The 57,671-nt window shown below is 68.5% G+C and carries 49 protein-coding genes (2 of these 49 cut by a window edge); 45 read left to right on the top strand and 4 right to left on the bottom strand.

Features of this window, described 5'->3' with window-relative positions:
• From ACTJJZ_RS00755 to ACTJJZ_RS00555, 41 genes are all read left to right on the top strand, one after another.
• Nucleotides 1–327 carry the 3' portion of a hypothetical protein gene (locus ACTJJZ_RS00755; RefSeq protein WP_440719256.1) on the top strand. It extends 201 nt beyond the left edge of the window, so only the last 327 of its 528 coding nucleotides appear in the window; the start codon falls outside the window, past its left edge; the stop codon is at nt 325–327.
• The gene (locus ACTJJZ_RS00750; protein WP_440719255.1) at nt 327–692 is read left to right on the top strand and encodes a hypothetical protein; all 366 of its coding nucleotides are present in this window, start codon (nt 327–329) and stop codon (nt 690–692) included. The genes ACTJJZ_RS00755 and ACTJJZ_RS00750 overlap by 1 nt, the downstream gene beginning before the upstream one ends.
• Before the next feature lie 3 nt (nt 693–695).
• Entirely contained in the window at nt 696–830 is a 135-nt protein-coding gene (locus ACTJJZ_RS00745) for a hypothetical protein (protein WP_440719254.1), read from the top strand.
• 23 nt (nt 831–853) lie between these two features.
• Nucleotides 854–1,234 carry a hypothetical protein gene (locus tag ACTJJZ_RS00740; protein ID WP_440719253.1) on the top strand — a complete coding sequence of 127 codons (381 nt, stop codon included), beginning with the start codon at nt 854–856 and terminating at the stop codon, nt 1,232–1,234.
• Nucleotides 1,231–2,112 carry a DUF2303 family protein gene (locus ACTJJZ_RS00735; RefSeq protein ID WP_440719252.1) on the top strand — a complete coding sequence of 294 codons (882 nt, stop codon included), beginning with the start codon at nt 1,231–1,233 and terminating at the stop codon, nt 2,110–2,112. The genes ACTJJZ_RS00740 and ACTJJZ_RS00735 overlap by 4 nt, the downstream gene beginning before the upstream one ends.
• A 113-nt stretch (nt 2,113–2,225) precedes the next feature.
• Entirely contained in the window at nt 2,226–2,672 is a 447-nt protein-coding gene (locus ACTJJZ_RS00730) for a hypothetical protein (protein WP_440719251.1), read from the top strand.
• Nucleotides 2,669–2,944, top strand: coding sequence for a hypothetical protein (locus ACTJJZ_RS00725; protein ID WP_440719250.1), 276 nt, complete (start codon nt 2,669–2,671; stop codon nt 2,942–2,944). The genes ACTJJZ_RS00730 and ACTJJZ_RS00725 overlap by 4 nt, the downstream gene beginning before the upstream one ends.
• The gene (locus ACTJJZ_RS00720) at nt 2,941–3,405 is read left to right on the top strand and encodes an HNH endonuclease (protein WP_440719249.1); all 465 of its coding nucleotides are present in this window, start codon (nt 2,941–2,943) and stop codon (nt 3,403–3,405) included. The genes ACTJJZ_RS00725 and ACTJJZ_RS00720 overlap by 4 nt, the downstream gene beginning before the upstream one ends.
• The gene (locus tag ACTJJZ_RS00715) at nt 3,402–4,049 is read left to right on the top strand and encodes a hypothetical protein (RefSeq protein ID WP_440719248.1); all 648 of its coding nucleotides are present in this window, start codon (nt 3,402–3,404) and stop codon (nt 4,047–4,049) included. The genes ACTJJZ_RS00720 and ACTJJZ_RS00715 overlap by 4 nt, the downstream gene beginning before the upstream one ends.
• On the top strand, nt 4,046–6,676 hold the full coding sequence (locus tag ACTJJZ_RS00710) for a DNA methyltransferase (RefSeq protein WP_440719247.1): 2,631 nt from the start codon (nt 4,046–4,048) through the stop codon (nt 6,674–6,676). The genes ACTJJZ_RS00715 and ACTJJZ_RS00710 overlap by 4 nt, the downstream gene beginning before the upstream one ends.
• Entirely contained in the window at nt 6,676–8,418 is a 1,743-nt protein-coding gene (locus ACTJJZ_RS00705; protein ID WP_440719246.1) for a DNA cytosine methyltransferase, read from the top strand. The genes ACTJJZ_RS00710 and ACTJJZ_RS00705 overlap by 1 nt, the downstream gene beginning before the upstream one ends.
• Nucleotides 8,415–8,597, top strand: coding sequence for a hypothetical protein (locus ACTJJZ_RS00700; RefSeq protein ID WP_440719245.1), 183 nt, complete (start codon nt 8,415–8,417; stop codon nt 8,595–8,597). Before ACTJJZ_RS00705 ends, ACTJJZ_RS00700 begins: the two co-directional genes overlap by 4 nt.
• A gap of 155 nt (nt 8,598–8,752) precedes the next feature.
• Nucleotides 8,753–9,145 carry an HNH endonuclease gene (locus ACTJJZ_RS00695; protein WP_440719244.1) on the top strand — a complete coding sequence of 131 codons (393 nt, stop codon included), beginning with the start codon at nt 8,753–8,755 and terminating at the stop codon, nt 9,143–9,145.
• A complete protein-coding gene (locus tag ACTJJZ_RS00690; protein ID WP_440719243.1) occupies nt 9,145–9,795 on the top strand; it encodes a hypothetical protein in 651 nt (216 codons plus the stop codon). The genes ACTJJZ_RS00695 and ACTJJZ_RS00690 overlap by 1 nt, the downstream gene beginning before the upstream one ends.
• Nucleotides 9,795–9,986, top strand: coding sequence for a hypothetical protein (locus ACTJJZ_RS00685; protein ID WP_440719242.1), 192 nt, complete (start codon nt 9,795–9,797; stop codon nt 9,984–9,986). The genes ACTJJZ_RS00690 and ACTJJZ_RS00685 overlap by 1 nt, the downstream gene beginning before the upstream one ends.
• Before the next feature lie 44 nt (nt 9,987–10,030).
• Complete coding sequence (locus ACTJJZ_RS00680; RefSeq protein ID WP_440719241.1) at nt 10,031–10,306, top strand: hypothetical protein; 276 nt, start codon at nt 10,031–10,033, stop codon at nt 10,304–10,306.
• Nucleotides 10,296–10,796 (top strand): single-stranded DNA-binding protein, encoded by a 501-nt coding sequence (locus tag ACTJJZ_RS00675; protein ID WP_440719240.1) that lies wholly within the window; start codon nt 10,296–10,298, stop codon nt 10,794–10,796. Before ACTJJZ_RS00680 ends, ACTJJZ_RS00675 begins: the two co-directional genes overlap by 11 nt.
• Entirely contained in the window at nt 10,714–11,523 is an 810-nt protein-coding gene (locus ACTJJZ_RS00670; RefSeq protein WP_440719239.1) for a phosphatase domain-containing protein, read from the top strand. The genes ACTJJZ_RS00675 and ACTJJZ_RS00670 overlap by 83 nt, the downstream gene beginning before the upstream one ends.
• Nucleotides 11,516–11,833 carry a hypothetical protein gene (locus ACTJJZ_RS00665; RefSeq protein WP_440719238.1) on the top strand — a complete coding sequence of 106 codons (318 nt, stop codon included), beginning with the start codon at nt 11,516–11,518 and terminating at the stop codon, nt 11,831–11,833. Before ACTJJZ_RS00670 ends, ACTJJZ_RS00665 begins: the two co-directional genes overlap by 8 nt.
• Nucleotides 11,830–12,744 carry a hypothetical protein gene (locus ACTJJZ_RS00660; protein WP_440719237.1) on the top strand — a complete coding sequence of 305 codons (915 nt, stop codon included), beginning with the start codon at nt 11,830–11,832 and terminating at the stop codon, nt 12,742–12,744. The genes ACTJJZ_RS00665 and ACTJJZ_RS00660 overlap by 4 nt, the downstream gene beginning before the upstream one ends.
• A 560-nt stretch (nt 12,745–13,304) precedes the next feature.
• Entirely contained in the window at nt 13,305–13,508 is a 204-nt protein-coding gene (locus ACTJJZ_RS00655; RefSeq protein WP_440719236.1) for an excisionase family DNA-binding protein, read from the top strand.
• Between the two features lie 141 nt (nt 13,509–13,649).
• Nucleotides 13,650–13,817: a hypothetical protein gene (locus tag ACTJJZ_RS00650; RefSeq protein WP_440719235.1), complete on the top strand. Its 168-nt coding sequence runs from the start codon at nt 13,650–13,652 to the stop codon at nt 13,815–13,817.
• A gap of 157 nt (nt 13,818–13,974) precedes the next feature.
• Complete coding sequence (locus ACTJJZ_RS00645; protein ID WP_440719234.1) at nt 13,975–14,487, top strand: hypothetical protein; 513 nt, start codon at nt 13,975–13,977, stop codon at nt 14,485–14,487.
• Nucleotides 14,484–15,773, top strand: a complete 1,290-nt coding sequence (locus ACTJJZ_RS00640; protein WP_440719233.1) for a PBSX family phage terminase large subunit — start codon at nt 14,484–14,486, stop codon at nt 15,771–15,773. The genes ACTJJZ_RS00645 and ACTJJZ_RS00640 overlap by 4 nt, the downstream gene beginning before the upstream one ends.
• Nucleotides 15,774–15,791: 18 nt before the next feature.
• Nucleotides 15,792–17,411, top strand: coding sequence for a phage portal protein (locus tag ACTJJZ_RS00635; protein ID WP_440719232.1), 1,620 nt, complete (start codon nt 15,792–15,794; stop codon nt 17,409–17,411).
• The gene (locus ACTJJZ_RS00630) at nt 17,386–18,555 is read left to right on the top strand and encodes a phage minor capsid protein (protein WP_440719231.1); all 1,170 of its coding nucleotides are present in this window, start codon (nt 17,386–17,388) and stop codon (nt 18,553–18,555) included. Before ACTJJZ_RS00635 ends, ACTJJZ_RS00630 begins: the two co-directional genes overlap by 26 nt.
• A gap of 68 nt (nt 18,556–18,623) precedes the next feature.
• The gene (locus ACTJJZ_RS00625) at nt 18,624–19,391 is read left to right on the top strand and encodes a hypothetical protein (RefSeq protein WP_440719230.1); all 768 of its coding nucleotides are present in this window, start codon (nt 18,624–18,626) and stop codon (nt 19,389–19,391) included.
• Between the two features lie 20 nt (nt 19,392–19,411).
• On the top strand, nt 19,412–20,266 hold the full coding sequence (locus tag ACTJJZ_RS00620) for a hypothetical protein (protein ID WP_440719229.1): 855 nt from the start codon (nt 19,412–19,414) through the stop codon (nt 20,264–20,266).
• Nucleotides 20,267–20,284: 18 nt separating this feature from the next.
• A complete protein-coding gene (locus ACTJJZ_RS00615; protein ID WP_440719228.1) occupies nt 20,285–20,650 on the top strand; it encodes a hypothetical protein in 366 nt (121 codons plus the stop codon).
• Nucleotides 20,651–20,652: 2 nt separating this feature from the next.
• Nucleotides 20,653–21,072 carry a hypothetical protein gene (locus ACTJJZ_RS00610; protein WP_440719227.1) on the top strand — a complete coding sequence of 140 codons (420 nt, stop codon included), beginning with the start codon at nt 20,653–20,655 and terminating at the stop codon, nt 21,070–21,072.
• A gap of 64 nt (nt 21,073–21,136) precedes the next feature.
• On the top strand, nt 21,137–21,595 hold the full coding sequence (locus ACTJJZ_RS00605) for a hypothetical protein (protein ID WP_440719226.1): 459 nt from the start codon (nt 21,137–21,139) through the stop codon (nt 21,593–21,595).
• Complete coding sequence (locus ACTJJZ_RS00600; protein ID WP_440719225.1) at nt 21,592–21,948, top strand: hypothetical protein; 357 nt, start codon at nt 21,592–21,594, stop codon at nt 21,946–21,948. Before ACTJJZ_RS00605 ends, ACTJJZ_RS00600 begins: the two co-directional genes overlap by 4 nt.
• A 10-nt stretch (nt 21,949–21,958) precedes the next feature.
• Nucleotides 21,959–22,315: a minor capsid protein gene (locus ACTJJZ_RS00595; RefSeq protein WP_440719224.1), complete on the top strand. Its 357-nt coding sequence runs from the start codon at nt 21,959–21,961 to the stop codon at nt 22,313–22,315.
• Entirely contained in the window at nt 22,312–22,770 is a 459-nt protein-coding gene (locus tag ACTJJZ_RS00590; protein WP_440719223.1) for a phage tail terminator protein, read from the top strand. Before ACTJJZ_RS00595 ends, ACTJJZ_RS00590 begins: the two co-directional genes overlap by 4 nt.
• 214 nt (nt 22,771–22,984) lie before the next feature.
• Nucleotides 22,985–23,686: a phage tail tube protein gene (locus tag ACTJJZ_RS00585; RefSeq protein WP_440719222.1), complete on the top strand. Its 702-nt coding sequence runs from the start codon at nt 22,985–22,987 to the stop codon at nt 23,684–23,686.
• Between the two features lie 79 nt (nt 23,687–23,765).
• Nucleotides 23,766–24,152: a DUF7426 family protein gene (locus ACTJJZ_RS00580; protein WP_440719221.1), complete on the top strand. Its 387-nt coding sequence runs from the start codon at nt 23,766–23,768 to the stop codon at nt 24,150–24,152.
• A 257-nt stretch (nt 24,153–24,409) separates the two neighbouring features.
• Nucleotides 24,410–27,292, top strand: coding sequence for a hypothetical protein (locus ACTJJZ_RS00575; protein ID WP_440719220.1), 2,883 nt, complete (start codon nt 24,410–24,412; stop codon nt 27,290–27,292).
• Between the two features lies 1 nt (nt 27,293).
• A complete protein-coding gene (locus tag ACTJJZ_RS00570) occupies nt 27,294–27,461 on the top strand; it encodes a hypothetical protein (RefSeq protein ID WP_440719219.1) in 168 nt (55 codons plus the stop codon).
• Between the two features lie 3 nt (nt 27,462–27,464).
• Complete coding sequence (locus ACTJJZ_RS00565; protein WP_440719218.1) at nt 27,465–29,711, top strand: hypothetical protein; 2,247 nt, start codon at nt 27,465–27,467, stop codon at nt 29,709–29,711.
• Nucleotides 29,712–29,721: 10 nt separating this feature from the next.
• Nucleotides 29,722–30,957 carry a hypothetical protein gene (locus tag ACTJJZ_RS00560; RefSeq protein ID WP_440719217.1) on the top strand — a complete coding sequence of 412 codons (1,236 nt, stop codon included), beginning with the start codon at nt 29,722–29,724 and terminating at the stop codon, nt 30,955–30,957.
• A 132-nt stretch (nt 30,958–31,089) separates the two neighbouring features.
• Nucleotides 31,090–33,099, top strand: coding sequence for a right-handed parallel beta-helix repeat-containing protein (locus ACTJJZ_RS00555; RefSeq protein ID WP_440719216.1), 2,010 nt, complete (start codon nt 31,090–31,092; stop codon nt 33,097–33,099).
• Here ACTJJZ_RS00555 and ACTJJZ_RS00550 read toward each other — a convergent pair.
• The gene (locus ACTJJZ_RS00550) at nt 33,096–34,439 is read right to left on the bottom strand and encodes an O-antigen ligase family protein (protein WP_440719215.1); all 1,344 of its coding nucleotides are present in this window, start codon (nt 34,437–34,439) and stop codon (nt 33,096–33,098) included. The two genes, ACTJJZ_RS00555 and ACTJJZ_RS00550, sit on opposite strands and share 4 nt — an antisense overlap.
• Nucleotides 34,440–34,548: 109 nt before the next feature.
• On the opposite strand from ACTJJZ_RS00550, the gene ACTJJZ_RS00545 reads away from it, so the two are divergent.
• The 3 genes from ACTJJZ_RS00545 (at nt 34,549) to ACTJJZ_RS00535 (ending at nt 37,047) form a co-directional block, all read left to right on the top strand.
• The gene (locus tag ACTJJZ_RS00545; RefSeq protein WP_440719214.1) at nt 34,549–36,297 is read left to right on the top strand and encodes a peptidoglycan-binding protein; all 1,749 of its coding nucleotides are present in this window, start codon (nt 34,549–34,551) and stop codon (nt 36,295–36,297) included.
• 127 nt (nt 36,298–36,424) lie between these two features.
• Nucleotides 36,425–36,874: a hypothetical protein gene (locus ACTJJZ_RS00540; RefSeq protein ID WP_440719213.1), complete on the top strand. Its 450-nt coding sequence runs from the start codon at nt 36,425–36,427 to the stop codon at nt 36,872–36,874.
• Entirely contained in the window at nt 36,871–37,047 is a 177-nt protein-coding gene (locus ACTJJZ_RS00535) for a hypothetical protein (protein WP_440719212.1), read from the top strand. Before ACTJJZ_RS00540 ends, ACTJJZ_RS00535 begins: the two co-directional genes overlap by 4 nt.
• Nucleotides 37,048–37,289: 242 nt before the next feature.
• Here ACTJJZ_RS00535 and ACTJJZ_RS00530 read toward each other — a convergent pair whose 3' ends face one another.
• Nucleotides 37,290–37,613, bottom strand: a complete 324-nt coding sequence (locus ACTJJZ_RS00530) for a hypothetical protein (RefSeq protein ID WP_440719211.1) — start codon at nt 37,611–37,613, stop codon at nt 37,290–37,292.
• Nucleotides 37,614–37,674: 61 nt separating this feature from the next.
• Here ACTJJZ_RS00530 and ACTJJZ_RS00525 point away from each other — a divergent pair, with 61 nt between their 5' ends.
• Nucleotides 37,675–37,932 carry a DUF3263 domain-containing protein gene (locus ACTJJZ_RS00525; RefSeq protein WP_440719210.1) on the top strand — a complete coding sequence of 86 codons (258 nt, stop codon included), beginning with the start codon at nt 37,675–37,677 and terminating at the stop codon, nt 37,930–37,932.
• Between the two features lie 221 nt (nt 37,933–38,153).
• Here ACTJJZ_RS00525 and ACTJJZ_RS00520 read toward each other — a convergent pair whose 3' ends face one another.
• Nucleotides 38,154–39,524 (bottom strand): glutamate decarboxylase, encoded by a 1,371-nt coding sequence (locus ACTJJZ_RS00520; RefSeq protein ID WP_440719209.1) that lies wholly within the window; start codon nt 39,522–39,524, stop codon nt 38,154–38,156.
• A 68-nt stretch (nt 39,525–39,592) separates the two neighbouring features.
• On the bottom strand, nt 39,593–57,671 hold the 3' portion of the coding sequence (locus ACTJJZ_RS00515; RefSeq protein WP_440719208.1) for an Ig-like domain-containing protein. Its footprint extends 12,245 nt past the window's final position; the window shows 18,079 of its 30,324 coding nt (coding positions 12,246–30,324); its start codon lies beyond the right edge, outside the window; its stop codon occupies nt 39,593–39,595.

The following is a 57,671-nucleotide window of genomic DNA, read 5'->3' as shown; positions in this document are numbered from 1 at the left end:
GAACCTGTCCCCGGCCCCACCCAGTTCACCCGCGACTCCGAGTTGCAGAACGCTGAGACTGCGGCCTGGGGGCGCGCCATGGTGGCAGCGCTCGCGGTCGATACCCGGAAAGGCATCGCCTCCTCGGAGGAGGTGCGGAACCGGCAGGAGAAGACCCCGCCGCCCGCGCCTGATGACAGGGTCATCGCGGATCACATCGCGGCGCTCGAGTCAGCCTCAACGATCACGCAGCTGCAGGGTGCATGGGAGACCGCGGGGAAAGCCGGAGTCACCAAAGACCCGCGCGTGATCGCGATCAAGGACCAGATGAAGGCGGCGTTGTCCTGATGTCGCTCCCGACCCAAGCCCGCCTGAATCAGCACCTCATCCGGTGGGACACCGAGATCAAGGAGTTCGACACCGCTGTGCACGCTTACGGGCAGCGGAAGGCAGACCTCGAGTATCGCCGCGCGGTTGTCATGGAGACCGCGAAGGCTGACGACCCGAAGCTGTCGCAGGCGGCCGCGGAACGCCGCGCGGACGCCGACAGCGAAGCCCACCAGCTGCACCGGGAGTTCCGTGCAGCGGAGTCCACGATCGAGGCGAAGAAGGCGCGCCTGCGCTGGTGCGCGGCCGTCTCTGACGCTCTGCGATCCGAGGTCGCCACCGAGCGGGCCGAGCGGCAGCTTTACGCCGACCACGGGGAGGGCTGACCGATGAAGCCCGCCGTCGTCCGACTTCCCTGGTGGCTGCAGTTCGAGCGCCCATGGATGGTCATCGGTGCCGGCACCATCGGCTGGTTTCCGACGTGGGGCGAAGCCCAACACCACGCGATCCGCATCGCGGCATGAACCACCCACAGAAAGGACATCCCATGGTGGAAGAGAAGGAAGCCCCGCCGAGCCTCGCGATGATGCTCGCCCGGGTCCGCCCCGGAACCGACGTCGAGGCCGCCGAGGCGCTGAGGAAGGTGACCGCGGCGGTCCAGGAGACAGGCAAGGTCGGATCGCTCGTGCTCCGGCTCGACGTGAAGCCGGCCGACGGCGGTGTCGATGCGGTCGTCGTGACCGACAAGCTCACGACGAAGATCCCCGAGAAGAACCGCATCGGGTCCCTCGCGTTCATCACGAAGGACGGCGACCTGTCGCGCACGGATCCCTCCGCGATGCCGCTGTTCACCGACGAAGACATCCGCGACGCCGGCGCGCATGTGAATCCCCGCACCGGCGAGATCAAGGAGGCCCCCGGGGCATGACCACCATCGAGGACACCAAGACCGAGGCGGCCGTCGTCGCCGAGCTCGCCGACCAAGCTGCGGAGAACCAGCGCGTCAGCATCGCTGTCGGCGAGGTATACCTCGTCCGCGGCGCCGAGGGCGAGTTGCGCGTTGTGGACACCGACGCCTACGCCGAGCACCCTCGCCACAAGGAGGCCAAGCGCTCGGTCACCGACGCGAAGTCGTTCGTCGAGTACGTGAACCGGCACGGCGGGCCCGGCAGCGAGGTCTACGCACACACGAACACCTCCAAGGTGGTCGCGGTTCTCGACTCGCACGAGGGAGCCGAGCGGGATCCGGGCTGGCAGAAGCACCGCATCAGCCTCGACCTGGAGCACTCCAAGCAATGGATCGCGTGGAAGGCCGCCGACGGGAAACTGTTCCCCCAGGACGAGTTCGCCGACTTCATCGACGACCAGTGGAACGACGTCATCGACCCCGAGCCCGCTCGGATGATCGACATCGCCCGCACCTTCCAGGCGCACACGAACGTCAACTTCGAGTCCGCGATCCGCGAGCAGTCCGGCGACGTGAACCTCTCGTACATCGAGGACACCAAGGCGAAGGCCGGGCAGAAGGGCAACATCGAAATCCCCGCACGGATCCAGATCGCCCTCCGCCCGTACGTCGGCGGCCCGATCTACTCGATCTGGGCGTCGTTCCGCTACCGCCTCCGCGGTGGAGCGGTCGCCCTCGGCTTCAAGCTGGAGCGCCCCGAGCTGACCCTCGAGGCGGCGTTCGCCGACATCGTCACCGAGATCCGCGACGGCCGCACCGACAAGAAGGACGGCGCCGAGACGCGAATCCATGACGGGATCGGCGCCGTGCCGATCTTCATGGGCCGCCCCGCCGCCTGATCAGGTCGCTGCACGTAGCAGGTGCAGCGCCCCGCAAGACGGGGCACCAGCCGAGTAGCAGTCGGCTGGTGCCCCTCCACCCACACATCGCCTTCCGTAGCAGGAGTCTCAGCGTGAGCACACCCATCATCTCTGATCCGACCCCGGAATCTGTTCAGACCGCCCCGTTCAAGATCCCGACGCCCGCCAAGCCCCGCCGCAACCGCACGTCCGCGAAGAAGGCTGGTTCGGGGTTCGAGCGCGCACAGGCCGACTGGCTCGCTGAGCGCCTCGCCGATGACCGGATCGACCGCCGCGTGAAGACCGGGTCGAAGGACCGCGGCGACATCGCCGGTGTCCGCACCATCCGCGGCGGCCGCGTGGTCATCGAGTGCAAGAACGTCGCCAAGGTCGACCTCCCCGGCTGGCTGCGCGAGGCCGAGACCGAACGCGAGAACGACGATGCTGCGATCGGTGTCGTCATGCACAAGAAGCGTGGCACGTCCGACCCCGCCGCGCAGTACGTGACCATGGACGCCGAGACGTTCGTGCGCCTGCTGGAAGGCGGGTTCGACGCATGAGCGCTCCCCTCGCCCGCCGCACCATCATCAAGAGCGCCGCCTGGTCGCTCCCCGTGATCGCCGCGGTGACCGCCGTACCGCTTGCGGCCGCGTCCGCCGCACCTCGCACCGCCCTGCGCTGCGAGCGCACCCCGAACCACGGGCACGGAGGCGGCACAGGGAATGGCTGGTGGACCGTCAGCTACAGCGACGGCACGGCCGCCGTGCTCTCGAACGGCACGGTCATGTCGGATCCCGCCTTGCGCGCCCTCTGTAAGGGCGGCCCGCGATGACCATGGTGCCGCTGTCCCTCACCCCGAAGGCCGCAGAGCGGTTCTGGTCCCACGTCGACCGCCGCGGCCCCAACGACTGCTGGCCGTGGACGCGCTCACGCAGCTCCCGCGGGTACGGCAAGTTCCGGGTCGGCAGGCAGATGCGCAACGCATCCCGGGTCGCGTACGAGCTCGTCAAGGGCCCGCTCGGATCGAACGAAGCCCGCCACACCTGCGACAACCCGCCGTGCTGCAACCCCGCACACCTGCTCGCCGGATCGCATGCCGCCAACATGCGCGACATGGCCGAGCGCGAGCGCTCCCGCACCACCCGACTCACCGCGACCCAGGTCCGGGAGATCCGGCGACGCCACGCCCACGAGTCCCTCGTCACCCTCGCCGCTGAGTACGGCGTCACCCCCTCGAACGTCTCCCTCATCGTTCGCCGCCGCACCTGGAAGCACCTCGGAGAAGCAGCATGACCACCTGGCCCGACACCCTCAACGTCGCCCCGATCCGCGAATGGCCGGGCGAGCTCACCCGCAACCGCACCCGCTCGAAGTTCAAGGCCGGCCTGGGGGAGACGCTCCGGCTGCTCGACCGCGAAATCTGGAACCTCGTGGACACGCGCGCACAGCAGGAGTCCGCCGAGCTGCTCATCGCGATCCCGGCCGGCGACCTGTGGCGTCTCGACGGGAGGCCCCGCGCGCACGCCGTCGCCGAGCACCCGGGCGTGATCTTCTCGCTCGACTCGAAACACGGGCACCTGTCGTACCCGTGCGACACGTTCACGACGTGGCAGGACAACCTCCGCGCGATCGCCCTCGCCCTCGAGGCGCTTCGCATGGTCGACCGATACGGAGTCACGAAGCGGGGCGAACAGTACCGCGGGTTCCTCGCGATCGAAGCGACCGCCGCCCCAGCCGGGTTCGCGACGGTCGAGGTCGCCATCGGCTTTCTGATTGACGTCGCCTACAAGGTCGAGACGTTCGACCGCAAGAGCGACCCCGCACGCATCCTCCGTGTGGCGCAACGCGTCGCGCATCCCGATATGGGCGGTGACGCGGCGACGTTCCAGCGTGTGTCGCTCGCCGAGGCGAAGCTCCGAGCGGAGGGGCTCCTGTGACCCTCCTCGCCTTGAACACCGGCAACGACGGCCGCCCGTACGACGAGTTCCTGCGTGAGAAGGTCGCGTTCGACCGCTCGTTCGGGTTCGACGTCAACGACGCGGACCTGTCGCCGATCATGCGCCCCGGCCATCCGCACTACAAGCCGCACCAGGCCGACATCGTGAAGTGGGCGGTCAAGGGCGGCCGCCGCGCGATCTTCGCCCGCTACGGCCTCGGCAAGTCCGTCATGCAGCTGGAGATCCTGCGCCTCATCGTGGACCAGGGTCCGACCCTGCAGCGATTCTTCTTCGCGCCGTTCCGCGAGGTGCGCCGAGGGCTCATCGTCGCCCCGCTCGGCGTGCGATTCGACATCATCGCCGACGCCCGCAACCTCCTCGACCTCGAAGTCCGGTTCGTCCGGTCGACGGCCGAGGTCGATCCCGAGTGGTGCGGCGTGTACGTCACGAACTACGAATCCGTGCGCGACGGGAAGCTCGACCTGTCCCTCTTCGTCGCGGCATCGCTCGACGAGGCCGCCGTGCTGCGCTCGTTCGGATCTGAGACCTACCAGCGGTTCCTCCCGCTGTTCGCCGACGTCCCGTATCGGTTCGTCGCGACCGCCACGCCGGCGCCGAACCGGCACAAGGAGCTGATCCACTACGCCGGGTTCCTTGGCGTCATGGATACCGGACAGGCGCTCACCCGGTTCTTCAAGCGCGACTCGTCGAAGGCGGGGAACCTCAACATCCACCCGCACAAGAAGCGCGAGTTCATGCTCTGGCTGAACACGTGGGCGTGCTTCATTCAGCGCCCGTCGGATCTCGGCTACTCCGACGCCGGCTACGACCTCCCGCCGCTCGAGGTGCTGTGGGAGGAGGTCGAGGTGGAGCTGCTGTCGGATCAGGTCGAGAAGGACGGCCAGGGCATCCTCGTGCGCGCCGGGGCGAAGTCGGCCGTCGAGTCCGCGCGGGAGAAGAGGCACACGCTCGACGCGCGGATCGCGCGGGCGATGCACATCGTCTCGAACCACTGGGGCGACGTCGACGAGACCGGCCAGATCATCCTGTGGTGCGACCTGAACGACGAACAGGACGCCTTGGAGCGGGAGCTCGCTGCCCGCAACGTGTCGTTCTCGTCGATCCGCGGCGCACAGTCCGATGACGAGGTCGAGGAGCAGCTGCGCGCGTGGCTCGCCGGCGAGACGTACGCGCTGATCGGAAAGCCGATGATGCTCGGGCGCGGCCTGAACCTGCAGCAGTGCTCGATGGCCGTGTTCGTCGGCGTGACGCACAAGTACGAGCAAACCGTCCAGGCCATCCACCGGATCCACCGGTTCGGTCAGAAGAACGCGTGTCGGGTGCATCTGCTGTACGGCGAGTCCGAGACCGACGTCCGCGACAACCTGCTCACGAAGTGGCAGGAGGACGACGCCCTCACTGACATGATGAGCGACGTCCTGCGCGAGTTCGGACTCAGCGCGACCGCGGTGTCCGCCGAGCTCGCCCGCGCGATGGGCGTCGAGCGCGAGACCTGGGACGGCCAGGAATGGCAGATCGTCCTCAACGACTCGGTAATCGAGTGGCGCGACCATGTTGCCCGCGAGTCGATGGGCCTGATCGTCACGTCGATCCCGTTCGGCGGGAAGTACGAGTACTCCCCCAACTACGCCGACTTCGGCCACGTCGACGACAACGGCCAGTTCTGGTGGCAGATGGACTACCTGACGCCGTCGCTGTGGAACGCGCTGATGCCCGGCCGGATCCTCGCTGTGCACGTCAAGGACTTCCCCCTCTACGGATCCGTCACCGGCACCGGCGTCTACACCTTCGACACGATGCACGCTGAAGCGATCGCCCACTACACCGGCCACGGCTTCGACTACTTCGGGATGATCACGGTCACGACCGACGTGGTCCGCGAGAACAACCAGACCTATCGGCTCTCCTACTCCGAGATGGCGAAGGACCACTCGAAGATGGGTGTCGGCTCCCCCGAGTACGTGCTGCTGTTCCACAAGCCGCAGACGAACCGTTCGCGCGGCTACGCCGACGTCCCGGTCCAGAAGGAGAAGGCGGACTACTCGGTCGGGCAGTGGCAGATCGACGCCGCCGGCGAGTGGCGCACGGGCGGGAACCGGCTGCTGACGGGCGACGAGCTCGCCGCACTCGAGGTCGGCGTCCGGTCGAAGCTGTTCACCGCACAGTCTGAGCGCACCGTCTACGACTACGACGCGCACGTCGCGCTCGCTGACCGCCTCGCCGCTGCCAACGCGCTCCCCGGCACGTTCGCATCCCTCGTCCCCGGGTCGTGGCGCGACGACGTGTGGACCGACGTGCTGCGCATCGACACGCTCAACTCCGAGCAGCGGCGACGCGAGGTCGAGGCGCACATCTGCCCATTCCCGCTCGACATCCCCCGCCGCATCATCCGCATGTACTCCAACCCGGGCGAGCTCGTCGGTGACCCGTTCAGCGGTCTCGGGTCGACGGTCCTGGAAGCGGTACGCCAGGGGCGCCGCGGCTTCGGATCCGAACTCAACCCGGTGAGCACCGCGGACTCGGTTGTCTACCTCACCCGCCATGACAACGAGGCGAATGCACCGACGCTGTTCGACCTCCTCGACCTCCAAGGGAGCGCCGCCTGATGCTCGCCACCCGTAAGTCTCTCGACATCCCCTTCCTCGACTTCTTCGCCGGGTTCGGTGGTAGCAGCACCGGCCTCTACGAGGCCGGGTTCGTCCCGCACACCGCGTTCAACCACTGGAACAAGGCGATCGCCGTGCATTCCGCGAACCACCGCCAGACCGACCACGTGCAGGGCGACCTCTCCGGTTACGACATGCGGCGCCTACCAAAAGGCGTCCCCGTGTTATGGGCCTCGCCGGAGTGCACCTGGCACTCCCCCGCCGGAGGCAGGAAGCGTCCCCGCGAACTCGACCTCTTCGACGAGTACGTGCCGAACGATGCCGGGGAACGGTCCCGGTCGACCATGTGGGATCCGATCCGCGCCGCCGAGGCACGCCCGTTCGACGTGATCCTGATCGAGAACGTCTCTGAGGTCGTCGACTGGCGCACCGCCGCTGGCGCGCACGTCTTCCCGTCCTGGATGCGGACCTGGGAGGACCTCGGCTACGAGTGGCAGATCGTCAACGCGTCCGCAGCGCACGTCTACTCGGCGACGAACGACCCTGCAGGGCAGTGGCGTGACCGGATCTACATCGTCCTGTACCGCAAGGGTATCCGGATGCCGCGGATCGAGCCGCGGCCGCCGGCGTGGTGTGACCAGTGCCAGGGCGTCGTCGAGGCCGTGCAGTCATGGAAGAAGGACCCGCATTTCCGGGTCGGGAAGTACGGCCGTCAGTACGTGTACGTGTGCGGTGCGAACCAGCACGCGAGGCAGGTCGTCGAACCGTACGTGCTCCCGGCCGCCTCGGTCATCGACTGGTCCGACCTCGGCGGGCGGATCGGTGACCGGAAGAAGCCGCTGGCCGCTGCGACGATGCGGCGCGTCGAGATGGGGATCCGCATGTTCGCACGGCCGGCTGTCGTGCAGCACGCAGGTCAGACGTGGGACGCGGCGAACCCGCAGCATCGGGGATTCGGGGATCCAAACGCGTACTACCGGGTGACGGATCCGAGCGTCACGCCACTCATGACCAGACAGGCCGGAGGAACCGGCGACGCACTATCGGTGCCGCCGTTCTACACGGCTATCAATCACGACGCCGACGACCGGGCCCGCCTGCTCGAGTCGGGCCCGCTGCCGACCCGCTCCACGAAGATCGGCGACGGGCTGGTGTTCGCCACCGTGCTGTCGCACCAGTACGGCGAGCAGACAGGGTCCGACCGGCGCAACTCGGACCCGTGGGTTGTCCCGCTCGGCGCGGTCACCGCGGGTGGCGCGCATCACAACCTGATCGTGCCGCCGTACATGGTCGAGATGTACGGCACGTCTACTGCTCGCGACACGGAGAACCCGCTGTCGACAGTCACCGCAGAGGGCAATCACCACTGGTTGACGACCGCACCAGACGCGTTCCTGTCGCGGCAGTACACCCAGCGCGGATCCGACGCGAACATCAACACGTCGCCGTCAGGACCGCTGCACGCGATCACCGGCAGCGGCGGCAACCATGCCCTGGTGGTGCCATCTCGACAGCGCCCGAGCTCGATGTACGAAGGTGACCTGCCGTTCGATCTGGACGACGTCCGCTTCCGGATGCTCGGCCCGAACGAGCACCTCCGCGCGCAGCGATTCCCGAACGACTACGACACCTCGGCGGCGAACAAGTCGGAGACGACCAAGGGCGCCGGGAACGCGGTGCCGGTGAACGTGGCGCACTGGATCGGCGACAACGTCGCTGAGGCGCTGGGATCCGCGGCATGACCGCCCGGAAGGTGAACGTCCTCGCCTGCGACAAGGACGGCTGCGCCGAGCAGATCCCCGCGCTCGATCGTGAGTCCGCAGGCGAACTGCGTGCCCGCGCACGCAAGCAGCATGGCTGGCGTTCGATCCCCTCGTTCAACGAAGGCGGCCACACGGACCTCTGCAGGTGGCACGGATGACGCCCGTATTCCGCGTCACCCCGACGTCATACCCGCACGAGACACCGTCACGATGTCGCCGCGGCTGCTGCTGGACCCCGCTCGGTCACTCGACCGTCGTGGACGGCTACGCCGCCTGGCACCCGAAGCACTGCACCTGCCATCAAGGAGATCCGATGATCGGCCCGAAGTCCCCCCAGCCGTCGCCGGCGGATGAGCGCCGCGCGTATGAGGCGATGACGGTCCGCGACCGGAACCTCTGTGTCCGATGCGGGGCGTATGGCGTGCAGCGCGACCACCGTCAGAACCGCCAGTCGGGCAACACGGTCGTCTCGAACCTGCAGGGCCTGTGCCCCGCCTGTCACCAGTGGAAGACCGAGAACCCGGCGAAGGCGTTCCGCGATGGGTTCTCAGTGCCGCGCTGGGCCCGCCCGGAGGTGTGGCCGGCATGGCGGTGCGATGTGCAGTCCTGGGTGCAGTACTTCGACGCCCCCGACGCTTCCGGCGCATGGTGGCAAGAGCTGTCCGCCGACACGGCTCGTCTCCTCTCGGACGGGCAGGTCGGCTGATGGTCTGGTTCAAGGTCGACGACGGCTTCTGGTCCCACCCGAAGGTGCTGCCGCTGTCCGCGGACGCTGTGGCGCTGTGGGTGCGCGCGGGTGCGTACTGCGCCCACCAGCTCACGAATGGGCTCGTGTCCCCTCAGGCGCTGCGCATGCTCGCTGACCGGGACGCCGCCGTGGAGCTCGCGAACGCGGGGCTCTGGGACGTCGTCCCCGGTGGCTTCCAGTTCCACGACTGGGCGAAGTACCAGCCGACGCGCGAGCAGGTCGAGGCGGAGCGCGCCGCGGCGGCGGAGCGGAAGCGGAAGTCACGCGAGACGTCACGCCGGAAGTCACGGGAGGCGTCACACCGTGACGCACGCGGGGCCGACGCCGTGATCGGAGGTAGCGCGCCGAAGTACTCGCCACCTCCTGCGTCCGTCCGCGCGCCGGATCCGTTCTGCGCGAAGCACATGCCGACCGGGCCGAGCGGGAAGCCTTGCCGGGCGTGCGCGGACGCCCGAGTCGCGGTCGAGGCGCACCGCGCCGCAGCTAAGGCCCGCCCGACAGCAACACCGTTCACTGTCGTACCCGGTGCGCTCTGCCCAAACGGTGCGCACACGCTGCTGCCGGATGGCACCTGCACCCGATGCGAGTACCGACCGGAGGTGGCGTGATGCTCGCCGACGAGTGGGCGGATGAGTTCTTCGCACAGGCTGGCCGCCGGTGCGGTCACTGGAAGGCGCTGCAGAAGCTGCGCCGCGAACAGCAGGATCTGGTTCCCGCCGATGAGCTTGCCCGCCGAGCCTACGACGAGGAGACACAACGTCTGCTCGCGGAGATTCACGCGACGGGGGTGGCTGCATGATCCCGGTCAAGTTCGATCCGCGCACGTGGGCGCGGCTAGCGGACATGGCTGAGGCGCAGGGGATCACGATCGCGAAGCTGATCGAGCTCGCCGCTCACCGTCTCGTGACTGGCTCGCGGCCGACGCTCGGCCCGACGGCCGCCGAACGACACTACCGCGCTCTCGAATACCGCGTCCTCGCTCTGCGGGCGCGCGGCCTGACGATCGCGGCGATCGCGGTGGAAGTCGGCTACTCGAAGTCCTACGTGCATCGGATCCTCACCGACGCAACGACCAAGAAACGCCCGAACGGGCAGGAAGCAGGAAAGCATGACCGGTGAAACGACGATCACCGTGGTGGGGAACCTCACCGCCGACCCCGAGCTGCGGTACACGCAGAACGGGCTGCCGGTGGCGAACTTCACCATCGCTTCGACGCCGCGCACCTTCGACCGCCAGGCGAACGAGTGGAAGGACGGCGAAGCGCTGTTCCTCCGTGCGTCCGTGTGGCGCGAGTTCGCCGAGCACGTGGCGGGATCCCTGACGAAGGGCATGCGGGTCATCGCTTCGGGACGCCTGCGTCAGCGCTCCTACCAGGACCGCGACGGCAACAACCGCACCGCGATCGAGCTGGAGGTCGACGAGATCGGCCCCTCGCTCCGCTACGCGACCGCCCAGGTCACCCGTGCCGCCTCGAGCGGCGGCGGGAACTTCTCCGGCGGCCAGCAGGGCGGTGCCCCGGCCGCGGATGAGCCCTGGGCGACGCCCGGATCCTCCAGCTCCGATGCCTGGTCTACTCCCGGCTCGGTCGGGGACGACACACCGTTTTGAGCCCCGGCGGGGCCCTGCATCCCCGCGGCGTCCCGCCCCACCGACAGGAGAACCTCATGCCTTTCCCGTTTCCGGCCCGCTACGACGGCGTCTGTGCCGCCGACTGCGATTCCCGTATTCACCCTGGCGACAGGGTCCAGTTCGTCGAGGGTCAGCTTGTGCATGTCGAGTGCACGGCCCGGCTGCTCGCGCTGCCTGCGCCCGAGCCTCGCCCCGTCTGCCCGAACTGCTTCACCGAGATCGCACTGAACGGAGCATGCTCATGCTGATCGAACGGCCCCAGGCCGTGATCGTGGACGTCGACGGGACGCTCGTTGATGTCTCCACTGTGCGACACCACGTTCTGAACCACCCGAAGGACTTCGATGCCTTCCACGCGGGCGCAGAGTTCTGCCCGCCAATCCTCTCGACGCTGTCGCTCGTCGCGGCGTGGTCAAAGGTCGCGGACATCTTCATCGTGACCGCGCGGATGCGGACGTGGGAGGAATCCACTCGACGTTGGCTCGACATCCATCTCGAGAGCGGCTATCAGGCGCTGCACATGCGAGCCGATGGCGACTACCGCCCGGACTTCGAGGTGAAGGCGGAGATCCTCGCGAGCATCCGGAAGACACACGACGTCGCCCTCGCCATCGACGACAACCCCTCCGTGGTCGATCTGTGGGAGTCGGAGGGCATCCCCACGGTCATCGTTCAAGGCTGGGCGGAGGAGGTGCCTCGTGGCTGACGAGCTCCCCGGCTTCGACCCACCTCCCCCGCCGAAAGACGCACCGAAGGTCGAACGACTGCCACAGCGGTCGCGCGACCAGCTCGCGATCGCCGCCGGCATCCACCCCGCCACGCGGATGCAGCTCGCCAACAACGGCAAGACATGCGGCGACTGCGCGTTCCTCCGCCTCAAGCGGCATCCGAACGGGAAGCACTGGTGGAAGTGCGGCACCCCTGACCCGAGCTCGAGGAACCACCGCGGCGACGGCCGCGACATGACCAAGCGATGGCCTGCCTGCATCGCGTTCAAGGAGAGGACCACCGAATGATCACCTGCATCCGCAACCACGCAGAGCCCGGCGCGCACCGCGTCACCTGCCCCGATCACGAAGGCTGGGCCACCAATCCGGGCGAGTGCTACGGGTGCCTTCCCCGCGCCGCCGAGGTCGGATTCCTCTGCGCGCCCTGCTACGAGCGTGCGATCGCTGCCGTCGCCGCGTGGTCCGACTTCGAGGCTGCGGTGCGCGCCGCCGACGGCCGCCTTGTGTCTCCCGAGGGAGGCCCCAAGGGAGCTGCCCCATCCGGCTACTCGAACCTCACGCTCTCGTTCCTCACCCTGGACGAGTGCCGCGGATTCCTCGCCTCGAGGGCCGCTCGCACGGTCGACCTGTGGGTGCACGACGAAGCCGGCGCCCGCGATGCGATCCGGTTCGCTGCCGCGGCGGAGCGCGCGTACCGGGACCTGGAGGTCGAGGAACGCGAGAAGCAGGTCGTGAAGGAACGCTGCCCCGGCTGCGGCTTCCACGCCCCGCACGGCAACATAACCCACGCCGAGCACGGCGCGACCGTCGTCTCCTGCCCGTTCTGCGGGAAGGAGCTTGCCCGGGTCCGCCCGGACGTGCACCGGTGGGTCGGATCCGCGGACTGTGAGGTAACCACGCACGCCGAGTGCGACAACGTCGACTGCCGGTGCGACTGCCACCAGCTCGGCGCACAGTCCCGCCCCGGCGGCGTACAGGCGCTCTGGGACGCCGACCAGCACACCGTCACCAGCCGGACCCGCGCCGGCCGCGCCGCGCACACCTGGCGGGAACCGGTGAAGGTCGCCGGCGCCGTGCGCTGGGTCACCCACCGGATCCGCGGCACCGTCAGCGACCAGCCCCACCAGTACCGCGCCGACTGGACGGTTGACGACGCACTCACCATCCGCCACACCACCGAGAGGGCAGCTGCAGCATGAGCGCCAGAGATAGAACCACGATCGAGCACGCCGCCCGCATCATCCATCAGAACAATGTCGACGTGTCCTGGGAAGAGGCGGACTACGGCGAACGCACCTGGGCCGAGGGCACCGCGAGAGCCGTCCTCGCCGTGTTCGAGGAGGCAGGTTCCCCGCTTCCAGGCTTCTCGGAGATCATGCTCGACCCTGAGATCGGAGAGCGCGCGATGGCGATCGTGGCCAAGCACCGCTCTCCCTGGCCGGAACCGACCGCCGCCCCGAGAGCGCAACCTCGAACGCGAGGATATCGAGCTGTCCATTCGGCATCGCACCGAGCAGCTTGCGGTCCAGGGGTCCCGGCTCGAGAACGAACATGCACCGGGCTACCTCGACGCCATCGCGCCGGACGGAGACCCAGTGCTCCATCTCATCGACTCGGAACGCCTCGTCCCACCACACCGCGGGGAACTCCTCCGAGGGGCTGAATACCCGCCAGGAGCGGCCCTTCGGCCGCGGACGCACCTCAACGAGCGTCAGAGATCTAGCGTCCATACGGCGACCGTACTGGAAGGGAGTAGCCGATGAAGGAGTGGATCACAGTGAAGGAGGCCGCCGTGCTCACGAAGCGCTCGCGCCGAGCGATCTACGAGTGGATCGAGGACAAGAAGCTCGCCATGGTCCGCGACGACCGCAACCACATGCTCGTGCTCGCGAAGGCCGCCGTCCGACTGAGCCACGAAATCCGCCCCGGCCGACCCCGGGGAAAGCCGACACGCCGCCCCTGAACCCCCAGAAAGAAATACGCAATCTCCGCAATCTAGGCACGATAGAACGTAGATGGTGGACCAGTCCGCCCAGACCGAAGCCCCGGCCCTCAACATGAGACAACTGGGGCTTCGTCGTCCCTCCTCCGACAGGAGCAGCACATGCTCGGCACAACGTGGGCCCGCACCCTCGACGGAGCCCTGGACGAGATCAGCCGACTCCAAGCCGAACGCGACAACGCGTCAGCCGCACTCGACGACCTCGCAGCCCAACACCCGGAGCTCGTGCCGAACGAGCATCTGATCCGCGCCCGCCTGGCACTCGTATGAGACTCACCGCCGGCATCGCACTGGGCCTCACCATCGCAATCCTCTGGGTACGCCACGGACGCTTCTGGATCCGCTGGCTCTTCACCCACAACGACTTGTAGCCCCCCTCACGGGGCCAATCCCCGGACCGTGGCCTGGCGCCACCGAAGAGGTGACCATGATGGCGGCGATCACGGATGCTCAACGCGACGAGGTCCTCCGCCTCCACACCCAAGGCCTCTCCCGCAACGCCATCGCCCGCGAAACCGGCATCAGCACCGGCTCCGTCACCCGAATCTGCACAGCCGCCGGTCGCGCCTTTGACCGGGCCAGCACAAAAGACGCGACGCGTGCGCGAGCCGCGGACATGGCGCAGGCGCGTACTGCCCTCGCATGGCGGCTCGATGAAGCAGCGAACAACATGCTCGACATGCTCGGGAAGCCGTTCGTCGTGTTCAACTTCGGCGGCAAGGACAACACGTTCAACCAGGCGACCCTCGACACTCCCCCTGTCGAAGCGGTGCGCACGATCATCACGTCAGCCGCGATCGTGTTCGACAAGCTCTCCCGGGTCGTCGAGTCCACGCCTGAAGGAACGGGCGAGGCGGAGTCGGTGCTCGACCGGATCGAGGCCGAGTTCGACGGCGAGTTCACGGACGTGGACGACGCCGAGTTCGGGGTGACGCAGTGAAGCCTCCCGCCCTGTCCCGCAAGCAGCGGTGGTCGATCGCTCGTGCGAAGACCCGGAAGATCGCGCTCTGGGTGGGTGCCGTGTCCGCGGGTAAGACGATGGTCAGCCTGTTCGCCCTGTTCATCGCGATCCGCCGGTCGAAGGGCCGTGGCCTGATCGTCATCGTCGGTAAGACGCTGCAGACGATCGAGCGGAACGTGATCGGTGAGATGCAGAAGCCGGAGCTGTTCGGGCGTCTCGCGAAGCAGGTGAAGCACACCACCGGGTCGAACACCGCGATCATTCTCGGCCGGGTCGTGCACCTGGTGGGTGCGAACGATGCCCGCTCTGAGGAGAAGATCCGCGGGTCCACGGTCGAGGTCGCGTACGTCGATGAGGCCACACTGGTCCCTGAGGCGTTCTGGGCGATGCTGCTGACCCGACTCCGTGTCGCCGGCGCCCGCCTCCTCGCGACCACGAACCCTGGTTCGTCGCAGCACTGGCTACGCGTGAAGTACATCCTCGACGCTGACGCGCAGGACATGGTCGTGTTCCACTTCACGATGCACGACAACCCCCTCTACTTCGAGGGCGGCGACCCGGGCCCGTCGTACATCGCCGCGATGGAGGCGGCGTTCCGGAAGAGCAAGCTGTTCTTCGACCGGTTCATCCGTGGCCTGTGGACGAACGCCGAGGGCGCCGTCTATGACGGCTGGGATCCCGCCGTGCACGTCATCCCGTGGGAGCAGCTGCCGCCGATCTACCGGCTCCTGTCCGTCGGCATGGACTTCGGAACCCAGCACGCCACGTCGGTGGTCCTGCTGGGCCTCGGATACGACCGGAAGCTGTACCTGATCGACGAGCTCCGCATCGAGTCGCAAGACAAGGCGCAACGACAGTCGCCGTCGCAGCAGGCCCACGCGATCGCACTCTGGCTGAAGCAGAACCACCTGCCGGAGGGGTTCCTGCGACCGGAGATCCTGGCCGCAGACCCCGCCGCGCTCGCGTATCGCCAGGAACTGCGGGAGTCCGAGGGCATCGACACGATCCCCGCGGACAACAGCGTCGCGTATGGCATCGGCCTCATCACATCGCTGCTCGCCCGTGGCCTCCTCAAGGTCACGGACCGGTGCTGGGGCGTCATCAAGGAGATGCCCGAGTACGTGTACGACCCGAAGGCGTCCGAGCGCGGCGAAGACGAGGTCGTGAAGAGCAACGACGACTCTCTCGACGCGTTCCGGTATGCGGTCGCGTCATCCGAATCCGAGTGGCGCGACGAAGTCGGCCCACGCCCGCACACGTTCTGACCCGGGAGGGGACACGTCATGCCGCTTCCCGCATCGAACTTCGACCAGTGGCCCCCGAAGCAGCTCGACAACCTCCTCCCGGCAATGGCCCGGTGGGGCGCCTGGTGGGCGAACGACCTCGGGCGGCTGCAGGCCGTGTACGGCGGCGGGATCCTGAACGACGGGCAGGGGTTCTTCGCGTCCGATCAGGGTGGGATCAAGGTCCATTCGTTGGGCCCGGTCCGCTGGTTCATCGGGCAGCCGGCGACTGGTGCGCAACAGAACACCAAGCTGCCGGTGCCGATGGCTGCGGAGATCTGCCAGGCGTCCGCGGACCTGCTGTTCGCCGACCCGGTCACTGTGACTGTCGGCGACCAGGCCACGCAGGACCGTCTCGAGACGCTGCTCGACGACACGTTCCACTCGAAGATGGCTGAGGCCGCGGAGATGTCGGCCGCGCTCGGTGGCTCGTACCTGCGGGTCACGTGGGACGACACGCTGCAGCCTGACGGCCCGTTCACGACTGTGAAGGACGCGGATGAGGCGATCCCCGAGTTCCGGTTCGGAGTGCTCACCGCCGTCACGTTCTGGGCTGTCATCGCCCGCAACGGGAAGCGCGTCTACCGCCACCTCGAACGGCACGAGCTCGGCGCGGTCGGGAACGGTGTGATCCTCCACGGCCTGTACGAGGGCGAAGAGGACAAGCTCGGTGTGCGGATCGGCCTCGGCTTCCGCCAGGAGACCGCCTCCCTCGCGAACTACATGGACCTGGGGCTCGAGGGCACCATCGACACGAAGTCGCCTGGGCTCGCCGTGCAGTACGTCCCGAACCAGACCCCGAACCGGCTGTGGCGGAAGGACCCGATCGGGAAGAACCTCGGACGGTCGGACCTCGACGGCATCGAGCACCTCCTCGACCAGCTGTCGGAGACGATGTCGGACTGGATGCGCGCACGCCGCGCCGCCCGTGCACGCGTGTTCATGGCGAAGGAGCTCGCGAAGACGATGGGGCCTGGTCAGGCGGCTGTCGTGCAGCTCGACCAGGAGACCTACGTCGAGACGGGCATGTCGGGTTCCTCGGGTGAGAAGCCGATGTCGATGGCCGACCGTGTGCAGGTGCTGCAGCCGGCGTTCGAACCGGTCGGGTACAAGGAGACCGTCGACATGCTGATCGAGCAGATCCTGCAGATGTCCGGCTACTCCCTGTCGACCTTCGGTGTGAACCAGGAGAACCGGGGCGATAAGACCGCCACGGAGATCGAGGCCCGTGAACGACGCTCGCTGATGACGAGGGCGCGGAAGATCCGCATCTGGAAGCCGGTGCTGCTCGCGCACGTCGCGAAGCTGCTCGAGGTGGACCGCGTCTTCTTCGCGAAGCCGAACAAGACGACCGATCTGGCCGTGGAGTTCTCTGACGGTGTGCAGGAGTCGCAGTTGCGGCTCGCGCAGACCGTTCAGGCCCTGTACGCGGCCGAGTCCGCTTCTGTCGAGGAGCGGGTGTCGATTCTGCACCCGGACTGGGATGAGCAGCAGATCTCTGATGAGGTCGCACGCATCCGGGCCGAGTTCGCGCACCCTGTGCCGGACCCGCAGATGAGCCCGTTCGATCAGCCGACCGACCCGGGAGCTGCTGATGGCAACGCAGGACCAGTCGGCTGACCAGCTCACCGCGTCGCTGATCGCCCTGTATGTGCTCGCGGAGCAGGAGCTCCTGTCGGGGTCGACGGCGGTCCTGCGGCGCACGGCTCCCACGTTGGAGGGCCGGCAGGGCATGGTCCCGAAGCTACGGCTCCTGGTGCGGCGGATCCTCGCCCGCTTGTCTGGTTCGACGGCCCTCGCTGAGGCGATGGTGTCGGCGGCCACGATCGAGGGGCAGCGGGCGGCACACACGGCCGCGTCTACCGCTTTGGTCCGGACCTCCAGCGCCTCGCATGGTGGCGGTGGTGGTCGGGTACCTCCTGGGCGTTCTCTGGCGTCCGGTGGCGATGAGTTCTTCGACTTGTCGATGCCGCACGGTGAGCGTGCAGCGCAGGCGATCCGTGACGACATCGTGTCGGAGCTGGAGGATGTGCGCCGGCGGATCACACGTCTCCCCGACGACATCTATAAGGCGATCGCCCCACACGGCGCGATCTACCAGGTGCTCGACAACGGGGTCACCCCGGCCCAGGCGCAGGCCATGGCCTGGCGGGTGTTCGCGTCGCAGGGTGTCACCGGGTTCACCGACAAGTCGGGTCGGGACTGGTCGATGTCGGCCTACGTGGAGATGGCGGTGCGTACCGCGTCGGTGCGGGCGTTCAACTCGTCGCATCTGGACCGGATGCTCGCTCTTGGGATCGAGTACTTCACGGTCCCCGTCACTGCGCACACGTGCCCGCTGTGCTTCCCCTGGCAGGGGAAGGTGCTCACCGCGGTCCCGGTCCTGAACCCGGCCGTGCCGGTCTCGGGAACGATCGCGGACGCTGCCGCCGCCGGCCTGTGGCATCCGAACTGTCGTCACCCGTTGACGGCGTACTTCCCCGGTGTGACGGTGCTCCCGGATCCGGGCGAGTGGACGCCTGAGAACCAGCGTCTCTACGAGCTCACGCAGCGGCAGCGGCGCCTCGAACTCGAGGTGCGGAAGGCGAAACGGCAGCTCGAATACGCCGCCAGCCCGGAGGCTGCGGCGGACGCACGGGCCCGTGTGCGTCGTGCGCAGGCGAAGGTGCGGGAGTTCGTGCAGGAGACCGGGTTCTCCCGGCAGTCGCGTCGCGAGCAGGGCGACCTCGCTGACCCGCGCATCAAGCTCACCATCCCCCGGTGACCAATCGTCCCGCATGTCGCGGGCATCTCAACACCGAACGAGCCTGGCGCTCACAAGGAGAAACACGCATGTCCACCCAGAACCCCACGGCCTCCGCTCGCATCGGTGCGGACGGCCTCGCCCAGATCGGTCCGACCCGTTTCGACGTGGTCGGCGCCCGGTTCTTCAACGACGACGGTGGCGCGCCTGGCGGTCCGTCTCCCGCGGCGCCCGCCGCACCGGCACCGACTCCTCCGCCCGCGGCCGACCCTGCAGCGCCTCCCGCACCGGCTGCACCGGCAGCCCCCGCCGAGAAGGTCGAGGACCTTCCCGAATGGGCGCAGAAGGTCATCCGCGACGCTCGCAAGGAAGCCGGCGACCACCGGACGGCCGCGAAGACCGCAGCCGACGACGCGCAGAAGGCGATCACCGACAAGCTCGCTGTCGCTCTCGGCCTCAAGCCGGACGCCGCACTGGACCCCGCCGCGCTGACCGCATCGCTCACGGCCGCACAGCAGGCGCACCGGCAGTCGCAGACACAGCTCGCCGTCTACAAGGCGGCAGGAGCAGCCGGGGCGAACCCGGACGCGCTCCTCGACTCGAACACGTTCCTGACGAGCGTGCAGTCCCTCGACCCTGCGTCGGCGGACTTCTCCACCCAGGTGACCGAGGCCATCACGGCCGCGGTCACCGCGAATCCCACGCTCAAGGCGGCCCGGGCGGCTGGCGCGAGCACGGTCGAAACTCCCGGCGGGACCGGCGAGCAGGGCCAGATCACCGAAGCGCAGCTCGCGCAGATGACCCCCGAGCAGATCGCGGATGCCTACGACAAGGGCCTCCTCAAGGGTCTGCTCTAACCACCTGAAAGGAGCCCACCGTGGCTTTCAACAAGTTCAAGCCGGAGATCTGGAGCGCCCTGCTCCTCGTCGCCCTCCGCAAGGCGCTCGTGTACAACGTGTTCACGAACCGCGACTACGAGGGCGAGATCGCCGAAGCTGGCGACACCGTCCGCATCACCTCCGTCGGCCGCCCCACGATCGGCACCTACGTTCCTGGTGTCACCGTGATCACCCCCGAGCAGCCTGCCGACTCGCAGCGCACGCTCGTCGTCGACCAGTCGAAGTTCTTCGCCGTCTCCATCGACGACGTCGACAAGCGGCAGGCCAAGGGCGGCATCATGGACCAGCTGAAGGACGAGGGCGCCTTCGGGTTCGCCGACGTCATCGACCAGTACATCGCGTCGTTCTACACGTCGATCCAGGCGGCGAACCAGATCGGCTCCCTGTCGATCGACGCGGCTGCTTCGCCGCAGAGCGCGTACGACAAGGTGCTGGTTCCGCTGAAGACCCGCCTCGACAAGGCGAACGTCGCCACGCAGGGCCGGTCGGTCGTCGTCACCCCCGACCTGCACGGCTGCCTCCTCCGCGACCAGCGGTTCGTGTCGTTCGGCACCGGCGACAACACGAACATCCTCCGCGAGGGTCTCGTCGGCCGTGCGTCCGGGTTCGACATCTACCTGTCGAACAACGCCCCGAACACGACGGGGCAGGAGTTCGCGGTCATCGCCGGGAACAACCGTGCGATCACGTTCGCCGAGCAGATCAACAAGGTCGAGGCCTACCGGCCCCAGTCCTCGTTCTCCGACGCCGTGAAGGGCCTCGTGCTCTACGGCGCGAAGAACGTCCGCCCCGACTCGCTGGCGAGCGCGCTCGTCACGGTCACCAACGCGTAAGCCGGAAGGAGCACCATCATGGCACGCGCAACTCTCAACCCGTCGGCGTTCATCCCGAACGGGGCGCTCGCCGACCCCGCGGGCACGGCGTCCGGTGTCGGTGCCGGCAACGGCTTCACGATCCCCAATCCGGGCGGCAAGCAGCTGATGCTGCGCATCGTCGCCGCCGGTGCGGGGACCGCGACGATCGTCGCCGGCTCCCAGCCGTCCGCGATCTCGTCCGGCCAGGGCAACGCATCGGTCGTGTTCGCCGGTGCGGGCACCCAGTGGGCCGGCCCGTTCGAGTCGGCTCGGTTCGGCCAGTCCGACGGTTCCATCGCCGTCGACTGCTCGGTCTCGATGACCGTGACCGCGTTCACGGTCGACGGACGGTACGTGGGCTGATCATGGCCGACGACAACGAGGTGATCTACGTCCGCAACGAGGCGATCTTCCTGCGCGGAGAGGGCGGTTCAGTGTTCAAGCTGGACCTCCCCCTGCATGAGGCGATCGCTGAGCGTCTCGAGAAGGGATACCTGACGCGCGTCGCGAACGCGGACGGCGACCCGTATGTGGAGGGCGCGGACACCGCCAAGGTGCCCGGACCCCCGACCGAGCGGCCGAAGCTCAACGCCGGCAAGAAGGCGTGGGTCGGGTGGGCTGTCGCGCAGGGCATGACCCCGGACGACGCCGAAGCGCTCACCAAGACCGACCTGATCGAGAAGTTCGGCACGGACCCCGTGTCGACCGCACCCAAGGGTGAAGCGCCCGAGGGCGCGGACACCGCCAAGGTGCCCGGCGAACAGCCGCCCACCGACCAGCAGTAACCGCCTGGTGGGCGGGGCAGCCGTCATGGCACCCCGCCCACTGGCACCAACCGGAGGTGATGTCGTGGCCCTGTACCCGTCTTTCGTCGTGCCGACGATGCTCGCCTCCCCCACCGACTATGCGACATGGGCCGAAGCGACTGTGCCGGCGAACATCGCCCATGTGCTTCGTGCGTGCACATCCCTTGTGCTCGACGCGACCGAGGGCGCGATCTACGACGTGGATCCTTCGACCGGCCTCGCGACCGACCCGGGGACGCTCGCGGCGCTCCGTGACGCGACCTGCATCCAGGCGTCCGCGTGGGTCGCGCTGAACATCGACCCGGCGACTGGTGGCGTCGTCCAGCCGTCGAAGACCGCGCGATCGAAGAAGATCGGCACCGCCTCGATCGAGTACTCCGACCAGGAGGTGCAAGCCGTCGCATCTGCTCGCGCTGCCGCGTACTCGGGCCTGGTCCCCGAGGCTGCACGGTTCCTGCAGCAGCGGAACCTGCTCGGTGCCGAACCGGCGTACCGCGGATGAACGAGCTCGAGGACTTCTACGTCCACACCGTGATCGTGGAGACCTACCAGGGCACGAACGGGTACGGCGAAGATCTGTTCGCGGCACCCGTCACCCTCGACCCGGATGACATAAGCGTCCGTCCAGGCGGGAACGGGTGTTTCGTCGATGACACCCGCAGCCTCGTACGCACCGCGACCGGCGAACAGGTCGTGTCAGAGACCACCGTCTACACCTACCCCGAGCATGGTGCCCTGTTCACTGCGGACTCTCGCGTGACAATCGACGGTGTCGTGTCTCGGGTGATCCGCACGAACGTGAACACGTCCGGGAACCTCGAACTCCCCGACCACGCCGTCATCTCACTCACCTGAGGAGGCCGTCATGGCGCTCGAGTGGGAAACCGGCGGGTTCGAAGCGTTCATGGACGACATCGTCGGCCGTGTCGACGGGGCGGTCCCGTTCGCTGTTGGCCGTGCCGCGGAGCACATCCGGGCCGTGTCCACCGAACTCGCACCCGTCCTGACCGGCAACCTGCGGGCCTCAGCCGAGGTGAAGGCCGTCAGCCACAACGAGTTCCGGGTGTACTACCCAGGCCCGTACGCCCGCTACCAGCACTACGGGCTGGACTTCAAGCACCCGCAGGGCGGGCAAGCCCTGTTCTTGCAGCAGCCGATGGTCACGGAGCGGGACGCCTGTTTGCGGATCATCGCTGACACGATCCGGGAGGCGATGGGATGACCGACACCCTGGACCTGCTCGACGGGGTCAGCGCACACATGGTCTCCGGCGTCCCTGGTTTGGCGTTCAACGCGTCCGGAACCTACCCCACGGGTGTGACAGGCATCTTCCACATGCTGATGCCTGCAACCCCGGATGAGGTGGTTGTGGTGACGTGGGTGCCGCAGACCGAGGACCCGTCCCTCCCCCAAGGTGTGGGCGTGCTGCAGATCCGCTGTCGCGGTGCTGTGAACAAGCCGCGTCGCCCGATCGAGCTCCTCGATCAGATCGCCGTCCTGTTCCTCGGGAAGATGACGATCCCACTCACCTCGACGCTGCAGATCATGCAGGTCCGGGACCGGGTTCGTGCCTCTCTCGGCATGGACGAGTCGAAGCGGTGGGACTGGACCGACAACTACACCCTCGACGTGGCATACACGCCGACCGCTGCCCGCCCAGACGGCGGCAACTGGTAGCCCTCTGACTCCTGCTCCGCGGTGCCTGACGGCGCGGAGACTCCTCGCGTCCAGGTGGCTCCTGGCCGACATGCATGGATACCCGCCGTGCCCGTTCGCCGCGGGCCCCGCGGGAACCGTCAGACCTCTTCCGCTGCCCAGTGCGGGACGCACCGCCCGGTGCATTCTCCGCCCCCGCGTGGGGGTGACCAACCCCTCAACACATGGAGGCATCATGCCCAGTGCATTCGCACGCCGTTTCAAGGTCGACGTGTCGGCCGACAACACCACGTGGATCGCCCTCAAGGGCATCAACGACCTCGTCCCGTCCGAGAACTCGACCCTGCAGCCCGCGGACACGTTCGACACGAACGGGTTCAACTCGTTCGAGAAGACGATGACCGGCGGGAAGCTCGTAGCGAAGGTGCTCCGCCCCACCACCGCCGGCGTCCCCTCGGACCCGGGCCAGGAACTCGCCCGCACCACCCGCTACCAGTTCGGCACCCAGGCTCGCCTGTACGTCCGCTGGTACGACCGCAACGGTGCCGCGGAGGCGTTCACGATGTACGCGCTCGTCGACTGGAACCAGTCGAAGAGCGGTGTCGCGGACCTCGACGAGGTGACGATCACGTTCACCGCCGACGGTGCTGTGACGGCGATCGCGAACCCCGGCACGGCCCCGGCTGCCCCGGTCGTCATCGCGGCGACCCCGTCTGGTGCCGCTGCTGGCGCGCTGGTCACCATCACCGGTCAGGGCTTCACCGGCGTCAACGTCGCCACCGGCGTGAAGTTCGGTGCTGTGACCGCCCCGAACGCCCTGATCCAGTCGGACACGCAGATCGTCGTCCCGATGCCTGCCGGTTCGGCCGGCTCCGCGGCTGTTCAGGTCACGAACGGTATCGGCGCGTCCAACGCGCTGCCGTACACCCGCGGCTGACCCCTCTACGTCCCCGCCGTCCCGTTACTGGGTCGGGGCGGCGGGGACCAACAACCCAGCAACCCAGTGAGGAGAACCTGTGTCCACTTTCAGCGACTTCAACGAGCTCTACGACCCTCTCGTGCTCCCCATCAACGGGAAGCAGTACACGATCCCGCCCGTCTCGTTCGACGCCGGCGTGAAGATCAACGGCATCGTGGACGGCGCCGAGAAGCTCGGTGATGAGGAGTTCTTCCGCCTCATCCTCGGTGACGTGTTCGAGCAGATGCTCACCGACAAGGTCCCGTCGGCCGCGATCACCCGGGCCGCGCAGACCGCGCTCGCCGACTTCAAGTACGGCCGCGGCATGGCCGAGACCATGTGGAAGACCGGTGGCGACCCAAAAGCGGTGGAGAGTCTCGCACCGAAGCCCAACAGGGCAGCAAGGCGGTCGAAAGGTACGGCCGCGGCGAACAAGACCCCGTAACCGGTCTCTACGAGTGGTACGAGGACGTCCCCGCCGAGGCGACCGCCCCATCGAACCCGGTGACGTGGGTGCAGATCTTCGAGGCGTGGACACTCGTCGAAGCCGACTTCCAAGACACGTACGGCATCGACCTCGACCAAAGGATCCGGGACCGCTCTTGGCGCTGGTTCGCGGTCCGCTGCGTCGGCCTCCTGTCGTCCCCTGATACGCGCCTGTACCGCCGTTTCGCGCCCGAACCGACCCAGTAGGAGGCGACCGTGACCACGGAGACCGGGTCGATCGACAGCAAGCTCCACTTCGACATCGACGAGTTCATGGAACGGGCCGCGATCGTCAAGCGTGAGGCCCGGTCCCTGGGCCAGGAACACCCCACGATCGACGTTGAGGCGAACACCGGCAAGGCGCAAGCCAGCATGGCTGCGGTCGATGCCGCGGCGAAGGCCATGGGCCAGTCCGCAGCCACCGCGGGCGAGCGGGTCAAGCGGTCGGCCACCGACGTGTCCGCGGCACAGGCGAAGGTCGCCGCCGCGAACCAGGCCGCCGATGTCGCGTATGAGAAGGCCCGCATCGCTCAGATGCGGTTCTCCGAGGCGCAGGAGAACGGTCGGACCAAGGCGTCCACGATGGCCGCCGCACAGTTGGCCGCGGCGGAGGCGCTTGGTCGTCTTGAGAAGGCGAACGCACGCGCCACCGCGGCTGAGGTCGCGCTGAAGGAGGCCCAGGAGGACGCCGCGAACGGTGCCCTGAAGCAGGCCGCAGCGGAAGAGGTCGCCGCCAAAGCCACCGACAACGCCGGCAACGCTGCCTCCCGCGCTAACGCACGGACGCAGCTGATCATCGCCGCCGTCGTCGGTCTCACCGCCGTCGCCGCACCCCTCACGGGTGCCCTGCTCGGTGTCGCTGGCGGTCTCGCTGGTCTGGGCGCGGCTGGTGTGCTCGGGATCATCGGCGCTGTCCAGGCGATCAAGCAGGGCACGCAGGCCGGCGCCGAATGGTCCGACGGGCTGAAGACCCTCAAGAGCGACATGTCGGCCCTGTCCGCGACCGCCGCGGGGAGCGTGCTGACGTCGTTCCAGCGGGCCGTCGCGCTCATCAACCGGGACATGCCGGAACTGAACTCCGAGGTTGGCGGCTTCGCCCGGATCCTCGGCGGTGCGGCTGTCACCGGCCTGCAGGCGGTCATCACCGCGTTCCACATCCTCAACCCCCTATTCATGCAGGGCGCGGGCCTGATCTACAACATCGCGTCCGGGTTCGAGTCGTGGGTGTCGAACGGTGGGCTTCAGAAGTTCGCCGCGTACGCGCAGTCCGAGCTCCCGCAGGTGATCGACACGGTCGGTGCTCTCGCGGCGGCGATCCTGCACATCGCGGAGGCCACGGCCCCGATCGGGTCGGTGGTGCTCGGCACTCTTGAGGGTCTCGGGAACGCGATCAACGCGATCCCTGTCCCTGTCCTCACCGTCATCGCAGCTGCGGCGATCGCAGGGTACACGGGGTTCATGCTGTGGAAGGGCGTCACTGCCGTCATCAACGGTGTGAAGGCCGCAGCCGATACCCTCGGCCTGTCCATGAAGGGCCTGGCCATCGCTGGCGGTGCCGTCGGCATCGCCCTGACCGCACTCGTGCTGGTGTTCACTGCTGTCGCGCAGGCGAACGCAGAAGCGAACGCACGCGCGCAGGCGTACACGGACACCCTCGACAAGACCACCGGGGCGACCACCGAGGCGTCCCGGAAGATGGCCGTCGACGCGTTGAACGCGAAGCAGGGCTTCCTGATGTGGCAGACGTCCGCCTACGACGCGGCGGCTGCGATCGGGATCAGCGCGAAGACGATGACCGACGCGTACATGGGTGTCCCGTCCGCGGTGAAGCAGGTCACGGCCGCGATGCAGGACGGGTACGACCAGGGCAAGCTCAACGGCGTGCAGCTGGACGTGTTGCAGAACACTCTCAAGCAGGGTAGCGACATGGCGTCGGCAGCGGCGGACTCGTTCCGCAACAACGCCGCGGCGATGGGCGACGCGGGCTCCGCGGCCGCCGACACTCGGCTGACCGCTCAGGGCGCGGCGGACGCGTTCCAGAAGGAAGCGTCCGCGGCCGACGACGCGATGAACAAGCTGAACGGGCTCATCGACGCGACGAACCGGCTCAACGGAATCGGCCAGTCGGCGGAGGAGACGAACGCCCGCTGGCAGAAGTCGCTTGCTGGGATCTCCGAGGAGGCCCAGCGTCAGCGTGACGCGTTCGAACAGGCCAACGGCACCCTCGACGGGTTCACCTTGTCCCTGGACGCGAACACCTCGTCAGGTTCCGCGAACCGGTCGATGCTCACCGGGGCCGCATCGGATGCGCAGGCGGCGACGAAGGCGCAGTTCGACCTTGACGTGCAGACCATGTCGTCGAAGGACGCCACGGACAAGTACGCGTCCACGTTGGCGGCACAGCGGCAGGCCTTCATCGACTCCGCTGTGGGTGCCGGGTTCAACGCGGAGCAGGTGCAGGCGCTCACCGACAAGGTGTTCGCGATGCCGTCTGAGAAGCAGCTCAACATCCTCGCGAACACGAGCGCGGCGCAGAACGTGATCGACTCGTTCATCAACCGCAACGACGGACGCACGGTCACGATCTACACGAGTGTCCAGGGCCAGTACTCGCAGGTCGACGGGCAGCTCGGGAAGTCGATCGGTTGGGCCTACGGTGGCACCGTCCCTGGTGCCGCCTACGGCATCACTGGCGGCACGATCCGCGGGAACGGTTCCGCTTGGTCGGACACGGCCGGCATGTACCGGCTCGCGAACGGTGAAGAGGTCATCTCGAACACCGTCGGACAAGCTGCACGGTCACGTGCCCTGCTGAAGGCGATCAACCGAGGCGATTCCCCGGTGTCGGTTGCGGGGCAGGCGATGCGGGTTGCGGGGATCAACCCGTCGGTCCCGGCTGTCTTCGGCATGCCGCAGGTTGGGGTGTCGCGGGGTCAGGAAGGGCCCGTAGAGCTCTCGGATTCGAGCATCGACCGCCTCGCACGTCGCCTGGCTGGTCTGATGCCTTCCGGCCCTGTGGACCTCTCCGCATCGTCTATTGACCGTTTCACCCGTTCGTTGGGTGCTCAGTCCCGGGTGCAGACCCGACAGGGGGTGTGACGTGGCGTTCGACGTGCTGAACAGCGAAGGTGTCGCTGTCTGCGGTGACCGCGTGTTCGAGGAGCGCATGCGCCGACGGTGTGACGAGGTCGATGGATGGGTCGTCGATGTCGAGACGGGTCGGGTGGTCTACGAATCCCCGGCCCGTCTCAACGCCCGGGAGGTGTGATCGATGGCATCGAACGTTGTCGGAACCGGCGCCGCGGGTCAGCTTGTCATCGTCGCAACGGAGGTCGGGTACAACGCGCCTGCGAACTGGTCTGACATCTCCTGGGCGCTGTACCTCAACGAGGCCTCCGAGTATGACTACTCCTGGTCCGGGGGCGTAGGCGCCTACGTCAACTGGAACGCCAACGGGTGGGGTACCGGAGGCTTGTGGTCTGGCTCGTTCGGGTTTGACTGGCGACCAGGCGGCCTGCAGTCCACTCTGATCGCATCCGGGATCAGCCGGATGAGCCACGCCGGCGACGGTACAGGCAGCCTCTACGTCGAAGGTGGGATCGGTGACACCGGCACGTCCGGTGCCGGTGGCCCCGCGTCGGTCGGCGTCTGGGTCCCCGTCACCACACTCAAGGTCGTACCTGGAACACCGACCGGTGTGACCGCGTCGCGCGTGTCTGACACGCAGGCGACGGTGTCGTGGGCGCAGTCTTCGGCATCGAACGGGCAACCCGTTTCGAACCAGATCTTCAAGTCTGTGAACAACGGCGCGTTCAGCAAGATTCTGGACATCAACGCCACCACCTCGACGAGTCTTGCGGTCGCTGCGAACCAGAAGCTGCAATTCAAGGTGCAAGCCTGGAACTCCGCCGGGTTCGGTGGCTTGTCCGCCGCCTCCGCGCCGATCTTCACAACCCCTGCCGCCCCATCCGGGGTCACCGCGGCGAAGAACGCATCCCTGGACATCGTCGTCGCCTTCACCCCGAATGTCGGCTACACGGAGCACACGCACGTCGTCTCGCACGGGACGATCACCGGTGGTATCACCACCTGGGACGGCAGCCCGCTCGCCACACTCCCCTCGGGGACCACGTCGTACACGCACACAGCACCGAACCCGGCGCAGGTGCACGTGTACCGGGTGCAGGCCGTGGCCGGTTCCCTGGCATCGTCGTGGGTGCAGTCGAACTCGGTGCAGCTGCTGGCCGCACCGAACGCACCGTCTCTGGCTACAATCCCCCCGTTTTCGGACAAGGGATCCGCGTTCGTCGTCACGTGGACACACAACGCGGTCGACTCGACCCCGCAGGCGTACTACGAGTTGCAGTACTCGACGAACGGCGGCTCCTCCTGGACCTCCACAGGGAAGGTCACTTCGACCGTCTCGAGTCGTAGTTTCGCCGGCGGCACATACACCTCGGGGACGACCCTGCAGGTGCAGGTGCGGACGTGGGGTCAGGCGACAACCGGCGGATCTGACGGGACTGGGGCATCTCCCTGGTCTTCGGTCGGGTCGACGACGTTCAAGACGGCACCGACGGTCACGATCACCACACCAGGATCCTCCGTCGGTCAGGCGATCGTGCAGGTCGTGATCACGTTCTCCCAGCCGGAGGGCGCGACATTCGTCTCACAGGCGATCGACCTGCTGCAGGGCGCCACCGTCCTGGAGACGGTCTCGACAACGGGACTTTCTGCGACCCTGACCACGAGGGTGGCGAATGGTGGTTCGTACTCGGTCCGCACCCGCGCGACCGACTCGAACGGCATCCAGTCTCCTGCGGTCACTCAGGCATTTACGGTCACGTACTTGCCGCCTGTTCCGGCCGCTGTCGCCGTCGACTTCCTCGACGACTCGGGATTCGGGCAGCTTACGTTGTCGATCCCCTCGCCCGGGGCAGGTCAGGCCGCGGCTAGCAAGGTCACGATCCTGCGCACCATCAATGGAGACTCGGAGACGGTCGCCGACCAGTACGCCGTGTCCGCCTCGCTGACGTTCCTCGACACCACCCCGGTGACCGCGGGGACGAACACGTACACGGTGCGGACGATCAGCATCGACGGTGCGTCCACGGACGTCGTGGTCAATCTCGTGACCGCGTCGCCGAGCGCGTACCTGTCGAAGGGTGTGGGGTACAGCGAGGTCGTGTCATTCGCCTACACACTCGCGTTGACCGCGACCCCGGCGCCGGCTCAGTCCCTGGTGCAGGCCGCTGGTCGTTCACGTCCGATCGGACTGTACGGCACGACGGGGAACCTCACCATCGAGGGCCGGGCGTCGCTGATCGCGAAGTCGCACACGGCGCGCAAGCTCGGTTCCTCCCCCGATGAGATCGAAGCGGTCCTGCAGACGCTCGGACGCTGCTGCTACAGGGATCCCACTGGCCGGCGCATCTTCGGGCAGGTCGCAGGCCAGGTGTCGCGGGTGAACGCGATCGTCGGCGAGCTGTCGTACACGGTCACTGAGACGTCAACGTAGAGGAGGCGCTGTGGTCGACATCTGGGCTGACCGGTGGGTCGACACATGGTCTGACATCTGGGGTGCCCTGGAGCCGGCGATCATCCCCGTGCGGGACCCCACCACTGGTGAGGTCCTGTACGGGGATCGGATCACCTCGTATCGGTGGGAGCTGATGAAGCATCTTCCCGACGGCACGGATGTTCTTCTGGGTGTCCTCGACGGGGTGATCGAGCCCTCCGCGCGACTGTCGTGGGCGCTGGGCGCGCAGGTGAAGGGTGGCGGCAACGTCCGCGTCGCGGACCTCGATACCGCTGCACCGGGCATGCTCCGCATCCGCGATGTCACCCTCGAGACCGTGCGCATCCGTCCCGTGTGCGTGATCGATGGCCTCCCTGAGATCCCGTTGTCGGTGTTCCTTGTCACGGCCGCCCCTGAGGAATGGTCCGCGACTGGCCGCGTGTGGGCGCTCGAGCTGCTCGACCGGTGCACCGTCCTGGATCAGGACAAGACCGCGGCGACGTTCTCTGTCGCCGCGGGCACCCAGATCCTCACGGCCGTGCAGTCGGTCATCGCATCTGCTGGCGAGCAGATCACGGTGGATGCCTCCGTCACCACCGCTACCTCCGCAGGGATGGTGTGGCCGGCAGGCACGACGAAGCTCACCATTGTCAACGACCTGCTCGACGCTGGCGGGTTCAACGCCCTCTGGGTCGACGGGTATGGGGCGTTCCAGGCCACCAAGTATGTGCTCCCCGCCGACCGTGGCACCACGTACGAGATGCTGAACATGCCCCGTGAGCTCGTCGACGGGGAGACGTCGATCTACCAGCCGGAGTGGACCCGGGACCGCGATCAGTTCGGCATCCCGAACCGTGTGATCGCCGTGCAGAACGCGGGCGGCGCCGACTCCACCGCTCTGGTCGGGCAGTGGGACAACACCGACCCGACCTCGCCGTACTCGTACCCGTCGCGAGGCCGGTGGATCGTGGAGACCCTAACCGGCACGGACGTCCCTGATGGGGACAACGCGTCCAAGATCGCGTTCCTCACAGCGAAGGCGCGACGTTCCCTGATCGCGTACTCATCCGGGCAGGCGGTCGTCAAGGTCACCGCGCTCCCACTACCGGTTCGAGTGTCTGACGTGATCCGGTTCCAACACACTCCCGCGGGTGTCGACGGGCGCCACGTTCTCACTCACATCGATTGGGATGCACACCCGCTGGGGCTCACACAGCTCGAGCTCACCGAAGTGGCTGATCTGTGATGGGCAGCGTCTTCGCGTGGGCGACAGTCACCGGCACCAGTCCTCTCCGTGTGCGCCTCGATGGTGACACGAATCCCATCGACCTGACACCCGTCACTCTCGTGACCCCGTCACTAGGCGCCCGCGTGCGAGTTGAACTCGCCGACCGGCAGATCATCATCCACGGCATCGCCACCTGAGAAGGGACCCACCTTGGGCACTTACAACCTCGACGAGAACCCGGTTGTCGGGGCCCCTGGTCTCATCGTCTGGGCGAGCCGTGCCGCTCACGCGGTGAACGACCTCGATACCAGGGTTGTCTCCACCGATGACGTGACTGCTGCGATGGCCGCTGCGGAGGCGGCACAGGCTGCTGCTGAAGCTGCCGCAGCCCAGGCGGCGGTAGTCGGGAACACGAACGACACGATCATGACGGCCGTGGGTGCGAACTCTGCGTCGAGCTTCGCGAAGCAGCTCGCGGCGATGTACGTGCGGGTGGTCAGCCCCGTCGCCTATGGTGCCGCCGCAGATGACACCGCGGACGACACATCCGCGGTGCAGTCCGCGATCAGCGCGGCGGCGACGTTCGGCCTTTCCGTGGACCTTCGTGGTCTGACGTACAAGACCACGGACCAACTGAACCTCCCCGCTGGTGCTGTCCTCATGAACGGGACGATCCACTGCACGGGCACGGCGAAGAAGATCGTCTCGATCACCGCGAGCAACGTGCGTGTGACCAACGTCACGATCATCGGCCGTCACTCGGTGGCGACCGCAGCCTCCAATGAGTACGGGATCTTCGTGGGCGGTGCGTCCGCGGGCGCTCCGATCTCGAACATCACGGTGGACCACTGCACGATCGCCCTCGTTGGCATGTACGGGATCTACCACCAGTACGTCAACAACTTCTCGGTCGAGCGGAACCACATCCGGGACCTCGGATACGCCGGCTACGCGGGCCTCTCCGTGTCCAACGGTGAGATCGTCGGCAACTACATCCACGACATCCTCGCGGGCTTCTCGGCCAACGGATACGGCATCACCCTCACCCGCACGAGCAGCGACAGCCTGACAACGGACCCGCGATCCACCGACGTCATCATCAGCAGGAACCGCATCGTCAACATCCCGTGGGAAGGCATCGACACTCACGGCGGGCGGAACATCACTGTCGCCAACAACGACGTGTTCGGGTGCCTTGTCGGCATCGCAATGGTCGGCGCCGTCAGCGCGGGTGGCATCAACATCGCACCGCTGAACGTGAACGTCATCGGCAACACCGTGGACAGCAAGGTCAGCAACGGGACCATCGGACATGCGATCTCGATCGCGGGTGCACCTGGAGCAGACAACTCCGCATCAGCGGAAAGCGCCACAGGGCAGGTGATCGGGAACACCATCATTGGCTGCGGCCTGGAATCCAGCTCTGTCAGCGGTGCCGTCCGGCTTCGAGACACCAGTGGGTTCCTCGTGAGCGGGAACCTCATCATCGAGCCGAGCCCTCACGGGATCATCATCGCCAACACCAACTTCGGCGTCACGGTCATCGGGAACACGATCGTTGACCACTGGAGCTCGTCCGTGTCGATAGCGAGCGCGGTCTACATCCAGAGCACCTACAATGACGGCATCATCTCCGCGAACCTACACCGGAACGCGGGGAAGAAGGCCGCGGCTACCTACAAGAACGAGCGCGGTCTGAACGTGGGGACGGCGACCAACAATGCGTTCCAGGCGGTCGGGAACCTGTTCTCGTCGGCGACCATCCCGTACAACGGGACGGCGACTGTGGTCTCGAACCGCCCCGGTGTACAGACGTTCTACCAGGGAACTGTGAGCGCACCGGGTCTCGCGTTCGGATCAGACGGGGCGACAGGGTTCTATCCCATCGGCACGAGCGATTTCGGGCTGGCGATGGCCGGGGTGCGGAAGCTGCGGTTCCTGGCGACGTCGATGACCGTCGAGGACGGCTACAACATCGCGTTCGGTGGGACGTCTGGAACGAAGCTCGGTCTCGGGGCAACGCACAAGCTGGGGCTCTGGGGCGCTACCCCTGTGGTTCAGCCGGCGGCGATCGCGAACTCGACCGATTCGTCGGACGCCGCGACCAAACTGAACTCGCTCCTGGCCGCGCTCAGGAGCGTCGGGATTATCGCCCCCTAGTTGGCGTCGCGCTGCTGGCGGAAGTACTGCGCGATCTTGTCAGGGTCGAAGAGGCCCAGCGTCTCGGCGTGGATGTTCTCATCCTGGCGTCGGGGCGCTGGGGCTCCGCTCCGCTCTGGAACGGCGAGCGGCGCGGCAACCGGCTCGGCTTCGGTGGTGGCGGGTTCGCCTACCGGTGCCACCTTCGGGATCACCCACGCGACGACGAGCAGCACCCACATGAGCCGGTTGTCGTTGATGTCCCCTGACGACAGCGAGTTGATGATCGTGAACACCAGCAACACGAAGTAGGCGAGGTTCACGCCGTTGCTGGCGCGGCGGATGAGGCGCACGCACCCGGCGATCACCAGCGCCAAGAACGCGAGACCCGCGAGCCATCCTGCCTCGAGCGTGATCTCCGTGGGGACGCTGTGCGGGTAGAGCTTCTGCCCGGGACCAACGATGCCCTGGAACTGGCTGAGCGACCCGAAGTATCCCCACCCGCCGCCGAACGGCAGCTTCGTGATGATTCGCCAGGACGTGTCCCAGAACGAGGAACGCGCGAGCGTGGAGTTGTCCTGGTCGCCAGCGAGGAACCCGGTGACGCGGGTGAGACCGTCGCTCTGCGATGCGAAGTACAGCGCCACGGCGACAAGGATGCCGATCGCGAGAATGGCCTGCAGTCGACGTCGGCGCAGCGCCGGCGCGAACAGCATCGCGACGAGAACGCTGATCCCGATAGAGATGACAGGGCCGCGGGACCCCGTGGTGAGTGCAGTCAGCACCATGCCGCTCGCGAGCACCCAGAGCACGAACCGCAGGGCGGTCCTTCGCCGTGTGGCGATGGCGTCCATGACGATGACGATCGCGCCCGCGAGGATCATCTGCGCCGTCGAGATCGTGTTAGATCCTTCGAGCGTGACGACGTTCGTCCACGCCCCGTTCGACTCGGGTGCGACGATGACGAGCAGGGTGACGATGACGCCGAGTACGGCGATCGTGCCGAGGAACGCCCTCCGCTGCCGTTCGTCTCGGAGGACGGTGACTGCGCCGATGAGCGCGAGGAGCGTCACAGTCAGGAACGACTGCCACTTCGATATCCCGTAGGGCGTGACCGCGCTGGTTGCGCCGAGTAGGACCAGGCAGACAATCCCGACGACGATCCACGTAGCACGGGAGAGCCCGTGGCGGAACAGGTTCGCGATGATCGTGAGCCCGAGCAGGGCACCGAGCAGGATCGTCAGGTCGATCGGCAGCCACGCGAGCAGGGTGTTCGACTTGATGGATCCGGCGTTCACGAACAGTGCGAGGGTGCACGCGCCGACGATGCCGTGGCGACGTCCTGCCTGCTCTGTCCGCATCGAATGATCGTACCGTCCACCGGGTCACCTCCTGTGAACGGTCTTCTTCCTCTCTGGCCCCGACTTCGTGCGGGGCCTTTCGTCGTTCCTCCCGAAAGGACTCCCGCTCATGGTGAACGGACTCGCGGCCGCGCAGTGGCTGCTCAACCTCGACTCGGTGTCGCCGGGTCTGTGCCTGAACTACGTGTGGCGTGCGTACGCCGCGCAGGGCGCTTCGACCGGCATGTCTGCGGGGACCGCGAAGTCCGCGTGGGACCAGTCGGACGGGAAGCACTGGGGCGACCGGAACCCGCCCGCCGGCGCGGCCGTCTGGTGGGGCACCCGCTACGACGGCAACGACGACGGCGACGTGACGATCAGCCTCGGAGGTGGCAGGGTCGCCGCGACGGACTACCCGGGCTGGCGGCAGACCGGATCCTGCACGCTCGACGAGCGCGAGCAGCAGGTCGGCCGGGAGTACCTCGGCTGGACGTCGAGCATCTTCGACTGCCCGATCGACCTGAACGGCGCAGGCGGCTCGGAGTGGAACCTCACCGACCGGCCCACCACCGACATTCAGCGTCTCGTCGGCGCGGACCCGGACGGGATCCACGGCCCGGACACGGACGCGAAGGTCAAGGCGTGGCAGACCGCGAACCGGCTCGTCCCGGACGGCATCTGGGGTGCGATCTCCGATGCGGTCGGGTTCGCGATTGCGGTCGACGGCGATCCTGCCGTGCGCACGTTCGCGAAGTTGCAGCACCGCGTCGGCGCGACGATCGACGGCGTCGACGGCCCTGACACGACCGGGCACCTGCAGGCGGCGCTCGGCGTGAAGGTCGACGGCGATCGCGGCCCGGTCACGGTCACCGCCTGGCAGACCTCGGTCGGCGCGAAGGTCGACGGGATCGAGGGTGAGGACACGTGGGCACGCACGCAGGCGTTCCTGAACACCGGCGCCGCGTTCCCGCGGATCGGTGAGCCTTCCACGGACCTCGGCCGCAACGCGACCGACCGCCCCACGAAGGACATCCAGGCACGCCTGGGAGTCCCGCCGACGGGCACATGGGATCGTGCGACCTCTGACGCGGTCGCGACGTTCCAGGGCGCGCAGGGCATCGATCAGGACCGCATCTGGGGTCCCGCATCCGACGGTCTCGCGTTCCCGCCCGCGGGGTCCCTGCACGGCGTCGACTTCTCGTTCGCGCGAATCCCCGTCGCGACACTGCTGGCCCGCGGCGTCCGGTTCGTGGCCCGCTACCTGTGGAAGGCGAAGTACGACGACGGGCGCACCAACAAGGGCCTCTCGGCCGACGAGCTCGCGCAGTACCGCGCCGCCGGAATCGACGTCGCCCTACTCTACGAGGAGGACGGGAAGGAGCTGCTCGGCGGACGGGCGGCCGGCGTGAGGGTCGCGCAGGCGGCGGAGGAGTTTCGGAAGACGCTCGGGCTCGGCGCCCAGCCGATCTACTTCAACGTCGACTTCGACATCGCACCTGGTGACGTGCCGACGGTGCTCGGCGCGCTCGACGGCGTCGCCTCGGTGATCGGCGCCGACCGGGTCGGCCTCTACGGCGGATTCGCGGTCATCAAGGCTGCGTTCGACGCCGGGAAGATCCGGTGGGGCTTCCAGACCTACGCGTGGTCCGGTGGGCGCTGGGATCAGCGGGCGCAGCTGCAGCAGTGGGCGAATGGACAGTGGGGCGACTCGGTCGACTTCACGCGCGCCGTTGCCGTCCAGTTCGGGCAGGCTCCCGTGACGAGCACGCCGCCGGATCCGGAGCCGAAGCCTGAACCCCCGGCGGACCCGTCCGGGATCCTGAAGCTCCTGCAGCAGATCCTGGACTTCCTCAAGGGCCTGTTCGGAGGTGGGAAGTGATGCGTGGTCCCGCACAGCATGCGCAGCGCCGCCTGAAGCATTTCGCACGCGGGGAACTTCTCGCCGGCGGAATCCTGTGCGCAGTGATCTGGGGCAGCATCATCGGCGTTGCTTTGGCGGTGGCCGCATGACGAACTGGACGGACCTGTTCGGCGACATCACCGTCGCCCAGGCGATCACCTGGCTCCTGGCTCTCGTCGCATTCACGTTGCTCGTGATCCGCGGGTGGAAGCTGCTCGGCTCCATCAAGGACTTCATGGATGACGTGAAGGGTGAACCGGCCCGCCCGGGTGTGGCCGCCCGGCCGGGGCTGATGGAGAGGGTCGGCACGATCGAGACGAAGGTCGACGCCGTCTCAACGAGCCTCTCTGAGGTACGGCATGAGGTGCTCCCGAACACGGGAACCAGCTTGCGTGACGCCGCAGACCGCACCGAAACCCGTCTCGCATCGGTCGACGAGAAGGTCGACACCCTCACCACGGATATGGCCGCCGTGCACACGAAGCTCGACAACGACAACCAGCGGATCGATGAGCTCGCAGAGTTCGTCCACCGTGAAGACAAGGAGACATCATGATCCAGAAGATCAAGGAGGCGGCGAAGATGATCGCCGCTCTCATCGGCGCACTGCTCACCGCCGGCACCACCCTCATCCCCGCATCCTGGTCCCCGTGGCTCGGGCTGCTGCTCGCGCTGCTCACTGCTGTCGCGACGTACGCGATCCCGAACGCCGCGCCCAACGGCGACTGACCGCACGCGAACGCCCCCGCTTCTCTTCGGAGAGGCGGGGGCTTCTCGTCGTTTCTCGCCTAGACTGCGGGGCCCGACGGCGACCCCATGCCGTCACTGAAACGAGGAGTGCACCATGTCTAACCCGTCAAAGATCGTCTGGTGTCGAACCGGTCGGCACTGGTTCGAGCATCTTCCGACCATCACGGAGAAGCGAGATCCGCTCGACTGCCCCGAGCATGACGGGCCTGACGGTGCATCGGTCAGGGGCGTGTCCGGTACTGCCGTGTGATCTCATCCACCCACCTGGACCGGTCCTCCCGCGCCACAGGCTCGTTGGCCCCACCGCCGGGGAACATGGACCGCACCTCCAACTGGTGCACCCGTTCGACCGCGGCGCGCAGGGTGGTCGAGTAGCCGATCAGGACACCGATGTGTTCGGCACGGAACCGGGTAAGCCCGTCGACCTTCACGATTCGGACGACCCCGTAGGGTCGCTGCATGCTGTCGATCATCACCCACACGCCGGGCTCGGGCTCGATCGCAGCGAGCAGCGGGTGCCATCGCGGCTGGGCGTCCTTTGGCATGTCAGGAGCGTAAGCGCCGGCAACGACATCGGGTGTCGGTGGCCGGTGGGAGCGTCGGCTCATGACTCCCGCTGAACTCCTCGCCTTCGAAGCCGCTAACCCGGGCTGGTCCAGCAACAAGGAGATGCGGATCCGGAACCAGCTCGGCGTGACGCCGGCGCGCTATGTGGTGCTGCTCGAGCGTGCCGCCGCAAGCCGCGAAGGGCAGGCGGCGGATCCGATCACGGCACATCGCGTGACGTCCTTCGCGCCACCCCGCTACCGCGTGGATACGACTGCGCGGCCGGCCCATCGCTTACTCATCGATTTGCCGAACTAATCGTGTCTAACCTGCTCTACTGGAACCGCGTAATACTGCGAATGGTTAGACCCGATGAGAGCCAGTTAGAGCCCACCCCGTAACGCTTCAGTCCGGGTTCGAATCCCGGCGGGGGCACGTCGACATCGCGCGATGCCTTCCACGTGACCGGAACTGCGACGGGGCGCGGGCGGCTCGGTCCCCGCGCGCCCGCCGCCGCGTTCGCGACGAGAGGCGGACGATCAGTGCCGGAACGCCGGGCCGGCGGTGCGGTCCGGCAGCGGCGCGGTGAGCGCGTCGAGATACGCGACCTCCTCGCGGATCGTCGCGAGCAGCGACACCGCCAGGTCCTGGGTGACGCCGTTGCGGACCACGATCCGCTGCACGGTGATCTCCTCGAGGTCGGCGGGCAGCGGATAGGCGGGGACGAGCCAGCCGCGCATGCGAAGGCGGTCGGAGAGGTCGTAGAGCGTCCAGTTCTCGGTGTGCCCCTCTTTCAGACGCCACGCGAACACCGGGATCGTGGATCCGTCGCTGATGAGCTCGAACTCGTCCATCGCGCCGATCCCGTCCGCGAGGTAGCGGGCCACCGCCCGCGAGGTGCCCTGCACCTCGGCATACCCCTCGCGTCCGAGCCGCAGGAACAGGTAGAACTGCAGCAGCACCTGGGCGCCCGGGCGGGAGAAGTTCAGCGCGAGCGTCGGCATGTCCCCGCCGAGATAGCTGACCCGGAAGATCATCGACTCCGGGAGCGCCTCGGCGTCGCGCCACACCACCCAGCCGAGCCCCGGGTAGACCAGGCCGTACTTGTGGCCGGACGTGTTGATCGACGCGACCCGCGACACCCGGAAATCCCACTCCAGATCGGCGTCGAGGAACGGCGCGACCATGCCGCCGGACGCCGCGTCGACGTGGATCGGCACATCGTGGCCGTGCTCCTCGTCGATCCGGTCCAGGGCTGCGGCGATCTCGGCGACCGCCTCGTAGGCGCCGGTGTAGGTGACGCCGAGGATCGCGACGACGCCGATCGTGTTCTCGTCGACGTACCGGTCCAGCAGGGCTCCGTCCAAGGCCGGGTGCTCGGTGCTGACCGGCACGTAGCGCGGCTCCACCTCGAAGTAGTTGCAGAACTTCTCCCAGCACACCTGCACCGCGCTGGACATCACCAGATTCGGCTGCGTCGCGTCCTGGCCCGCCGCACGGCGCTTCTCCTGCCAGCGCCGTTTCAGCGCGATCCCGGCGAGCATGCACGCCTCGCTGGATCCGATCGTCGAGGTCGCCGGCGCGCTCGCGGGGTCGGGAGCGTGCCAGAGCTCGGCGATCATGCGCTGGCAGTACGTCTCGATCGCCGCGGTCTGCGGGTACTCGTCCTTGTCGATCATGTTCTTGTCGACGGCCTCGGCGTAAAGACGCTGCGCCTCCTCGTCCATCCAGGTGGTGACGAAGGTGGCGAGGTTCAGGCGGGCGTTGCCGTCCAGCATGGTCTCGTCGCTGACGACGTGATAAGCGGTGAGCGGATCCATGCCCTGATCGGGGATGCGGTGCTTGTCCACGAGCAGCTTCGCCCCCGGCCGGTGGTGCAGCGGGTTGACCTGGATGCGTTCCTGCGACATGGGCGATGCTCCTCGGTGCGGTGTTGCCCGGCCGGTTCCGGCGCCACCCTAGCACCGTGCGCGATGCGTCAGAGGGAGGCGGCCAGATCGTTCGCCCAGCCCTTGAGCAGGGCCGCGTACGCCGCCGTCACGTACCGGCTCCCCGCGTCCGTCGCGAACGTCGCGAGCGCGGACTTCGCTGCAGTGCGATTGCCCGACGCGAGGGCGTTCTGCACGGCGGTGAGGTCGGCGTTGAGCTTCGACGACACGGTCGACGACGTGATGTATCCGCTCGAGACCCCGTAGGAGACCGCGGCCTGAAGACCGGGGACCGTGGCGCGAACGCTGATCGTGAACGTCGAGGTCGAGGTGTTGCCCGCGGCGTCCGTCGCCGTCAGCACGACCGTGTGCGCGCCCGCGGCGAGGGTCTCGGCGACGAGGGCGGTTCCGCTCCCCCAGGCCACGCCGTCGATCGTGGCGCGCATCGACACGACGCCGGACGGGGAGTCGCTCGCACTGTATGCGAGGGTGATCCGCTGCGACACGTCGTACGCGGTCCCGTTCGACGGTGCGGTGATGCTCCAGGAGAGGACGGGAGGGGTGCGATCGATCACGAAGGTCCGCGACACCACGACCTCGTTGCCGGCGCGGTCGGTCACCCGGACCGAGACCGTGTGCGTCCCCTCGGCAGCCGGCGGGGCGAGCGTCGCCGAGGACGCGTACGCGACCGGATCGGTGAACGGCGCGCCGTCGAGCGAGAACGCGACCTGCCAGAGTCCGGCCGGCGCTGCGCTGAACGACAGCGTCAACGAGATGGATCCGGCACCCGGGTAGGTGGTGCCGTAGACCACGGCACCCGCGACCGTGACGGTCCCCGACGGGGGAGAGTTGTCGACGACCAGCGTCAACGGTGCGGATGCCGTGGCCGACGTGTTTCCCGCGGCGTCGACGCTCACCGCTGTCACGGTGTAGCTGCCCGTCGCGAGGGCCTGGCCGGTGTACGCGATGCCGTTCACGTACACCACGGTGGAGACGACGCCCGCCGCCTGCACCACGACGAAGCGCGGGGTGGCCACGCTCGTCACATAGTCGGAGTTCGACGCGCCGCTGTCGTCGAGCGCGTTGAGCGTCACGATCGGCGTCGCCGGGGCGGTCGTCTTCTTCAGCAGCGTCTGCGTGAAGACGGTCTGGTTGCCCGACGGCTCGGTCTCCGTGACCGTGAACGTGATCCACCCGTCCTTGAGCTTCGACAGGGAGACGTTGTTCACGTTCCACTGTCCGCTGCCGTTGACCGCCTTGCTGCCGCTGACCGTGGTCGTGCCGTCGCTGAAGCTGTAGGCGATCACCGCGCCGGTCTGGCCGGTGGCGTAGAAGGAGTAGCCGCCCGCGTTCGAGGCGTTGATGTACGGCAGGAAGCCGGTCACGCCGAGCGGCGGCGGGATCGTGTCGAGCGTGGCCGTGACCACGGTCGAGGTGCTGACGCCGGCGCCGTTCGTGAGGGTGACCGAGATCGTGAGCAGGCCGTCGATCAGGGCCGAGACGTCCACCGGGACGACGATGGTTCCGTTCGCGCCCACCATGTCCATGCCGTTGGCGACGCGGGCGATGGGCGATGAGGCGTCGGTGATCACGACGTTCGCGATCGAGCCCGCCTGCCCGGTCACGGTGACCAGGAAGGACCCCTCGGTCGCGAGGCTCGCGTAGCCCGCGACGCCGACGTTCGGCGACGGCGGGGCGACGCTGTTCTTGCCCATCAGCGAGGTCAGCCGCGTGATCTGGCCAGTCGGGCTCGTGATCGTCACGGTCACCGCGATCGTGCCGTCGACGAAGCCGGACAGATCGAGCACGGCGCCGAACGTCCCGGCCGCGGAGATCGTGCCGCCGCCGGTCACCGTCAGGCTCCCCTGCGTGAACGAGTAGACGACCGTGCTGCCCGGCGCGCCCGCGATCACGATCGGCACGGCCGAGGCGCCCGCCGGGTTCGTGCCGGACGGCAGGTTCACGCCCTGCCCGGACGGCAGCGACAGCCGCGCCGTCATCGCGGAGAGCACCGGGGTGCTGCCGGACGAGTTAAACGGGCGCACATTCGCGGTCTTCTGCACGTCGTTCGCGACGCCGCCCAGGTTCTCCGGCATCTGGTTGAACGGATCGCCGGTCTGCTGGTGCCAGGCGTCGTCGTGCTGCAGCACGAGCCCGAGCTCGCCGAACGGCTCGCCGTTGCGGGACGCGAGACCCTGGTAGCGGTCGTCGTACGGCGCGTACCGGGTCATCAGGGTCTGGTCCGCGCCGTCGCTCTGGGACAGCGCGTACAGGAACTCGGGCAGGAACGGCTGCAGGGTGCGGCTGACCGCCGGCATGCCGAACTGCGAGAACGGCACGTAGTAGCTGTTGTGGTTGCCGACCCAGTCGATGAGGCGGTCGCCGCCGGTGCCGGCGAAGAAGATGTCCTGCCCGGCGCCGCCGTAGGCAAGGGACTCCCAGGCCGGGGTGCCCCAGACGAAGCTGCCCGTCGCGCGGCTGAACGAGCCGTCGGCGTTGCGCACCAGGTTGGGCACCGGGCCGTCGTTGAGCCCGCCGTCGACGTGGGTGTCGGCGCGGAGGTCGATGAGGTCGTTGCCCCAGCCGCCGTACACCCGCACCCGGCCCATGCCGGCGACGATGTCGTCGTTGCCGAGGTCGCCGAAGATCGCCTTGTCCCCCGTGGTCGGCATCTGCGGCTCGCCGGTGCCGGGGTACCAGGTGAGGTCGAGCGGCAGACCGGCGTCGGTCGGGTCGAAGGTGAGGAAGAACGGCAGGCAGGTCGCACTGAGCGCCATCGTCTTGCACAGCAGCGGGTTCGGCGCGCCGAGCACGAGCGCGTTCGAGACGACCGAGTTCAGCCAGACCTCGCGGCGCGGATCCGTCGGGTCGAAGTAGCTCGACTTGCCCGACATGCCGGCGCGGGCGGCGTTGCCGTTGCCGTCGTCGCCGAGCGGGTGCCAGCCGGCCGGGTTGCCCGGGTTGAACGGGTGGTACCAGTCGGTCTCGTACGGCGTGGTGTTGATCGCGGTGCCCGACAGGTCGAAGTTGTCGGCGTAGCCCAGCTCGGGGGCCTCGGCGCCGGACACTGCCGACTGTCCGGGGCCGGCGTGGATGACGCCGTTGCCCCAGCCGCCGTAGATGATGTTGTGGCCGAAGCGCGGCTGGTAGTGGGCGCAGATCGCGTTCTGCTTGCAGCCGGTGGAGAAGCTCGGGCTGCCGTTCGCTGCCGGGTCCCAGTTGTACGGCCAGAGCACCGCGGTGTAGGTGAGGGCGCCGGCGACGTTGATCACGGCCTGCTGCACGTTGCCGGGCGTCGTGATGAGCTCGGACAGGTTCGCGGCCGGGATCGGCGCGATGCCGTACAGCGGCTCGCCGTAGCTCGAGCTGTTGCGGCTCGCGAAGCAGCGTCCGCCACCGCCGATGATGCAGGTGTCGCCGCGGCCGCCGGAGACCCAGTTGTCGGCGTAGCCGAGGATGATCGTGTCGTTCTGGCCGCCGCCGTAGATCACGTCGTTCGCGGGGCCGCCGTAGATGAACGCGTCGCCGGACTCGGCGTGGATCTCGCTGCCGCGCATGAGGTGCACGCCGTCCACGACGATCGGGGTGCCGCCGATGTCGCCGACGCCGTTGGTGGCTTTGGATCCGGTGACCTGCGGGCCGGGCTGGTTCGCGAGGTCGGGGCCGCCGGGGGTCGCGTCGAGCAGGTTCACCGCGCGGGCGATGATGCGCTCGGTCGCAGCGGTGTAGCCGTTCACGTCGTAGTTGAAGTTCAGGTAGCCGACCGACATCGCCACGCCGCCGGACGCCGTGCCGTAGGTGCGGTCGGTGCCGACCAGGCGGACGATCTCGCCGTTGTTCGCGACGATCACGTTCGCGTCGTGGGCGTGCCCGTTCGGGTTCGCGATGCAGTGGTTGGTCGCGTCGAGCACGCCGTCGCCGCAGTCCTCGCGACCCGCGTTCAGGCCGGATCCGCCGAAGATCAGGTTCGAGCCGCTCGCGCGCTCGCTCGGCAGCGTGAGGCTGAAGAAGTCGGAGTTGCCGCCGATGATGTCGTTCTGCCCGCGGTTCGCGAAGATCGTGTTGTCGCCGCGGCCGCCCTCGACGTAGCTCTGGCCGTCGGTCGCCGCGACGGTCGCCGTGGCGGTGCACGGCAGGGACGTGCACGAGGCGGGCGCCGGGGCGCCGGTGACGGTCAGGGTGCCCTGGTTCACGGCGATCACTACGCCGACCATCGCGCCGTTGACGGTGAGCGTCTGCCCGACCGTGATCCCGGCGTCGGCCCACCACAGGCCGTCGGTGCGGGCGATCGTGTGGGCGCCGAAGATCAGGCTGCCGGTGAGCCGGTACTGCAGCGCGGCGTCGTCGTCGACGGACGGGTTGATCAGCAGAGCGTTGTTCGCGTCGCGGCAGGCGCCGACGCGGTTGCCGAGGAAGGATCCGCGGAAGGCGCAGGTGGCCGCCCCACCGAACACGCTGCCGATCGACGGCGAGCCGTTCGACGCCGTCGGGTATCCGGTGGGCGAGGCGGGCGCGGTGATGTCGATCGAGCCGTGCGCCTGGATGATGTTGTCGTTCGACTCGCCGAAGATCATCGCGGATCCCGAGCCGCCGGCGATGTAGTCGGCGCCCTTGTTCGCGGAGTCCTGCAGCTGCGTGGGCCGGTTCGCGTCTCCCAGCGGGACGGAGAGCAGGATCCCGCCCGTGCCGGAGAGGAAGTCGCCCCACCAGGCGTGCCCGGTCGGGTCGTTCTGCGCGACGCCGTCGGTGAGGCTCTGCGTGAGCGAGCCCGGCGTGGTGCTGTAGATCTGCGTGCCCACGAGGTCCTGGAAGCGCGGGTTGCGGTAGTCGAACAGGTGCGCGGCGCGGTTCAGCGCGACGCTGCCGCCGATGATGAGGTTGCGTCCCGGCCCGCCCTGGATGTCGTTCGCGCCGTCGCCGCCCACGATGATGTTGTCGCCGCCGGACGCGTAGATCCTGTTGTCGCCGTGGTTCTGGGTCGCGTCGGAGTACGCGGCGAGGATGTCGTGCGTCGTCTGCAGCTTCTCGACCCGGGCGTCGCCCCACGGCGTGATGCCGCTCGCCGGGCAGTAGACGTTGAGCTGCGTCGCGCCGGTCGGCCGGCAGTAGCCCTGCGGCGGCCCGACCGTGAGCGAGGCGCTGCCGACGGTCACGCCGCCGATCGCGTTGCGGGAGAGCGTCGCGGTCTTCAGGTCGCCGCTCACGGCGGTGATGATCGTGCCGGCCGAGAGCAGGGTGCCCGCGGTGTCGGCGATCGCGAGGCCCACGTCGGTGAGGCGGAAGCAGGCGGTGGCGCAGGTGACGGTCGCGACGCCGTTGAGGGCCGAGCCCGACGGCGCGTGCGAGGTGAGGCCGCCGGTGACCGTGCGGGTGCCGCCGAGCGGTCCCGTGGTGATCACGCCGACTGTCGCCTCCTGGGTGTCCTGGGTGACGACGCCCATCGCTCCGAAGATGAGGTTGTCGTAGTCGCTGTAGCGGTCGGTCGCGGTCGCGCCGGGCACGTCGCCGTAGATGAGGTTGTCCCCGGCGATCAGCGGGTCGGCGTTCTCGTAGACGCTGGTGTTCACGGTCGGGAACGAGATCGCGCGGCTGATCACGTTCGTGTTGACGCCGTTGGCGCCGAGGATGATGTTGTCGCCGCGGCCGCCGAAGATGGTGTTGTTCCCGGATCCGCCGGCGAGGAAGTCACCCGCCTGGCTGCCGCGGATCGTGTCGTCACCGGATCCGCCGTAGACGGTGAGGCCGACCGACGGCACCTGGCCGTTCGGGACGCCCGCGAACAGGGCGCTCGCGTCGATGGCGTTGTTGCCGGCGTGGCGGAACGGGTTGGCGACCGGGAACACGAACTGCGGCGTGCCGACGCCGACCTGGTTCGGGAACGGCTTGGATCCGAACACCCGGCTGGTCTGCGTGTGCGGGTCGCCGGAGTACCAGATGCCGTCCTGCGAGGTCGCGCCGTAGACCACGAGCGGCGACGGGGCATAGCCGACCACGGCGGCCGTGACGGTCGCGTTCGTGAACGCGGGCCCGCTGAGGGTCAGCACAGACGCGGTGACCCCGGTGATCGTCCATGCCGGGAGGCCGCCGACCTGCAGCACCATGCCGTAGACGAAGCCGTCGGCGATCCAGGATCCGCTGCCGCGGGTGAGCGTCGGCGAGGATCCGGACAGCCCGGTCGTGAACGTGCCGGTGACGGTCGGCGGGGTCGCACCCGGGCCGGGGCCGGCACCGCCGGTGACCGTGAAGACGTTGCCGCCGTAGCGCACCGCGTTGGCGCTCGCGGCGGCCTGCGCGACCGTGACCGTGCAGGTGGTGCCGCTCGCGCACGGCGGGACGACCGTCGCACTGAGCTGCAGGATGTCCTGCGTGGGACCGGTGAAGCCCATCACCGCCCCGACGACGACGCCGTTCACCGTGACGAGTTGCCCGATCGAGAAGCCCGCCTCGACCCAGCTGCGCAGGTCGGTGCGGATCAGGGTGCTGCCGACGAAGTGCACGTTCGTGTTGACGTGGACGGCCGGGTCGAAGACGGCGACCGTGCCATGCACGCCCGTCCCATTCGCCGGGCCGCTCCCGACGAAGGTGATGACCGCGCCGCTGACGGCCGTGATGACGCCGATCGGCACGCCGTTCCACATCAGCTGCTGGCCGACGGCGAACTGGTCCGCCGCCCAGGCGGTGCCGTCATCGCGCGTGATCGTGGTCGCCGTGAGGTCGAAGTTCCCGGTGATGCTGAGCGCGGCACCGCCGCCGCCGTGCAGGGCCGTGAGGCCGCCGTGCACGAAGGTCGTGCCGGGCGTGCCGTCCTCGTTCGTGAACGGCCCGCCGACGAGCGTGCCGGTCACGGTCAGGGTGTCGTTGCCCTGACCCTCGAGGAGGTTCAGCGACTGGATCGTGGACAGGCTCGCGTTGGTCTGGATCTGCCCCGTGGCCGGGTCGACCGTGACCGAGCCGAAGCTGATGCCGCTCGGGAACACCGGCGGTTCGCCGAACGTCGGCTTGGCAGGGTTGCCGGGCTCGTAGCCCTTGTGGTGCGTGAAGTCGAGGCCGGGGCCCATGCCGAAGCCGGTGAGGGTCGTCGAGCTGAGCACGCCCGTCTGGTTCTGCTGGGCGCCGTCGTCGAAGATGTTCAGCACGTTGACCTGCTGCGCCTCGGGCGGCTGGATCCCGATGCCGAACGGGAGCGCGTTGCCCTCCTGCGGCAGCATCACCGGCAGCTGCAGCGCGGCGTGGTTGCCGGCCGTGGGGCCGCCCTCGACCGAGAGCGGGCCGCGGATCGCCGAGAGCAGGTGCGGCGTCTTCGGGAAGCTGAGCAGCGACGCGTTGCCCGGCGGGACGGTGAAGTGCGGGTCGGCGACGACGCCCATCGCGACCGGCTGATACCAGTTGCTCGTGGTGAACGTGACCTGCGCCGCCCACTGGGTGAGCGTGACGGTCATCGTGCCGGAGGCGCCGAGCACCGCGGCGAGCGCGGCCTTGTCGGTCACGGTGAGGATGTCGACCTTGGTGGGCGTGCTGCCGGTCAGCGCCTGGATCTTCAGCATGGTCGCAGAGGCGCCGATCTTGAAGATCTGGCCCTCGAGGAAGCCGTCGTCGAGCCAGCTCGAGCCGTCGGCGCGGCGGAGCGTGCCGGCGGCGGAGTCATAGACCACGGATCCGGTGAACAGTCCGGCGTTCACGATCCGGCCGATCGTGACCGTGTGCGGCCCGGCGGCCGGCGCGGCGCTCAGCGTCATCGCCGTGGCCGTGACCGCGGTGATGGTCGCGGTCAGCGGTGCCCCGGCGCCGGTGAGCTGGATCTGCTGGCCGATCGCGAAGCCGTCCGCGAGGAAGCTGCCCAGCTCGGTGGCGGCGAGGGTGACGACGAGGCCGGCGATCGTGACGTCACCGCTGAAGAACGTGACCGTCTTCTGGGCGCCGATCGCGCCGTTCGTGACCCGCACCCCGTCGGTGACGATGTCGGTCTGGCCGTCGGTCACGAGGGCGACCGTGACGTCCTTGCTCGGCGGGGCCGCGAGACGGATGCTGATGCTCGATCCCGGTCCGGGGACGGTGCACAGCGCGTCGCCGCACTTGGTCACGACCATGCCGGCGGGCGCCTGCACGATGCCGGCCGGGGTCAGGTCGTTCATGACCAGCACGTCCCACGGCGTCAGGCTGTTGTCGACGCCGGTGTACTCGGGCCCGCTGCTGGTGACGGACGCTGTCAGGTACGAGTTGTGCGGATCCGCGATGCTGTAGTGCGCGGTCGCATCCTCCTTCACGATCACCGGCGTGGACCAGTCGGACGTCGAGAACGCGATCGTGTACACCCCCGCGGTCGTGCCGAACGCCGGGGTGACGACGTGGAACCGCGGATCCGTGCTGGAGAGCGAGATGCGCGCGTCACCCGCCGCCGTGATGGTGACCGTCACCGGCGCGCTCGGCTGTGCGGCGAGCACGACGGACGCGTAGCCGGAGATCGCGTAAGCCGCGTTGCCGCTGCCGCCGAGGATCAGGTTGCTCGCGTTCCGGTCCGGGATCGCGAAGACGAGGCCCGCGACGGTGGCCGTGGCGTTGACGGAGAGCCGGGCCCAGGTGCCGTCGTCGGCGACCGCGAGGATCGTGGCGCCCGCCGAGATGACGCTGCCGGTGTCGGCCTCGACGATGCTGCGGCCGACGTCGCCGCCGTTGAAGCCCGCGCTGGCCGAGTAGAGGATGTCCGAGCTCGCCGTGGTCGCGCCGTCGCGGTACTGCTGGACGGCCGCGAGCCGGCTCGGCAGGGCGAAGTGGATGCTCGTGCCGTTCGCGACGGCGGCCGACAGGACGACGGTGTGCTCGTCGACGACGGAGAGGATCACGGTGTTCGCCGGGATCGCGACGCTGCCGTCGATCGAGGAGATCGGCTGGCCGACGTCGCTGAGCGTGAAGTTCGCGTCGGTCGAGGTGAAGGTCGTCCCGCCCGTGCCGACGCCGTCCGTGAAGCGCGAGGCGATCGAGATCCCGGTCGTGTTCGTGTTGCCGAGGTTGGTGACGAGGATCGCGGGGCTGCCCGGGTCGATCTTCGTGACCTCGACGTTGCGCACGGACGCGTTGGCGAAGAACGGGTCCGCGCTGAGCACGGTGTGGCTGATCTCGTAGGTGCGGATCCCGTCGTCGAGCGCGTCGTTCATCGCGCCCGCCCAGACCAGTTGCGGGATCTGCCAGTTCGTGGAGGTGAACGCGAGCACGAGCGCACGCTGCGGCAGGTCGGTCGCCGTGGCGTCCATGATCACGTGCCGGTAGAAGTCGCTGTCGGCTGTGGTCGTGCCGGGGTTCGGGACGGAGCCGAGCGGGGTCGTGGCCAGCAGGATCGAGTCGCCCTGCCCTGTTGCAGGTGGGAGGGGGCTGCCCTCGCGGTTCAGCCGGATGTCGGGCTCCGCGGTGACCGCGACGTACACGGTGCAGACCGGCAGCTGTGCGCAGACGGGCGCCTGCGCGAGCCGCACGCTGTACGAGTCGATCGTGCCGATGGGCGGACGGCTGGCCTGGCCGTTCTGCGTCTCGCTGACGACGGTGCCGCCCGCGTGCTCGGTGATGATCACGGCGCCCTGGGAGCCCTGTGCGACGCTGAGCGCGACGCCGGGGATCACGACGTCCTGGTAGAGCTGGTCCTGGGTGATGACGGCGAGGTTGATCGTGCCGCTCGTGCCGTCGATGTCGCGCGAATACACGTTGCCGCTGACGTCCCCGGCGACGTTGATCTGGTTGCTGCCGAGGCCGCCGATGACCCGGACCGCGACCCCCGGCGGGGTGGACAGCACGTCGATCACGTCGTCGCCCTCGAGGGCGTCGACCTCGATCACCTGGACGTTCTTGAACGTCACCGACACCCCGGCGCCGAAGATGCCGTGGTCGGTCACCACGATGTGGTCGGCGAACTCGGTGCCCAGGATGATCAGCTTGTTGAAGCCCGTGCCGCCGTCGACGGACACCGGGGCGTTCATGTTGTATTCGACCTGGTTGTTGCCGGCGCCGGTGCGCACGTCGGTCTGCGCGGCGGTCGAGTAGCCGTTCGTGGTGATCGGGAGCGGGATGCACGCGGGCGCCTCGAGCGTGGTGCAGCCGCCGGGGAGGATGAGGTTGCCGGCCGCGTCGGTCTGCGCGAGGGCGAAGCCGCGGACGATGAACAGGTTGTTCCCGCCGTCGCCCTCGAGGTGCACCACCGCGTGGTTCGAGTAGACCGTGAACGTGTTGTTGCCGGTGCCGCCCTGGGCGACGAGCGGGGCGCTCGTGCCGCGGGAGAGCCAGCCGCGCGTGGTGGCGACGGTCGCGACGTCGAACACGTTCTCGGCGGCGAGGTTGCCCGAGGCGCCGTAGGACGGGGCGGGCGAGGCGACGGCGCTCGCGCTGCGGCGCTCGCCGTAGAGCTGGCCGATCTGGAACTGGTTGTCGCCCGATCCGCCGTCGAGGTAGGTGGCGGCGGCGTTGTCGTCGACGGCGAAGTAGTCGTTGCCGCCGAGGGCGTAGACGTGCAGGCCGCCGTTGATGGCGGAATCGTAGTTGATCCGCTCGACGCCGTAGACGCCGGTCGTGCCGGTGGTCGTGCTGCCGCCCAGGTTCGCCTGGGTGCCGGCGAGGGTCGAGTGCAGCAGGGCGACGAATCCGGATCCGGCCGAGTACCGGTCGCCCGAATAGGTCGCGTTCGGGTCGCAGACGTTGCCGGCCTGCTGGTAGCACGTGCCCTGGTAGATCCCGGGCCGCGCCGCCGTCTCGCCGAGGATGCCGGCCGGGGTGCCGCGCAGCAGGAAGATGTCGTTGGTGGCGTACTCGTGCTGCGTGGACGGATCGATGCCAGTCGAGTCCGGGGATCCCGCGGTGTACGTGTCGTAGCCGTAGATGCTGAGCGTGTCGGTGCCGTCGGCGGGGGCGTGCGAGCCGAGCACGTTGAGCTCGTAGTTGTTGCCGGTGAACTGGCTGCCGCTCGTGAAGATCGAGTAGACGTTGCCGCCGGACTGACCGTCGAGGGTCAGCGTCGCGCCGCGGCTCACCTGCTGGCCGAGCGGCACCATCGACTGGAGCCGGTTGACCACGAACGTGTCGACGCACAGGTTCGGCGGTCCGTTGCACAGCGGTGCGTACAGACCGGCCTGCGTGGGCGAGCCGTCGCCGTAGGCACGGGTCTGGCCGACCAGGATCGTGCGGTCGAAGACGATCGTGTCCGCCTCGGAGTTGCCGAACACCCGGGTGAGACCGCCGGTGCCGTTCGCGATCTCGCCCGGCAGGCCGCCCGCGGCCGCCTGACCGCTGCGCAGCACGATCACGGTGCCGTCGCCGACGGTCGGGTCGGGTGCGCTGGTGTCGAGCGCCGGGACGTGGCAGACGCCGGAGGCGGCGTCGTGGCAGTCGCCGTAGATGTCGATGTTGCCGGTGGCGTTGTCCTGCTGGTTCGGGTCGGTCACGACCGCGGCGACCGTGCTCGCGAACGCGAGGATGATGCTGCTCGGATCCGTGACGATGTCGTCCGCGGAGCGGAGCACGATGTTGCCGCCGTCGGATTCGATCAGGCCCTGCAGCACGGTCTGCGGCGCGTTCTCGACGACGAGCGTCATGCCGGAGTGCAGCAGCAGGATGTCGTTGCCCTCGGCGCCGGTCTCGGTCGTGGTGAGGCGCACGCTGTTCGGGCCCGTGACGCGGCCGGGGTTCTCCCCCGCATGCGCCAGCAGGACGTTCATGGGGCCGGCGACCTCGGTGAGGAAGACGCTGCCGTCGGCCTGGGCCGCGACGTCGCAGGTGGCGGTGACGGCGCGCTGCGCGTCGGTCGCGTTCTGGTAGTTCGCGCCCTGGTAGAGCAGCGTGAACGTGCTCGCGCAGCCGCTGCCGGTGGCGGAGTCGAGCTTGAGGTCGTTCGTGCCGTCCGCGGCGCCGATGCTGCCGTACTGGGCGAGCAGATCGATCGTGTCTCCGATCACGTTGGCGGCCGTGCCACCCGATCCGAGAGTCCCGTGTCCGTCGGTGATCGAGCCGTGGAAGTTCGTCAGCGAGATGTCCGCGCACGTGGTGGCGCTCGCGCCGTAGCAGGTGGTCACGGTGTCGATGTGCAGGTCGCCCGTGGTCTGCGAGACCCGGATCACGCCCGGGGCCTGGGCGTTGAGGACGCCGAACTTGTCGACCGAGGACTGGATCTCGAGGAAGTTGCTGTCGAGGCCGATCGTTCCGTTCTGCGCGGTCAGGGTGACGTTCACGCCGACGACCTGCGGGGTCGTGGCTGCCGGGGTGTGGCCGGAGGCCGGCGGGTTCGGCGAGGGCTGCGGGGCATCGTAGAGGGATCCGGGTGCGGTGAGCGTCACGTCGTCGTCGGTCGAGCGGATGAGACCCGCCCGCAGGTCTCCGTACTGCTCGGTGAGCGTGATGAAGCCGTTGGTGTCGGCGTTCACGGTGCCGTACGTCGCCGCGGTCACGCCGGATGCGGGCTGCTCGATCTGCACCAGGCCGACGATGTTGATCCGGGTCGCGCCAGGCGAGTCGTTCGCCGCGAACACGTCGATCTGCCCGTTGTTCCCGTTCGATCCGGCGTCGAGGAGGCTGAAGTCGTACGTGCTGTCCGTGGCGCTGCCGCCGGTCGCGAAGGCTCCCGGCTCCAGGGCCGGGTGCGGGCTCGTGCACCCGTCGGAGTAGTAGCAGTGCGCGCTGTCGGGGTGGTAGAAGCTCACGTACTGACCACTCGGGCCGGGCGTCGCCGTGACCTGGATGCCGGGCACGGTGCCGACGGAGGTCTGGTACTGCGTGGCCTGCAGGCGGACGAAGATGCTGTCCCCCGCCACGAGGTGGTCGATCGGGATGACGTAGGCGGGCGTCTGCGGGTTCGCGATGGCGGGGTCGCGCAGGAGCGTCTGCAGGTCGAGGTACTGGCTCGTGCCGGAGTTCGCGGTGAGGTCCTCGTCGTGACCCGCCCACTGCACGAGGTCGATGTTGAGGTAAGTGCCGGAGGCGGCGATCGAGGTCCCCGCGACGAGGTGCAGGATGTTGGTCCGGATCAGGTCGGTGTGCGGGCCGCTGAACGTCGAGCTCGAGCCGCCGCGGACGGTCGACGACGAGATCGATCCGGTGCTGGACACGTCGGTCTCGCCGATCGGGTTCAGGATGGTGCCGTTGATCAGCAGGTCCGGCGGGGTGGTCGGGGCGTCGTTCGTGATCGTCACGAGCGTCGGATCGACGTGGCGGACGATCGCGAACATCGCACTCACGGTCGGGGCGGCGAGCGTGACCGTCGGGGTGCCGACGTTGAGCACGTTGATGTCGTCGACGACGAGCCGCAGCGTGGAGTGGTTGAGGATCGTGACCGCGGCCCAGTTGTCGCGGTAGAAGAACGTGCCCCAGTAATGGCTCGCCACGTCCGCGCCGCCGTTGAGGGTGTTCTGGATGGTGCCGCCGCCCGAGCTCATCAGCACGTCGCCCGTGTCGTGGTCGACCAGGTCGTCCACCTCGATGACCGGCGCGGCGCTGAAGTCGGTGCCCGGCGCGGGGTTGTGCACGCCGTTGACCGTGATGTTGACGGAGGTCACCACATGGCCGTCCGGGCCGATGATGAGCAGCGGGCTCGGCCCCTCGTGGACGATCACGTCCGCGTTCCAGTCCACCTGTCTGGTGCCGGTGTTGTCGACGGTGCCCGACACCGTCTCCGCCTGCACGTACAGCGCGAGGTGCGTCTGTCCTGCGGGGTGCGCGAGGTGCCACGGCGACGGGTCGGCCGGGTCGAGGCTCTGATCGTTCGTGTTCACGCCGTACTGGATGCGCGTGCCGACGGTCACGGTCGCGCCGGAGTGCGCGGCGGCGGTCTCGGAGAACTCGAGGTTGTCGTAGCCGTCGCTGTAGGACGGGCCGATGCACCAGCACTCGGGGTCGTCGTCGTGCGAGCGGGTGTTGCCGCTGTGGAAGGCGCGGAGGTCAACGCCGCCGTCGCCCTCGACCCAGGTCGGCGTCCCGGTCTGGCCGTCGATGAGCGCCGTGTCGTGGCTCTTCAGCTCGGAGACGGCCTTGGCGGTGGCGAAGCCGGCGAAGGCGATGAAGATCGACTTCGAGTGGCTGGTGATCTGCGAACCGGTCGTCGTGGCGATCAGGTTCACGGATCCGCCCACGACGTGCGCGCCGGCACCGATGGCGGAGACGGTGTTGTCGCTGAGGTGCACCTCGGCGTGCGACACGGATCCGCCGGCCAGCCCGCCGCTCTCCGTGTCCGCATCGGCGTTCGCGACGAACGTGGCGGTGGAGAACACCCGCACCATGCCGCCGGCCGTGATGCTGACGCCGCTCGCATTCACCTGCGTGGCCGCCGTCGTGCCGCTGATGCCGTCGGGACCGGTGCCGACGAACGCCGACGTGTTCCCGGTGCCGTCGACGTGCGAGGACACGCCGGCGCCGGAGATGAGCCCGCCGGATCCGTTGCTCGTCGTGGCGGTCGCGTTCGTGTGCGTGGTCGCGCTGATGCCCACGTTGCCGCCGACGGTGATCCAGGTGGCCGCGTCGTAGGCGCGGACCGTCGGATTGATCGTGGTCTGCGAGGTCTGCGAGGTGAACGAGCCCGCGCCACCGCCGCCGCCGTTGGCTGCCGCGGTGGTGACGCCGTTGCCCGGAGGCGGCGAGGCGGACCGCAGCGAGGTGCCGTCGGCGGCGTACAGGCGCTGCGTGCCGGTCAGCGTGCCGGTGAGCTTCAGGGCGAGCTGCTGCGCCCCCGAGCCGGCGGTGAGGGCCGCGCCGGCGAGGAACAGCGTCTGGGCGCCGAACACGTGGCTGGTGGTCAGCGACTGCCCGGCGAGGGTGATCTGGCCGGATCCGTTCCGGCTGGCGACCGTGTAGGTGGAACCGTCGGTGAGCCCGATCCCGGCGGGCGCGAACGCCTGCACGGCGCTGGACTCGGGCGGTGCGGAGAGGTGGATCGGCGTCACGACCGACGCGGGCGCGCAGCTGGAGTCGCCGGCGTGGCCGACGGAGTCGCAGTAGTTCGCCGCGAGCTGGATCGCGTAGGCGCTCAGCCGGATCACGTAGTAGGTTCCGCCGACCGTGAGCTCCGGGATCTTCTTCGATGCGTCGCTGATCCGGTAGATGACGGCCTCGCCCGTCTGCAGGTTGTGGTCGGAGAGCGTGACCGCGTGGCTGACCGGGTCCACGTTCACCGTGGGCAGGTAGACGTTGTACGCCGAGCCGCTGTCGCCGGTGACATGCCCGCTGCCGTCGACGCTCACGTCCACCGCGTGGTTGCAGTACGCGCACGCGGGGTGCGAACCGACCGCGGGGATCCCTGGCCCGTGGGTGAAGGTGCTCGCCGGGGCGGACCGGTAGGTGACGTGCTGGCCGGCCGTGTACGGGGTGCCCCCGATCAGGTTGCCGCTCACGTCGCTGGTGTGGAAGATGCTGGCCGCCTGGAGCGCGTCCGCCTGAGACGTGTACAGCGCGATCGTGTACGCGTCGACGACCCGCACGTAGTAGACACCGCCGTTGGTCAGGCCGATCGACGAGGCGTTCGTCGGGTCGTAGCGGTAGATGAGGGCGTCGCCGTTCTCGAAGTGGTGCGGCCCGCTGAAGCGGAGCAGCCCGCGCGTGGCGTCGGTCCCCGACGCGGTGGCGGTGAGGCTCAGGGCGTCGATCGCGGCGGCCGTCCAGGTGACGCCGAAGCCGACGTGGTCGGGATCGGCCTCGCCGTCCACGGTGGGGACGATGGCGGAGTACACGTGACCGTTGCGCAGACCGCCGATCGGGGCCGAGGAGCTGTACAGCACCTGGTCGCCGGTGGACAGTCCGTGCTGCGGGAACAGCACCGTGTCGTCGGGGGCGGCACCGCCGTCGGCGTTCAGGCCGACGATGTCGTCCGTGAGCTGCGCGCCCTGCGGGTCGGCGAGCGACTCGGCGTCCAGGGTCACCGTCCCGCCGGCGAGGATCGTGGTGCCGGCGCCGAAGTGCGCGTCCACGGTGGGCGACGAGGTGGCGTCCGCGGCGGGCAGTCCGACGTTCGCGATGCCGCCGCCGACGACCTTGGCGGTTCCGACCGCCTGTGCGCGGTGCGAGATCGCGGTCACGGTGAGGCCGTTGGTGGCGCCCGTGCCGAGCACGACGTGCACGCCGGTGCCGAGGTACGCCTTGACCGTCGGGTTCGCGGTCGCCGAGCCGATCGCGGCGCCGATCGTGAGACCGAGGGATCCGGCGCCCGCCTTCGCGCCGCCGCCCGCGACCGCGGCGTCGTCGGCGGTGACCGAGAGGGATCCCGGCCGGCCGGAGACGGTGCCCACCGTGGCGCCGTTCTCGACGGAGGCGGAGACGCTGCCGCCGACGGTCCCGATCGCCTTCATGTCGGTGCCGGATCCGAGGATCCCGCCGGCCCCGCCGGTGACATTGGTGAGGGCGATCGCGCCCCGGCCCGCGTGCACCGTGATCGCGGTGTCCGCGCTGTGGATGTTCGCGGTCCCGCTGAGGAGGGCGGCATCGGCGCCGTCCATCGCGCCGGTCGCCGAGACGACGGACGCGCCGACGCCGAGAGCCACCGAGACGACGAACAGCGCGGTCGTCGCCGAGTCCGTCGCATCCGTCTTGACGCTCAGCTGGCTGGCCGTGACGAGCTCTCCGCCGAAGGACGCCGTGCTGCCGCCGTGGTCCTGCGCCTCCGAGCCGATCGCGCCGACGCTCGCGCCGAGGGACGCGTTGATGCTGCCGGTCGTGGACTTCACGGTGTTGTTCTTGATCGCGCTCACCGTCGCGGCACCGGTGAGCGTCACGGTGCTGTGCGCGCCGACCGCGGCGGTGACGAGGGCTGCGGACTCGATCGTCGCGTGCGAGTCGTCGGCGCCGACGCCGGCGAGCCCGCCGATGCTCAGCATGTCGGTCGCGGTGGTGGCGTTGTTCGTGCCGTTCGCGGTGACGGAGAGGGATGCCGCGTGCACGCCGCTGTCGACGGAGGCGGTGGTCGCGCCGGCGACGTCCGCGGTCGGCACGCTGACGTTGACGCCGAACAGGCCGCCGCCCGAGCCCAACTGGCTCTTCGTGAAAGCGGTGTTGTGCGCCTCGGCGTCGAAGCTGACGACGCCGCCGCTCGTGATCGTGCGGGTGCTGCTGCCGTGGACCGCGACCGCTTCGACGGTCGCCGCAGCGTGGATCTCGGCGTCGGCGAGGCTCACCGCGACGCCGGCGAGGCCGCCCACGCTGACGAGGAGCAGCTGCGACTCGGCGCGGTTGCCGCCGATCGCGCTGACCGCGACGTTCGAGGAGCTCGTGACGCTGCCCGACAGCTCGGCGTGCACGGCCCCGCCGAGCACGGCCTGCGCGGCGAACACGGCGCCCGCACCGACGAATCCGCCGCTGAAATTCTGGCCGATCGCGATCGCCTCGTTGCGGCTGTTGGCTCCGTGGAGGTCGGCGGTCACGGCGACCGCGCCGCTCGAAGCGATCGAGGCGTCAGCGGTCACGGTCGCCGCGATGTCGGCGCCGTCCGCGACGGTCGCCTTCGCGACGCCGACGTTCAGGCTGGCGCCGGCGATGCCCGCGATGTCGACCTCGGCGTTCGCGTGGTTCTCGCCGCTCGCGTGGACGGTGACGCTCGCGGATCCGCCGACCGTGCCGGTGAGCTTCGCCGTGGTGTGCCCGGAGATGGTGGCGATCGGGATCATCGCGGTGATCGCGGCGCCGCCGCCCGTGATCCCGGGTGTCGTGGCGCTCACGACGTTGCTGGCGTTCGTCTCGACGTCGACCGCGCCGCTCGTGGTGACATCGCCCGCCAGCTCGGACTCGGTGTTGCGGCCGCTCGTGGCGATGAGCAGCGTGAAGCCGACCGCGACGGCGCCCGTGGAGACGTTCACGGCGACGGGCTTCATGTCGGTGCGCGTGCCGGTCGCGCTCACCGTGACGCCGCTGCCGCCGATCGTGACGGTGCCGTGCGCCGCGGAGGCGGCCCGGGTCGTTCCGGTGTAGTTCAGGATCGCGACGATGCCGCTGATGCCGGCGAGGATGCCGCCCTGCGCCGAGACGGCGAGGATGTTCGGGGTCACGTGGTCGGTCGCGGTGACCGTGATGCCGCCGACCGCGCCGGCGGATCCGATCGCCACGTTCCCGATCGTCGCGGTGGTGTCGCCGCTGAGGTTCAGGACGGCGACCGCGACGCCGACGGCGCCGGCGGCGAGGGTGATG

Origin of the sequence: Microbacterium sp. 22242 (assembly GCF_052045495.1) — a bacterium.
GTDB lineage: Bacteria > Actinomycetota > Actinomycetes > Actinomycetales > Microbacteriaceae > Microbacterium.
The sequence above is the reverse complement of the archived record's forward strand: the minus strand, read 5'-3'. Positions and strand labels throughout refer to the sequence as shown.

Bases quoted from the DNA above. Each gene is read 5' to 3' on its own strand.
- ACTJJZ_RS00750 (WP_440719255.1), top strand. From the start codon at position 327: ATGTCGCTCCCGACCCAAGCCCGCCTGAATCAGCACCTCATCCGGTGG.
- ACTJJZ_RS00745 (WP_440719254.1), top strand. From the start codon at position 696: ATGAAGCCCGCCGTCGTCCGACTTCCCTGGTGGCTGCAGTTCGAGCGC.
- ACTJJZ_RS00740 (WP_440719253.1), top strand. From the start codon at position 854: ATGGTGGAAGAGAAGGAAGCCCCGCCGAGCCTCGCGATGATGCTCGCC.
- ACTJJZ_RS00735 (WP_440719252.1), top strand. From the start codon at position 1,231: ATGACCACCATCGAGGACACCAAGACCGAGGCGGCCGTCGTCGCCGAG.
- ACTJJZ_RS00725 (WP_440719250.1), top strand. From the start codon at position 2,669: ATGAGCGCTCCCCTCGCCCGCCGCACCATCATCAAGAGCGCCGCCTGG.
- ACTJJZ_RS00720 (WP_440719249.1), top strand. From the start codon at position 2,941: ATGACCATGGTGCCGCTGTCCCTCACCCCGAAGGCCGCAGAGCGGTTC.
- ACTJJZ_RS00715 (WP_440719248.1), top strand. From the start codon at position 3,402: ATGACCACCTGGCCCGACACCCTCAACGTCGCCCCGATCCGCGAATGG.
- ACTJJZ_RS00705 (WP_440719246.1), top strand. From the start codon at position 6,676: ATGCTCGCCACCCGTAAGTCTCTCGACATCCCCTTCCTCGACTTCTTC.
- ACTJJZ_RS00700 (WP_440719245.1), top strand. From the start codon at position 8,415: ATGACCGCCCGGAAGGTGAACGTCCTCGCCTGCGACAAGGACGGCTGC.
- ACTJJZ_RS00695 (WP_440719244.1), top strand. From the start codon at position 8,753: ATGATCGGCCCGAAGTCCCCCCAGCCGTCGCCGGCGGATGAGCGCCGC.
- ACTJJZ_RS00690 (WP_440719243.1), top strand. From the start codon at position 9,145: ATGGTCTGGTTCAAGGTCGACGACGGCTTCTGGTCCCACCCGAAGGTG.
- ACTJJZ_RS00685 (WP_440719242.1), top strand. From the start codon at position 9,795: ATGCTCGCCGACGAGTGGGCGGATGAGTTCTTCGCACAGGCTGGCCGC.
- ACTJJZ_RS00680 (WP_440719241.1), top strand. From the start codon at position 10,031: ATGGCTGAGGCGCAGGGGATCACGATCGCGAAGCTGATCGAGCTCGCC.
- ACTJJZ_RS00675 (WP_440719240.1), top strand. From the start codon at position 10,296: ATGACCGGTGAAACGACGATCACCGTGGTGGGGAACCTCACCGCCGAC.
- ACTJJZ_RS00670 (WP_440719239.1), top strand. From the start codon at position 10,714: ATGAGCCCTGGGCGACGCCCGGATCCTCCAGCTCCGATGCCTGGTCTA.
- ACTJJZ_RS00660 (WP_440719237.1), top strand. From the start codon at position 11,830: ATGATCACCTGCATCCGCAACCACGCAGAGCCCGGCGCGCACCGCGTC.
- ACTJJZ_RS00655 (WP_440719236.1), top strand. From the start codon at position 13,305: ATGAAGGAGTGGATCACAGTGAAGGAGGCCGCCGTGCTCACGAAGCGC.
- ACTJJZ_RS00650 (WP_440719235.1), top strand. From the start codon at position 13,650: ATGCTCGGCACAACGTGGGCCCGCACCCTCGACGGAGCCCTGGACGAG.
- ACTJJZ_RS00645 (WP_440719234.1), top strand. From the start codon at position 13,975: ATGATGGCGGCGATCACGGATGCTCAACGCGACGAGGTCCTCCGCCTC.
- ACTJJZ_RS00635 (WP_440719232.1), top strand. From the start codon at position 15,792: ATGCCGCTTCCCGCATCGAACTTCGACCAGTGGCCCCCGAAGCAGCTC.
- ACTJJZ_RS00630 (WP_440719231.1), top strand. From the start codon at position 17,386: ATGGCAACGCAGGACCAGTCGGCTGACCAGCTCACCGCGTCGCTGATC.
- ACTJJZ_RS00625 (WP_440719230.1), top strand. From the start codon at position 18,624: ATGTCCACCCAGAACCCCACGGCCTCCGCTCGCATCGGTGCGGACGGC.
- ACTJJZ_RS00615 (WP_440719228.1), top strand. From the start codon at position 20,285: ATGGCACGCGCAACTCTCAACCCGTCGGCGTTCATCCCGAACGGGGCG.
- ACTJJZ_RS00610 (WP_440719227.1), top strand. From the start codon at position 20,653: ATGGCCGACGACAACGAGGTGATCTACGTCCGCAACGAGGCGATCTTC.
- ACTJJZ_RS00600 (WP_440719225.1), top strand. From the start codon at position 21,592: ATGAACGAGCTCGAGGACTTCTACGTCCACACCGTGATCGTGGAGACC.
- ACTJJZ_RS00595 (WP_440719224.1), top strand. From the start codon at position 21,959: ATGGCGCTCGAGTGGGAAACCGGCGGGTTCGAAGCGTTCATGGACGAC.
- ACTJJZ_RS00590 (WP_440719223.1), top strand. From the start codon at position 22,312: ATGACCGACACCCTGGACCTGCTCGACGGGGTCAGCGCACACATGGTC.
- ACTJJZ_RS00585 (WP_440719222.1), top strand. From the start codon at position 22,985: ATGCCCAGTGCATTCGCACGCCGTTTCAAGGTCGACGTGTCGGCCGAC.
- ACTJJZ_RS00565 (WP_440719218.1), top strand. From the start codon at position 27,465: ATGGCATCGAACGTTGTCGGAACCGGCGCCGCGGGTCAGCTTGTCATC.
- ACTJJZ_RS00550 (WP_440719215.1), bottom strand. From the start codon at position 34,439: ATGCGGACAGAGCAGGCAGGACGTCGCCACGGCATCGTCGGCGCGTGC.
- ACTJJZ_RS00545 (WP_440719214.1), top strand. From the start codon at position 34,549: ATGGTGAACGGACTCGCGGCCGCGCAGTGGCTGCTCAACCTCGACTCG.
- ACTJJZ_RS00540 (WP_440719213.1), top strand. From the start codon at position 36,425: ATGACGAACTGGACGGACCTGTTCGGCGACATCACCGTCGCCCAGGCG.
- ACTJJZ_RS00535 (WP_440719212.1), top strand. From the start codon at position 36,871: ATGATCCAGAAGATCAAGGAGGCGGCGAAGATGATCGCCGCTCTCATC.
- ACTJJZ_RS00530 (WP_440719211.1), bottom strand. From the start codon at position 37,613: ATGCCAAAGGACGCCCAGCCGCGATGGCACCCGCTGCTCGCTGCGATC.
- ACTJJZ_RS00525 (WP_440719210.1), top strand. From the start codon at position 37,675: ATGACTCCCGCTGAACTCCTCGCCTTCGAAGCCGCTAACCCGGGCTGG.
- ACTJJZ_RS00520 (WP_440719209.1), bottom strand. From the start codon at position 39,524: ATGTCGCAGGAACGCATCCAGGTCAACCCGCTGCACCACCGGCCGGGG.